This is a genomic window from Leptobacterium meishanense (assembly GCF_037645805.1).
GTDB classification, from domain to species: Bacteria; Bacteroidota; Bacteroidia; order Flavobacteriales; family Flavobacteriaceae; genus Leptobacterium_A; species Leptobacterium_A meishanense.
Genome location: NZ_JBBEXE010000001.1, coordinates 57672 through 115342 on the forward strand (window position 1 = coordinate 57672; position 57671 = coordinate 115342).

Annotated in this window: 46 protein-coding genes and 1 other RNA gene (1 of these 47 only partly in view); 18 read left to right on the plus strand and 29 right to left on the minus strand. The window is 34.8% G+C overall.

Annotated features, from left to right (window positions below; translation table 11 throughout):
- The first annotated feature begins 137 nt into the window (after window positions 1-137).
- Complete coding sequence (ytxJ, locus tag WBG21_RS00290; RefSeq protein WP_340073582.1) at window positions 138-530, plus strand: bacillithiol system redox-active protein YtxJ; 393 nt, start codon at window positions 138-140, stop codon at window positions 528-530.
- 530 nt (window positions 531-1060) lie between these two features.
- Here ytxJ and WBG21_RS00295 read toward each other — a convergent pair.
- Window positions 1061-2245: a hypothetical protein gene (locus WBG21_RS00295; protein WP_340073584.1), complete on the minus strand. Its 1185-nt coding sequence runs from the start codon at window positions 2243-2245 to the stop codon at window positions 1061-1063.
- Between the two features lie 84 nt (window positions 2246-2329).
- Window positions 2330-3613, minus strand: a complete 1284-nt coding sequence (gene fahA, locus WBG21_RS00300) for a fumarylacetoacetase (protein WP_340073586.1) — start codon at window positions 3611-3613, stop codon at window positions 2330-2332.
- A gap of 200 nt (window positions 3614-3813) precedes the next feature.
- Between fahA and glyA the strand changes: the two genes are divergently transcribed.
- Window positions 3814-5088, plus strand: coding sequence for a serine hydroxymethyltransferase (gene glyA / locus WBG21_RS00305; RefSeq protein WP_340073589.1), 1275 nt, complete (start codon window positions 3814-3816; stop codon window positions 5086-5088).
- 72 nt (window positions 5089-5160) lie between these two features.
- On the opposite strand, the gene WBG21_RS00310 is transcribed toward glyA, so the two are convergent.
- Genes WBG21_RS00310 through WBG21_RS00320 form a run of 3 tightly spaced genes read right to left on the minus strand, consistent with a single transcriptional unit; the run spans window position 5161 to window position 8197 of the window.
- The gene (locus WBG21_RS00310; protein ID WP_340073592.1) at window positions 5161-6708 is read right to left on the minus strand and encodes a hypothetical protein; all 1548 of its coding nucleotides are present in this window, start codon (window positions 6706-6708) and stop codon (window positions 5161-5163) included.
- A gap of 56 nt (window positions 6709-6764) precedes the next feature.
- Complete coding sequence (locus tag WBG21_RS00315; RefSeq protein ID WP_340073595.1) at window positions 6765-7154, minus strand: acyl-CoA thioesterase; 390 nt, start codon at window positions 7152-7154, stop codon at window positions 6765-6767.
- The gene (locus WBG21_RS00320; protein WP_340073597.1) at window positions 7151-8197 is read right to left on the minus strand and encodes a glutaminyl-peptide cyclotransferase; all 1047 of its coding nucleotides are present in this window, start codon (window positions 8195-8197) and stop codon (window positions 7151-7153) included. The genes WBG21_RS00315 and WBG21_RS00320 overlap by 4 nt, the downstream gene beginning before the upstream one ends.
- Before the next feature lie 87 nt (window positions 8198-8284).
- Here WBG21_RS00320 and ffs point away from each other — a divergent pair.
- From ffs to fsa, 3 genes are all read left to right on the plus strand, one after another.
- Window positions 8285-8383, plus strand: an RNA gene (gene ffs, locus WBG21_RS00325) — signal recognition particle sRNA small type.
- Between the two features lie 64 nt (window positions 8384-8447).
- Window positions 8448-9251 carry an SDR family oxidoreductase gene (locus WBG21_RS00330; protein WP_340073600.1) on the plus strand — a complete coding sequence of 268 codons (804 nt, stop codon included), beginning with the start codon at window positions 8448-8450 and terminating at the stop codon, window positions 9249-9251.
- Window positions 9252-9292: 41 nt separating this feature from the next.
- Complete coding sequence (gene fsa, locus WBG21_RS00335) at window positions 9293-9949, plus strand: fructose-6-phosphate aldolase (protein WP_340073602.1); 657 nt, start codon at window positions 9293-9295, stop codon at window positions 9947-9949.
- 11 nt (window positions 9950-9960) lie between these two features.
- Here fsa and WBG21_RS00340 read toward each other — a convergent pair whose 3' ends face one another.
- The gene (locus WBG21_RS00340; RefSeq protein WP_340073604.1) at window positions 9961-11364 is read right to left on the minus strand and encodes a TlpA family protein disulfide reductase; all 1404 of its coding nucleotides are present in this window, start codon (window positions 11362-11364) and stop codon (window positions 9961-9963) included.
- Window positions 11365-11544: 180 nt separating this feature from the next.
- On the opposite strand from WBG21_RS00340, the gene WBG21_RS00345 reads away from it, so the two are divergent.
- Both WBG21_RS00345 and WBG21_RS00350 read left to right on the plus strand, forming a co-directional pair.
- Window positions 11545-13182 (plus strand): ABC-F family ATP-binding cassette domain-containing protein, encoded by a 1638-nt coding sequence (locus WBG21_RS00345; RefSeq protein WP_340073606.1) that lies wholly within the window; start codon window positions 11545-11547, stop codon window positions 13180-13182.
- 82 nt (window positions 13183-13264) lie between these two features.
- On the plus strand, window positions 13265-14011 hold the full coding sequence (locus WBG21_RS00350) for a sulfite exporter TauE/SafE family protein (protein ID WP_340073608.1): 747 nt from the start codon (window positions 13265-13267) through the stop codon (window positions 14009-14011).
- On the opposite strand, the gene pheT is transcribed toward WBG21_RS00350, so the two are convergent.
- On the minus strand, window positions 13992-16418 hold the full coding sequence (pheT, locus tag WBG21_RS00355) for a phenylalanine--tRNA ligase subunit beta (protein WP_340073610.1): 2427 nt from the start codon (window positions 16416-16418) through the stop codon (window positions 13992-13994). The genes WBG21_RS00350 and pheT overlap by 20 nt on opposite strands.
- A gap of 105 nt (window positions 16419-16523) precedes the next feature.
- Here pheT and WBG21_RS00360 point away from each other — a divergent pair, with 105 nt between their 5' ends.
- From WBG21_RS00360 to WBG21_RS00370, 3 genes are all read left to right on the plus strand, one after another.
- Window positions 16524-17696: a DUF7477 domain-containing protein gene (locus WBG21_RS00360; RefSeq protein ID WP_340073613.1), complete on the plus strand. Its 1173-nt coding sequence runs from the start codon at window positions 16524-16526 to the stop codon at window positions 17694-17696.
- A 94-nt stretch (window positions 17697-17790) separates the two neighbouring features.
- Complete coding sequence (locus tag WBG21_RS00365; protein WP_340073616.1) at window positions 17791-18999, plus strand: peroxiredoxin family protein; 1209 nt, start codon at window positions 17791-17793, stop codon at window positions 18997-18999.
- Between the two features lie 84 nt (window positions 19000-19083).
- Window positions 19084-20202 carry a DUF2911 domain-containing protein gene (locus WBG21_RS00370; RefSeq protein WP_340073619.1) on the plus strand — a complete coding sequence of 373 codons (1119 nt, stop codon included), beginning with the start codon at window positions 19084-19086 and terminating at the stop codon, window positions 20200-20202.
- Window positions 20203-20257: 55 nt separating this feature from the next.
- Here WBG21_RS00370 and recG read toward each other — a convergent pair whose 3' ends face one another.
- Window positions 20258-22369 carry an ATP-dependent DNA helicase RecG gene (gene recG / locus WBG21_RS00375; RefSeq protein WP_340074243.1) on the minus strand — a complete coding sequence of 704 codons (2112 nt, stop codon included), beginning with the start codon at window positions 22367-22369 and terminating at the stop codon, window positions 20258-20260.
- Between the two features lie 77 nt (window positions 22370-22446).
- On the opposite strand from recG, the gene WBG21_RS00380 reads away from it, so the two are divergent.
- Together WBG21_RS00380 and WBG21_RS00385 are read left to right on the plus strand one after the other, a co-directional pair.
- Entirely contained in the window at window positions 22447-24564 is a 2118-nt protein-coding gene (locus WBG21_RS00380; RefSeq protein WP_340073622.1) for a M1 family metallopeptidase, read from the plus strand.
- Window positions 24565-24598: 34 nt separating this feature from the next.
- On the plus strand, window positions 24599-25501 hold the full coding sequence (locus WBG21_RS00385; RefSeq protein WP_340073625.1) for a patatin-like phospholipase family protein: 903 nt from the start codon (window positions 24599-24601) through the stop codon (window positions 25499-25501).
- 14 nt (window positions 25502-25515) lie between these two features.
- On the opposite strand, the gene WBG21_RS00390 is transcribed toward WBG21_RS00385, so the two are convergent.
- The 3 genes from WBG21_RS00390 to WBG21_RS00400 are packed head-to-tail and all read right to left on the minus strand — an operon-like array spanning window position 25516 to window position 27874.
- Window positions 25516-26034, minus strand: a complete 519-nt coding sequence (locus tag WBG21_RS00390; protein ID WP_340073627.1) for a DUF7935 family protein — start codon at window positions 26032-26034, stop codon at window positions 25516-25518.
- A gap of 20 nt (window positions 26035-26054) precedes the next feature.
- Entirely contained in the window at window positions 26055-27329 is a 1275-nt protein-coding gene (locus WBG21_RS00395) for an amidohydrolase (protein WP_340073629.1), read from the minus strand.
- A gap of 2 nt (window positions 27330-27331) precedes the next feature.
- Window positions 27332-27874 carry a DsrE family protein gene (locus tag WBG21_RS00400; protein WP_340073631.1) on the minus strand — a complete coding sequence of 181 codons (543 nt, stop codon included), beginning with the start codon at window positions 27872-27874 and terminating at the stop codon, window positions 27332-27334.
- A gap of 104 nt (window positions 27875-27978) precedes the next feature.
- Between WBG21_RS00400 and WBG21_RS00405 the strand changes: the two genes are divergently transcribed.
- Together WBG21_RS00405 and WBG21_RS00410 are read left to right on the plus strand one after the other, a co-directional pair.
- Window positions 27979-30300, plus strand: coding sequence for an ATP-dependent helicase (locus tag WBG21_RS00405; RefSeq protein WP_340073633.1), 2322 nt, complete (start codon window positions 27979-27981; stop codon window positions 30298-30300).
- 128 nt (window positions 30301-30428) lie between these two features.
- Complete coding sequence (locus WBG21_RS00410) at window positions 30429-31049, plus strand: L-threonylcarbamoyladenylate synthase (RefSeq protein ID WP_340073635.1); 621 nt, start codon at window positions 30429-30431, stop codon at window positions 31047-31049.
- A gap of 21 nt (window positions 31050-31070) precedes the next feature.
- Here the strand turns inward: WBG21_RS00410 and WBG21_RS00415 are convergent, their stop codons facing one another.
- The 4 genes from WBG21_RS00415 to WBG21_RS00430 all read right to left on the minus strand — a co-directional run bounded on the left by WBG21_RS00415 (window position 31071) and on the right by WBG21_RS00430 (window position 34793).
- Entirely contained in the window at window positions 31071-32237 is a 1167-nt protein-coding gene (locus WBG21_RS00415) for a DUF1624 domain-containing protein (RefSeq protein WP_340073637.1), read from the minus strand.
- Window positions 32238-32369: 132 nt separating this feature from the next.
- Complete coding sequence (locus tag WBG21_RS00420; RefSeq protein WP_340073639.1) at window positions 32370-33236, minus strand: OmpA/MotB family protein; 867 nt, start codon at window positions 33234-33236, stop codon at window positions 32370-32372.
- Window positions 33237-33316: 80 nt separating this feature from the next.
- Window positions 33317-34318 (minus strand): glycosyltransferase family 2 protein, encoded by a 1002-nt coding sequence (locus WBG21_RS00425; RefSeq protein ID WP_340073641.1) that lies wholly within the window; start codon window positions 34316-34318, stop codon window positions 33317-33319.
- Between the two features lie 28 nt (window positions 34319-34346).
- Window positions 34347-34793, minus strand: a complete 447-nt coding sequence (locus tag WBG21_RS00430; protein ID WP_340073643.1) for a type I restriction enzyme HsdR N-terminal domain-containing protein — start codon at window positions 34791-34793, stop codon at window positions 34347-34349.
- Window positions 34794-34827: 34 nt separating this feature from the next.
- Between WBG21_RS00430 and holA the strand changes: the two genes are divergently transcribed.
- Complete coding sequence (gene holA, locus WBG21_RS00435) at window positions 34828-35832, plus strand: DNA polymerase III subunit delta (RefSeq protein WP_340073645.1); 1005 nt, start codon at window positions 34828-34830, stop codon at window positions 35830-35832.
- Between the two features lie 68 nt (window positions 35833-35900).
- Here holA and WBG21_RS00440 read toward each other — a convergent pair whose 3' ends face one another.
- From WBG21_RS00440 to WBG21_RS00485, 10 genes are all read right to left on the minus strand, one after another.
- A complete protein-coding gene (locus WBG21_RS00440; protein ID WP_340073647.1) occupies window positions 35901-36326 on the minus strand; it encodes a hypothetical protein in 426 nt (141 codons plus the stop codon).
- A gap of 103 nt (window positions 36327-36429) precedes the next feature.
- Window positions 36430-37266: an AraC family transcriptional regulator gene (locus tag WBG21_RS00445; RefSeq protein WP_340073649.1), complete on the minus strand. Its 837-nt coding sequence runs from the start codon at window positions 37264-37266 to the stop codon at window positions 36430-36432.
- Window positions 37267-37315: 49 nt separating this feature from the next.
- A complete protein-coding gene (locus WBG21_RS00450; RefSeq protein ID WP_340074245.1) occupies window positions 37316-38260 on the minus strand; it encodes a threonine ammonia-lyase in 945 nt (314 codons plus the stop codon).
- 16 nt (window positions 38261-38276) lie between these two features.
- Window positions 38277-40688, minus strand: a complete 2412-nt coding sequence (locus WBG21_RS00455) for an alpha-ketoacid dehydrogenase subunit alpha/beta (protein WP_340073651.1) — start codon at window positions 40686-40688, stop codon at window positions 38277-38279.
- Between the two features lie 183 nt (window positions 40689-40871).
- On the minus strand, window positions 40872-43694 hold the full coding sequence (locus WBG21_RS00460) for a gluzincin family metallopeptidase (RefSeq protein ID WP_340073653.1): 2823 nt from the start codon (window positions 43692-43694) through the stop codon (window positions 40872-40874).
- Between the two features lie 129 nt (window positions 43695-43823).
- The gene (locus tag WBG21_RS00465; protein ID WP_340074247.1) at window positions 43824-44513 is read right to left on the minus strand and encodes an LOG family protein; all 690 of its coding nucleotides are present in this window, start codon (window positions 44511-44513) and stop codon (window positions 43824-43826) included.
- A gap of 30 nt (window positions 44514-44543) precedes the next feature.
- The gene (gene uvrA, locus WBG21_RS00470) at window positions 44544-47378 is read right to left on the minus strand and encodes an excinuclease ABC subunit UvrA (protein WP_340073655.1); all 2835 of its coding nucleotides are present in this window, start codon (window positions 47376-47378) and stop codon (window positions 44544-44546) included.
- Window positions 47379-47437: 59 nt separating this feature from the next.
- Window positions 47438-48010 carry a TMEM175 family protein gene (locus tag WBG21_RS00475; protein ID WP_340073657.1) on the minus strand — a complete coding sequence of 191 codons (573 nt, stop codon included), beginning with the start codon at window positions 48008-48010 and terminating at the stop codon, window positions 47438-47440.
- Between the two features lie 14 nt (window positions 48011-48024).
- Window positions 48025-49713, minus strand: a complete 1689-nt coding sequence (gene ggt / locus WBG21_RS00480) for a gamma-glutamyltransferase (RefSeq protein ID WP_340073659.1) — start codon at window positions 49711-49713, stop codon at window positions 48025-48027.
- A complete protein-coding gene (locus WBG21_RS00485) occupies window positions 49710-50294 on the minus strand; it encodes an acyl carrier protein phosphodiesterase (protein ID WP_340073661.1) in 585 nt (194 codons plus the stop codon). The genes ggt and WBG21_RS00485 overlap by 4 nt, the downstream gene beginning before the upstream one ends.
- Before the next feature lie 73 nt (window positions 50295-50367).
- On the opposite strand from WBG21_RS00485, the gene glmM reads away from it, so the two are divergent.
- Window positions 50368-51756: a phosphoglucosamine mutase gene (glmM, locus tag WBG21_RS00490; RefSeq protein ID WP_340073663.1), complete on the plus strand. Its 1389-nt coding sequence runs from the start codon at window positions 50368-50370 to the stop codon at window positions 51754-51756.
- On the opposite strand, the gene WBG21_RS00495 is transcribed toward glmM, so the two are convergent.
- Window positions 51753-52643: a lysophospholipid acyltransferase family protein gene (locus WBG21_RS00495; RefSeq protein ID WP_340073665.1), complete on the minus strand. Its 891-nt coding sequence runs from the start codon at window positions 52641-52643 to the stop codon at window positions 51753-51755. The genes glmM and WBG21_RS00495 overlap by 4 nt on opposite strands.
- A gap of 56 nt (window positions 52644-52699) precedes the next feature.
- Between WBG21_RS00495 and WBG21_RS00500 the strand changes: the two genes are divergently transcribed.
- Entirely contained in the window at window positions 52700-53347 is a 648-nt protein-coding gene (locus WBG21_RS00500; protein ID WP_340073667.1) for a rhomboid family intramembrane serine protease, read from the plus strand.
- Here WBG21_RS00500 and WBG21_RS00505 read toward each other — a convergent pair whose 3' ends face one another.
- The 3 genes from WBG21_RS00505 to WBG21_RS00515 form a co-directional block, all read right to left on the minus strand.
- Window positions 53348-54034 (minus strand): DUF4369 domain-containing protein, encoded by a 687-nt coding sequence (locus WBG21_RS00505; protein WP_340073669.1) that lies wholly within the window; start codon window positions 54032-54034, stop codon window positions 53348-53350.
- Between the two features lie 124 nt (window positions 54035-54158).
- Window positions 54159-55274: a TlpA disulfide reductase family protein gene (locus WBG21_RS00510; protein ID WP_340073671.1), complete on the minus strand. Its 1116-nt coding sequence runs from the start codon at window positions 55272-55274 to the stop codon at window positions 54159-54161.
- Window positions 55275-55358: 84 nt separating this feature from the next.
- Entirely contained in the window at window positions 55359-55847 is a 489-nt protein-coding gene (locus WBG21_RS00515; RefSeq protein ID WP_340073673.1) for a hypothetical protein, read from the minus strand.
- 75 nt (window positions 55848-55922) lie between these two features.
- On the opposite strand from WBG21_RS00515, the gene WBG21_RS00520 reads away from it, so the two are divergent.
- Window positions 55923-57671: the 5' portion of an FAD-binding and (Fe-S)-binding domain-containing protein gene (locus WBG21_RS00520; protein WP_340073675.1), read on the plus strand. It continues 1158 nt past the right edge of the window; only the first 1749 of its 2907 coding nucleotides appear in the window; the start codon lies at window positions 55923-55925; its stop codon lies beyond the right edge, outside the window.

Below are 57671 nucleotides of genomic sequence, written 5' to 3' on the forward strand. Positions count from 1 at the left end.
TAGTTGTTCCAATCAGAAAAAGCTGACAATATGACTGAAAATATACTTTTTTTAAAGACATTTTGACGTAAATATTTAGAAATGACGATGAAAGTTATATAGAAAGAGAACGACTACTAATTAAAAATAAATCGGATATGGGATTGTTTAACTTATTCAAAGGAAATCCAGCCTCTTCTACAGGTAAAGATATTATAAATTGGATACCTCTTACTACTATAGAGCAGCTTGATCAACTGGTTGAAGAGAGTACTCATAAACTAGCAGTTATTTTTAAGCATAGTAAACGTTGCGGTATTAGCCGGATGATTTTAAGAAATTTTCAGGACACATATGATATCGAAGATGATAAGGCTGTAAATCTTTACTTTTTAGACATTTTGAGTTACCGGAATGTATCGGATGAAGTTGCAGCTCGTTTTCAGGTATGGCACGAGAGTCCACAGCTTGTGATATTGAAAAACAAAAAAATTGTGTACCATAATTCACATAGTAATATACGAGCAGACGATGTTAAAGGATATATATAATAGTTTATATTTAAAGGAATTTAAACCCTAATTTCCTTTTATAAAAAAGCCTTCCACATATCGAAGGCTTTTTTGTGTTACACTACTTTAATATTTATGCAGGCAGATTTAATACTAAAAGTCCCAACCAGAACCTTCATAGTCGTCGCAACCCTCCATAAATGGGTCTTTCACACAGGGGTCGCCTGGGTGATAACAACCTGCAAAAACCAGACGGCTTTGTTCTCTTGTGAGTTTCGGCGCATTTAATTCTTTAGTTAACTCAAAAATTGATTTTCTCATATTAATTAAAAATTAAGGATTAGTCATTATTATTTGAAAGAAAAAACTAATATATTAAAAAATAAAATATTTCATATTTTATGATAAAAAAATTAAAAGGTGCCCTAGTTGTTTGTCAAATGGAATCTTGCAGTTTATTATATAAAAAAGTACAGAAGTATTATATAATAGTTAATATAGGAATATATATTGAATAGTTTTCTTAGAAAAGATACCCCTATAGGTTTTAAAACCATGAGTTTTCAAGCTCAATCTCTATACCTTCTGGCAATATGCCTCATTTTGTCTTTTAAATCTTCTCCTGCATCATAAATCATTTGCTCATTGCTGGGAAATTGTAGGGGAGTATTGTTGATAAGTCGAATATGTGAATTGTCTAATGCACGCTTGTCACCATCATAATCAGCATATATATGTTCAAACACAAATTCACTAGAAAGGGGGTAGGTCTTTAACAATTGATTTGTTTTCAGATCATTGACTTGTACGTCACCGCTTACCTGAACAGCTTTAAATTGTGTAAACTCATAGAAATCACAACGGACCGAAACCATTTTATCAATTTTTATTTTATTCCCAAGACTGTCTTTTACTACACGCCCATCATCATCATATAGGTATTCCCATCCATCTTTGATTTGCTTTTCCATAATCACTTGCTTTTCTTTAATTTGTTCTGGGGTTATATTAATATCGCGAAAAGCTATTTGCATTTCATAATCGTAAGTGATGTGTCGCTGTGGGTTGTTATGAAAAACAGTCCAAAGATCATTGATGCCATAGGTGTCAAAATTTAACAGTTCTTCTTCCAGCTTTTTAGGAATTGCCATCTGGGTATCATTGATGACACCTACTTTTACAAAGTCAACCCCCTTAAAATGCGCTTCTTCCATTTTTGTCTTTGTGTCTTTATAATCGGGATTAATTTTGTCTATATACAAAAAGTCATCATAAGCGGCCCTAAAATCATATTTGTTCTGACCATTTTTTAAAGTTGATGAGGCTTTTGTGTATAGATACCCAGATAGCTCATTTTTAGCGCCAATGATATGATTTGTGTAATCTTGGAACTTAAATTTGGCATTTTTACCTTTTTCTTGAAGTTGGAGTGGAAGCAATGGCTTGATGAGTTCTTGCCGATTGCTTAGTTTTACATATGTTTCATAGATTTCTTCCAGATATTGAGGGTTTCCATCTTTTTTTAAAAAATCAATTTGCCGAAGGTCACGGTCAACGGCTTTTGCAAAAGCCTCTTCCAGCTGATAAATATATGGCTGATTGCCTTTTCTGGTTTTATTGTTTTGCAATTTATCAACGGCAATGCTGATCGTAGTATCATAATTGCCCTTATTGAGTGCTTCTTGTGATTTTTTCACACCACTACAAGCAAAGGTAAAAATTACGGTAAAAGCTATAAGTAGTAGTTTTTTCATAACGGTTCAATTTTGGTTTCACGGAATGTTAATTCCAATTCTTATGCCAAAAAAATATATATAGTTGGCATATAGACTGTTAATTTATTTTTTAGTAAAAGGAGGTAGTAATTGAGTGCTTACCTCACCAAAACCAATCCGGACGGTTTCATTCATGCAATACCCTCTCATTGTTACTGTATCATAATCGTTAATGAATTTTCGTTCAGACCCGTCTTTCATCTTGATGGGTTTTTCTCCTCGCCAGGTTAACTCAAGCATGGAGCCATAGGAATCTGGTGTTGGACCTGAAATGGTACCACTCCCCATCATGTCACCACTATTTATTTTACAGCCGTTTACAGTATGGTGTGCAAGTTGTTGTGCCATATTCCAATACATATACTTAAAATTAGATTTTGTAACGGTAACAGGTTCACTATCCTGAGGTTTGATATCAACTTCAAGGTGAATATCATAACTCTTTTCCCCATTAAATTGAAGGTAGGGTAATGGTTTTGGGTCTTGTTTTGGGCCTTCTACTTTAAATGGTTGTAAAGCATCTATGGTAACAATCCACGGAGAGATAGAGGAAGCAAAATTCTTTGCTAAAAAAGGCCCTAGAGGGACATATTCCCATTTTTGAATATCTCTTGCGCTCCAATCATTAAAAAGCACCATGCCAAAAATATAATCTTCAGCCTCTTCTACTGAAATAGGCTCCCCTAAAACATTCGCATCTGTAGTTATAAAAGCCATTTCTAACTCAAAATCAACCAGTTTGGATGGCCCAAATACAGGGTTTTCTGCACCTGCGGGAAGTGTTTGTCCCATAGGTCGATGAACAGGAATGCCTGAAGGGACAATAGATGAGCTTCTGCCATGGTACCCAACAGGAATATGAAGCCAGTTAGGCAATAAAGCGTTATTAGGATCTCGGAACATAGTCCCTACATTAGTAGCATGCTCTTTGCTGGAATAAAAATCAGTATAATCCCCAATTTGGACGGGTAATTGCATTTCAATTTCGTTCAATGTGAAAAGAACAATTTTTCGGTGTTCTTCATTGTCCCTTAACTCTGAATTGTTACTATCAAATAGCTCACTAATCCGGTTTCGTACCAATCGCCAAGTTTTTTTCCCATCTGAGATAAAATCGTTTAAAGTGTCTTGAAGAAAAATATCATCCGTAAGAGGGATGTTTTTAAAATACCCTAGTTGATGTAAGGCTCCAAGGTCGATAGCATGATCACCTATCCGGGTTCCAATGGTTATTACATCATCTCGAGTTAAAAAAACACCAAAAGGAATATTTTGTATAGGAAAATCAGAATCTTTAGCTACAGGAATCCATGATTTTTTGCTAGGGTCGTTTGCAAAGTAAGGCATAAGGTTTTATGTTTTAATTTATAACAATATTAAAAAATAATATTTTAATATCCAGTTTGGGAGGCAAAGTAAATTTTAGCCATGCTCTGTGGTATTTTAAAATGTGAAAAACTTGTTAGTATGTTTCATTTTTTTTAGAACAAAAACCATCGTTTTTTTATAATTTCGTTTCTCACGAAAGCTTATATAACAGATGTCATATGGAAAGAGACGAACTGATTTTTGAACTTATACGAGAAGAAAAAGAACGCCAGTTATATGGCATTGAACTTATAGCTTCTGAGAATTTTGTGAGCGATCAGGTAATGGAAGCTGCAGGGTCTGTACTTACTAATAAATATGCGGAAGGTTATCCCGGAAAACGCTATTATGGAGGGTGTGAAGTGGTTGATGAGGTAGAAAATATAGCTATTGAACGTGCTAAAACACTTTTTGGTGCTGAATGGGTAAATGTACAACCACATAGTGGTTCGCAAGCAAATACAGCAGTTTATTATGCTTGCTTAACCCCTGGGGATAAAATCCTAGGATTTGATTTATCGCATGGAGGACATTTAACACACGGATCCCCGGTAAATTTCTCAGGGAGATTATACAATCCAGTATTTTATGGCGTGGATGAGGAAACGGGAATGCTTAATTATGATAAAATCCAACAAATTGCTGAAAAAGAAAAACCTAAACTAATCATAGCCGGGGCTTCAGCATATTCTAGGGATATTGATTTTAAACGTTTTAGAGAGATTGCAGATAGTGTAGGTGCATTATTGCTGGCTGATATTTCGCACCCTGCAGGGTTAATTGCAAAAGGGGTGTTGAACGATCCTTTACCACACTGCCACATTGTAACTACCACTACCCACAAAACACTACGGGGCCCCAGAGGGGGGATGATTATGATGGGGAAAGATTTTGAGAACCCTTTTGGGTTAAAATTAAAGAATGGAAACCTCAAAAAAATGTCTTCATTGTTAGATAGTGCTGTATTTCCCGGGAACCAAGGCGGGCCTTTAGAACATATTATAGCAGCTAAGGCTGTTGCTTTTGGAGAGGCTTTAACAGATGAATTTCTTGAATATATCATTCAGGTTAAAAAAAATGCAAATGTTATGGCAAAAGCCTTTGTCAATAAGGGATATAAGGTAATTAGCGAAGGAACTGATAACCATATGATGTTGATTGATCTTCGAAATAAAAATATCTCCGGAAAGCAAGCTGAAGAAGCGTTGGGAAAGGCAACTATTACAGTAAACAAAAACATGGTTCCTTTTGATGACAAAAGTCCGTTTGTGACAAGTGGTATTCGAATTGGAACCGCGGCTGTTACTACAAGAGGGTTAAAAGAGAACGATATGGAGGCTATAGTAGACCTTATAGACCAGGTGGTTGAAAATTTTGAGAATGAGGCTATTATAGAGTCTGTTTCAAATCATGTTTATCGTTTAATGTGCGAACGGCCATTATTTGTAGACTGATTTTTAGCTTTTATTAGTTATTAGCGTATTGATATAAATCCGGTCTTCTTAAGCCGGATTTTTTTAATTGTTTTAAAAACTAATGCTTTGGTATGCTCCTATGTCAGGATCAGTTGTTCTGTCAATTCCAAGAATATCCAGAGGAACCAGTATAGCTGTATTTGAGTCCCCTCGATTGTTTCCGGCAGAATTTTCTCCTACCATAAATTTGTTTTCAAAAGAAGCTTTAAAGTCAGGGGATTCATTAAGTATCACATCTTGAAAGAAATCGGTATTGTTAAAATTAAATAGTGGATTATCTATAAATTGATTATTGATGTCATCAAATTGAATAAGGCAGTTTTTAAAATTGTAGTTAAATGCGGCATTGTCGTCCCTACTGAGAAATAACTCAATATTTGAATTTCCGAAAATAATGGAATTACTAAAATCAGCATTAACTAGGTCACTTATAAAAACTTCACCATCCCCTAGGTCTAAAAAGTTGTCGATTATAACTGTCGGAAATTCTCTAAACCCGTTGTTCCAATAATTTGCAAATGTACAGTGTTTAAAGTTGTACTGTCCTCCTATGTTACAATAAAGAGAGGCTTGACCTGCATTTCCAATAACAAGATTTTCTGCATCGATATGTGCTGTACGGCCCCATAACCCTATATTGGAGCTGTTATATATCTGAGTGTTTTTTATAGTTAGCGTAGGGGTGATATTCCCATCATTGTGATCCATTAGAATGCCTACAGTAGCATTTTTTATGGTTAAATAATTAATTTCATGGTCGGTACTTCCAGATGTTAACCACACAGTTCCCCATTGCCCGGGAATGTTTTTAAAGGAAGGCTCTAAACGGTCTCCTTCAAAAATAACTTCATTTTCCATAAGCTTTTGGTCAGTGCTAAGTAATCCATTAACTTTCAAGGAGCCTCCATCAGCTACAATAATTCCTGAATTCTCATGAAAATGTACTCGTGCTCCGGCATCAATAATAAGTACCTTATTTTCACTAACTCCTGCATATCCGTATATTACATATGGCTTCTCATTAGTGAAATGTAATTCATCATCTTCTAGAAAGAAACCTTCAATTCGAATTTCATTGCCTTCATCATCAATTCTTAATAGAATAGACTCTGTAATGCCATTATTAAACCGTTGAGGGAAAAGAAAAACAGCATCTTGTACTAGTGTAACCAAAGATACTTCTTGTTGATTACCATCAGTATCAAATTCAATACTATCTGTATATAAAAACTGTGTTGAATTAGCGGTAAAGTCTTGAATATCAGCAGTAGTTTCTATAAAAATAAAAATACTATCTTTAGCTAAAATTTCAACATTTTGAAATTCTTTACCTGCTACGCCATCTACATTTAAACGATATTTAGAGTTTTGTCCTTCACCCAACCGAACAGTTGGAATATTTATATCGTCATTACTTCTGTTATATACTTTGAGCGTAAAAGTACTCGAACCAATATTGGTAAATACAGTATCAAGAAATACAGTGTCCTTTGAAAATTCTAAATTTCCGGAGCTAGGGACTGATTCGAAATCCTTTCGGCAAGATGACCAGAACACTGTTGTTACTGTTATAAATATGATAATAAAGAGGCGAGCCATTTTCTAACTGAATTTATGTAAAAGTAAGGTTTTTGAAAGAATCAATGAACAAAAGGTTAATGGAAAGCAATAATAATATCATTATGAATTCTACATGGTTTTTTAGTCTTGGTGCCAAGTAAGCACCATGTTGTTTTAGCAAAAGCAATCAACATATCATTTTCTGTATTGAACATTTCCACAATCCGGACGGATGTTACTCCTTCGGATTTCTGGACATACGTGCACAATCTTATTTTATCATCTATAAAGGCTGGTTTTTTATATGTTATATTATGATTGAGAACAACCCATATATATTTTCGCTGTATTTCCCTTGAAGTGGCAATCTGCCAGTGTTCTTTTGCAATGTCTTGTACCCACTGTACATATCGAACGTTGTTTACATGATTCATATCATCTAGATCATCTTTTGTTACAGTAATTATTTTTTGGAAGACTTTCATTTCTCTATAAAACGTACCTCAAACATTTTGTCCCAATTTTTTCCTGTGAGGAAGAACGTTTTTCTTATAGGATGGTATGCAATGCCATTAAGAACATCTAATTCACTGTGCTGTGTGACCTTTTTTTTGAGCCCTCGACAATCTACCACACCTAATAAAGCTCCATTGTTAGCATCAATTATCATAATACCGTCATTCTGATAGCTGTTCGCATAGATGCTTCCATCAACATATTCCATTTCATTAACCTTATTATAAATTTTTTTGTTGGATACTATTTGAAAAAAATCTTTTTCAGCATAGGTTTCAGGATCTAGCAACCATATTTTTTCTGTGCCATCACTTTTATATATAACATCACCATCATTGCATAACCCCCATCCTTCTTTACTGTTCTTATACATGAAGGAACCTGTTTTTTTAAAAGAATTCAAATTATAAACAAACCCGATTCTTTTCTGCCACGTTAGCTGAATAATTTTATTATTTAGAATGGTAATCCCTTCCCCAAAGTAATTATTATCTAAATCAATTCGTTCTACGACAGCCCCTGTAGTGTAATTCACTTTTCGTAATGATGATTTCCCATATTTACCTGTACTTTCATAAAGTGTATCATTATAAAATTCTAGCCCTTGTGTATAAGCTTTTATATCATGAGGATACTCCTTTATGATTTCATAGGTATATAGTTCAGGCTTAATATTTGAAAGGATGGTGATCTTTTTTGTGAGAAGGTCCGTTTTTCCATTATGATGCACAGTAGCTTCAATATTTTGCGTTCCTAGTTTTACATCTTTTAATACAATAGTATTTTTATTTAGCTTGGGTGTTTTTTTATTGTTAATACTGTAAACAATAGAATCTACAACAAAACTTTCTGGTGTTTTTATCTGGATATTTATTGTGTCATCAACAAAAAAATCTTTTTTAGCATCCATTATTTGGATAGAAAACCCCGAAGGTTTTTTAGAATTATCTCCATTACATGAAACTAGAAAAACAGATAGTATGGTTATAGTGAGCGACTTAACAGGATTCATTTAGAAAAATTTTATTTGACAATTTAACTAACTAAATTAAGATTTAAAAATAGTTGGGAAAACTTTAAAAGGTTTTATCTTTGCACTTGGCAAGTCCTACACGACTAGCTCCTGCAGAACCCCCCAGGGCGGGAACGCAGCAAGGGTATGCGGTTGTAGCGGTGCGATGTAGGTAGCTTGCCTTTTTTTATTATTCTCTTTGTTCTTTATTTGATTTTTATTGTTTATTTGTAACAACAATAACTCACTAATGCCTAAAGTTATATTCATTACTGGCGGGTCTTCAGGTATCGGAAAAGCCATTGGATGCTATCTTCATGATAAAGGTCATATGGTCTACGGAACAAGTAGAAACCCGGAATCCATAAAAAATAATACGTTTAGCTTATTAAAATTAGATGTCACGGATGATTCATCTATAAATGCTGCAATAAATATTGTAATAGAGAAAGAAGGAAAAATAGATGTGCTTATAAATAATGCAGGTGTAGGTATTACAGGTCCTTTAGAGGAAACACCAAACAATGAAATAGAGAAGGTATTTGCGACTAATGTATATGGCCCTATGAAGACAATAAAGGCCATCTTGCCTTATATGCGTGATCAAGGAACCGGCACCATTATTAATATTACATCGATAGCCGGTTATATAGGGTTGCCTTATAGGGGAATATATTCCGTAACGAAAGGGGCAGTAGAACTATTAACAGAATCTTTACGGATGGAGGTTAAAGATTTTGGGATTCAGGTTACTAATATTGCTCCAGGAGATTTTGCCACTAATATTGCTTCCGGAAGATACCATGTGCCTATACAAGAGAATTCCCCTTATAAAGACCCTTATGGAAGGGTGCTTGAGCAAATAAACAATGATGTAAATGAAGGAAGCAACCCTGTAATGATAGCAAAGAAAGTATACAAAATAATAAATATGAAAAACCCTAAAATCCATTATAAAGTAGGGGCTTTTATGCAAAAATTTTCAATTCTATTGAAAAGAATATTGCCAGATCGTTTATATGAACAATTATTGCGGAATCATTATAAATTGTAGTTTTGCACTTAACTAATAAAAACATAACTTAAAGAACAACAATGAAATTTTTCATAGATACAGCAAATTTAGCACAGATCAAAGAGGCACAACAATTAGGGATATTAGATGGTGTTACTACAAACCCTTCATTAATGGCTAAAGAGGGAATAACAGGCAAAAATAATATCCTTAAGCATTATGTTGCCATATGCAATATTGTTGAAGGTGATGTAAGTGCAGAAGTTATCGCTACCGATTATGAAGGAATGATCCGGGAAGGGGAGGAGTTAGCCGATTTGCATGAGCAAATAGTGGTAAAGGTTCCTATGATAAAAGAAGGAATCAAGGCTATAAAATACTTTTCAGATAAAGGCATAAAAACCAATTGTACGTTAGTGTTCTCTGTAGGGCAAGCGCTATTAGCAGCCAAAGCAGGGGCTACATATGTATCTCCCTTTATAGGGCGGTTGGATGATATCTCAACAGATGGATTGAATCTTATTAATGAAATAAGAGAAGTCTATGACAATTATGGATACGAAACAGAAATATTAGCAGCTTCTGTCCGGCATACGATGCATATTATTGAGTGTGCAAAAATAGGTTCTGATGTTATGACAGGGCCTTTGTCAGCGATCATAGGATTATTAAACCATCCTCTTACTGACATTGGTTTGGCAAAATTTTTAGCAGATCATAAGAAAGGGAATGACTAAGATCTGGAAAATTATTTAATTGTCTTCAATTGCTCCTCAAAATGCGGATGATATACATCAGCAAAAGCATTGATTATGGTACCATCATTTTTAACAATGATAGCTTTATTCATACCATAAATAGCCAGTTTTTCACTGATTTCTTTAAATTTCACACACTGTACATTTGCATTTTGATCAAAATTAAAAGCATGGAGTGTATTTAACCATTTTTGGTGATCTTCATTTATATTGATACCAATAAAATTATGGTCAGGGTAGCTTGATCTGAGCTCATTTATACGCTTATTGATTTTTTGCATGTGTTTTCTCTGATTCATAGACCAGAAATAATAGACAGTATTTTTATTCTTTATAAAGCTATCTACATATATTTTGCTACCATCTGCTTTTAACACAGAAACTTTTGGTATGGGATTTCCGGGACGGAGTTTTTGTGCGAATGTATGTAGACGATTAATATCATTATTACTTTCTACATCTGCCCCATATTTATTAAAAGCCTTAATGAAAAGACTGTTTTTATCAGAACCATAATTTTTGGCCATATAAGCATAAGCAGCATTTTTAAATAGATAATCTTTTATCTTAGATTCCTTAATAACGCTATCTATCATTTTTAGTTTATGGGTATGATAATGAAGAGTTTCTTCTACCATATAATCTTCTTCATGACAAGATTTTTTGCATTCCTTATACGATAAATTATTGAAGTAAACATTTAGGTAATATATGTAAGGTCGGAACGTTTTTAAGTGAGCATCATTATAGTTGATATTCTTACGGTATGAATAGAATTGATCAGGAAGCTTTTTTATATGATCTAACTTATGATACTTTTTATACATATACGGATACATTTCCATTTTATCTAAATAAGGAAAATCAATACTGGCTTTTGCTATTAATTTAGAATTTTCAGAAATGGTATAATTAGTCAAGAGATTTTCATATTGCTCCCACTTCATTGCTTTGAGGGAGTCCATTTTTTTAACAAAATCATTTGCTTCTAAAGAGTAGAAATCTAGAATTTGTGACTCTTCATCTTCATTAATTAAAAACATTTCAACTATAAAGTTGTTTTTTTCAGCGCCAATTCCGCTAAATACAAGCGATTCATCAAACTCAACGGTATTGAGCCGCATAAGGATACTATCACCTTTTTCAATAATGACATATTGACTTTCCGGATAATGCTTGAATACATAAATCCCTTCAGTAGGGTTGTTCAATTTAATAAAAAAGCGATTGTTATCATCTAGTTGAATAGAGTCAATAACAACATTGTCTTTTAATAACGTCACATAGCGTTCATTGGGGTTAATAATTTCACCACCGAAGAAAGAAACGGAAGAGTCTTCTTCATTGCAACCAATTAAAATAAGCAGTAAACCTATAATTGATACGTACTTCATAAAATGCTCCAACCTTGGATATATTATATTGTAACAAATCTAGTGAAGGCAGAAGAGCAAACATGTTAATTCCTAGTTAAAATATCACTTAAAACGTTAATATAAAGACCAATAATGACCAGTTTTGAAGATGTAATTTTTTACCTTTGCAGGCAATTTAACAATTTTAAATATACAAAGATGCTTACAGTATCAAATTTATCTGTTCAATTTGGCAAGCGAGTTTTATTTGATGAGGTAGACGTGACCTTTACACAAGGTAATTGTTACGGAATTATAGGAGCCAATGGTGCAGGAAAATCTACTTTTTTAAGGATTTTAGCAGGGAAAACAGAACCTACATCAGGAAATGTCCATCTAGAACCGGGAAAAAGAATGTCTGTTTTAGAGCAAGATCACTTTGCTTATGATCAATATACTGTATTGGAAACAGTGATTATAGGAAATAAACCCTTATATGCCATTAAAAAAGAAATGGATGAAATTTATGCTAAACCTGATTTTAGTGATACAGATGGTGATAGGGTCGGAGAGCTTCAGGTGCAATATGAAGAAATGGATGGATGGAACGCAGATAGTAATGCAGCAGCTTTATTGTCTAACTTAGGAATTACAGAAGACCTTCATTATACTTTGATGGGAGAGATGGATTCTAAATTGAAAGTACGTGTATTGCTTGCCCAGGCACTTTTCGGAAACCCGGATGTACTCATTATGGATGAGCCCACGAATGATCTGGATTTTGAAACCATCTCTTGGTTAGAAAACTTTTTAGCTAATTATGAGAACACAGTTATCGTAGTATCACACGACCGTCATTTTTTAGATGCAGTGTGTACACATATATCGGATATTGATTTCGGGAAGATTACACATTATTCAGGAAATTATACTTTTTGGTATGAATCCAGCCAATTAGCAGCCCGGCAGCGTGCGCAACAGAATAAAAAATCAGAAGAAAAGGCAAAAGAACTTCAAGAATTCATCATGCGGTTTAGTGCCAATGTAGCAAAGAGTAAGCAAGCAACAGCTCGTAAAAAAATGCTGGAAAAGTTAAAAGTAGAAGATATAAAACCGTCCAGCAGAAGATATCCTGCTATTATTTTTGAACAAGAGCGAGAAGCAGGGGACCAAATACTTAATATTGATGGGCTGTCGGCTGTTACTGAAGAAGGAGAGGTATTGTTTCAAAATGTAGCTATCAATTTAGCAAAAGGGGATAAAGTGGCTTTGCTTTCAAAAGATTCAAGAGCAACTACCGCATTCTATGAGATAGTAAATGGGCATAAAGGAGCAAAGAATGGGAAATATCAATGGGGTGTTACTACAATACAATCATACCTTCCTGTTGATAATTCGGAATATTTTGATTCTCAGCTTAGTTTAGTAGATTGGCTTCGTCAATGGGCTAAAACCGAAGAAGAACGGGAAGAAGTGTACATAAGAGGTTTTTTGGGAAAAATGTTGTTCAGTGGCGAAGAAGCATTAAAAAAAGCCGGAGTACTATCAGGAGGAGAAAAAGTGCGGTGTATGCTTAGCAGAATGATGATGCTCCGGGCAAATGTATTAATGCTAGATGAACCAACAAACCATTTAGATTTAGAGAGCATAACAGCATTTAATAATTCACTTAAAAATTATAAAGGCACAGTGCTGTTTACTACACACGATCATGAATTTGCACAGACTGTGGCTAACAGGATTATAGAACTTACACCGAATGGGGCTATTGACCGCTATTTAACTTTTGATGATTATATGCGAGATTCTTCAATAAAAGAACAACGTACAAAAATGTATACTACCATTGAAGTATAAAGAATAACTTTGCTAGCATGAAAAACCGTTTTTATAAAAAGAACGGTTTTTTTATTTTTTATGAATTACTTTTATATACTTTATGTTTAGAAACATCAATTCTTTATTTCTAATTCTTGCTTTGTTAGCAGAAATTATAGGTACGATAGGTGGCTTTGGTTCATCAGTCTTTTTTGTGCCAATAGCCAACTTTTATTTTGATTTTCAATCAGTATTGGGATTGACAGCCTTATTCCATATTTCAAGTAACCTAAGTAAAATAGCTTTATTTAGAAAAGGGTTGGATAAAAAGCTTTTAATCTATATAGGAGTTCCTTCAGTGATATTTGTGATGATAGGAGGATTCCTCAGTAAATACTTAAGTTCTTCAATACTAGAATTGACATTAGGTGCTTTCTTAATAATTTTAAGCCTCTTGTTTTTAATTAAGAAAAACATCATTATAAAACCGGAAAAGAAAGAAGCTTTACTGGGAGGTACTTTATCTGGGTTTGTTGCAGGGCTATTGGGGACAGGAGGTGCAATCAGGGGGCTTACAATGGCCGCTTTCAATTTAGAAAAAAATGTTTTTATTGCTACATCTGCGATGATTGACTTCTTTGTAGATCTATCAAGAACAATTGTTTATTTTTTTAATGAATACATTCATTTTCATGACCTTATCTATGTGCCTTTTTTGTTCATAATTGGCTTTATAGGCACATACATAGGCAAAAGAATACTAAACAAAATACCTCAAACCTATTTTAAGAAAACTTCTTTATTACTGATTTTGATAATCGGAATAACGACTATAATAGGGGTGTTTTTTAACGTAACTCAGCACTGAATTCTTTTTCGAAATGTTGTTGAAGCTTGTTCATAACACCATCAATCCGTTTATCTGTGAGCGTTTTCGAATCATCTTGCAAAATGAAGCTTATGGCATAGCTCTTTTTTCCCTTGGGAAGCTTTTCCCCCTGATAGACATCGAATAAAGACACTTCTTTGAGCAGTTTTGTTTCACTTTGCATGGCCACATTATAAATGTCTTCAAATGAAATGGATTCATCTATTAGTAGCGCAAAATCACGCTTCACTTCAGGAAATTTAGGTATTTCTATAAACTGGATTGTATCTTTTTTAACTGCTTCCAATGTGTTTTGCCAGTTAAAATCAGCATACAATACTTCTTGCTTAATATCAAAATATTTTAAAATGGAAGTTTTTATAATACCAAATTCAACAATTTTCGATTTTTTATGATATAGCGCAATCCCTTCCGATAAAAAATCGTTTGTGATAGGTTTTGATTTTAAATTTGGAAACCCTAATCGCTCTGTTATTCGTTGTACAAAAGATTTTAAATAGAAAAAATCAGTTGTTTTTTGACCGGTGCTCCATGAATCTTTATATCTATTTCCGGTAATGGCCATGGAAAGCGATTTATTCTCAACGTTTTCATTTCCATACTGATGATAGGTTTTACCAAATTCAAAAATCTTTAAATCATTTCTTCTTCGATTTATATTGAATGCTATAACTTCTAATGTAGAAAACAGCATAGATTGTCGCATAATGGCTAGATCATTACTCAAAGGATTTAAGATACTTACAGCATTTTCTTCCTTTATTTCATTGCTTAGATCACTATATGATGGAGATGTGAGAGAATTTGTCATAATTTCATAAAATCCCTGAGCTACCAACTGATTGGCAATAATCGCTTGGATTTTATGGTCTTCGTATTTTGAAGAATTTACAATGGAGGCACTTAATTTCTCTGACGACCGAATATTATTATACCCATAAACGCGCATTATTTCCTCGATAACATCCGCTTCACGTTGTACATCTACCCTATATGATGGGATAGTAAGGCCGATACCTGTTTCTGTAATGTTATTAATCTTGATTTCGAGTGAAGTCAAAATACTCTTTACTGTGTCAGTAGGAATCTTTTGACCAACCAAAGCATTTATTTTATCGAAAGACAAGAATACTTGGTAATCTTCCATCTTTTTTGGAAAAACATCTATAACATCACTGGTAATTTCTCCTCCGGCGACTTCTTGAATCAGTAATGCAGCTCTCTGTAAAGCATATTCTACATTATTGATATCAATACCTCTTTCAAACCGGAAAGAAGCATCAGTATTCAACCCATGTCTTTTAGCAGTTTTTCGTATAGAGATGGGATCAAAATAAGCACTTTCTAGAAATATTGTTGTGGTATTTTCTGTCACCCCGGAGCCTAACCCGCCAAAAACCCCAGCAATGCAAATAGATTTTTCGGCATCACAGATCATAAGATCTTCCTCATGCAATGTATGTTCAATACCATCTAAAGTGATAAATTTATCATCCTTAGATGCTGTCTTTACAACTATTTTATTTCCTGTAATTTTACTGGCATCAAATGCATGTAACGGCTGCCCAAGCTCATGAAGCACATAATTAGTTACATCTACCACATTGTTTTTTGGTGTTAACCCAATAGATTTTAACCTATTCTTTAACCATATGGGAGACTCCTTTACTTTAATACCTGATATGGTAACTCCACAATACCTGGGACATAATTCCTTGTCTTCTATGTCAACATCTATGCGTAATGTGCGGTTGTCAATTCTAAAATTGCTCACAGAAGGAGTTATCAGCTCCAGTTGGAGGTCCCTTTGAATAAGTCCCGCCCTAAGATCTCTTGCTACGCCATAATGGCTCATGGCATCTGCACGGTTAGGGGTAAGCCCTATTTCAAAAACAGTATCCAATTCTATGTCAAAAATAGCGCTGCATGGAGTGCCTGGGATCAGATTTTCATCAAGAACCATTATACCATCATGACTTTCCCCTAAACCAAGCTCATCTTCGGCACAGACCATTCCATAAGAAGCTTCACCTCTTATTTTGGCTTTCTTTATTTCCCATGGATTACCTTCATGGTCATATAGTACAGTTCCAACAGTGGCTACAGGTACTTTTTGATTTTTTTTAATATTAGAAGCCCCACAGACAATTTGAACAATTTGATCATTTCCAATATCAATCCTGGTAACTTTTAATTTATCTGCATTAGGATGTTTTTTACACGATATTACATGGCCTACAACTACATCTTTTACCCCCCCTTTTATAGATTCATATTTAATAATTCCTTCTACTTCCAACCCTAAATCAGTAAGTAATTCTGCAACCTGTTCTGTATTCCATTCAAGTCTGATAAACTGCTTAAGCCAGTTATAAGAAATTTTCATAATTTTTTCATAATTTTATCGCAGTGCAAAGATAGTGTATTGGCACAATTATTGGAAGCATGGCTAATAGATACTTAAAAAACATATAACCAAATATTTTTTATTATGAAACTCAAATTTATTTTCGCATTTGCATTTTCAATGTTGATATCCTTGGCATCATATGCTCAAGACGGTAAATGGGCACTTGTAATGACTAAGGATACAGATTATGACCTACAACGCTGGAAAACCAGATATGATTTTCCCAAAGACGAAATCAAAAATGACTGGGATGATAAGTATTATATAACAGAATTGGGATATAATAATGGTTTATGGACTTTGGTAACCACCAAAGGATCGGGTATTACACAACAATTGTGGAGAACTAGAGAGAAGTTCCCAAAAGATGAGATAGCTGAGAAATGGGATGAAGGGTATTATATTACAGAGCTTACTTATGGAAATGATTTATGGACGTTAGTTATGTCTAAAGGAAGTGAATATACTAAACAAAAATGGGCTACGCGTTATGACTTCCCCAAGGACAAAATAAAGGAATATTGGGATGAAGGGCTTTACATTACAGAACTTACTTATGGTAATGGTGTATGGGCTGTAGTTGCATCAAAAGATTATACCATAACCAACCAAATGTGGCGAACAAGATATAAGTATCCAAAGGATGAAATTAATGAATATTGGGATAAAGGTTATAGCGTAACTCATTTAAGTTATCAGGAAGGTTTATGGGTACTTGTAATGTCTAAAAAATCAAATTACGGAGTACAATCATGGCGAACCAGAACTAAATTCCCTAAAGATGAAATAAAGGAACTATGGGACAAAGGCTATCAGATAACCGATATTTATTATGGTGATACTACGGCATCTACAAATACTACTACTACAAATAATACAGTTACAACAAATGCCAATCCTTTTATTGGAGAATGGTACGATTATGCCACAGATGAAACAGTCATTTTTGATGAAGATAAATACATTACATTTATAGGAGCAGCTCCTGATTATCAGACTGTTGGTGGAAAGAATTACAATGTAGAGGGAGTAGAAATGGACATTAAATATGAATATAATAAATACACATCTCCTAAAAGTTTGGATATTGTATATTATGTTTCAGGATCAGAAATGTCTAGATATAAAGGTATTTATAAAATTGAGGGAGAGGAATTGACATTTAAAATTCCGGCAGATTTGAATGATCCGCGCCCTACTAATTTTTTAGCTGACGGAAAATCTACTATGGGCACTTATACATTTCTGTATTAAATTTTAAACCCATTTTATATTTAACTTTTCTTTTGTTGTAAGAACCTATTTATTATTGTTTCTTTGGAAATAGTTAATAAATAGGTTTTTAGTTATGCGTATCCGGATACTCATTTTAATTTTTGCTATAACCATAGCATGTAATACTAAAGAAGAGCAATTACTACAATCAGGAATATGGAGGGCTTCATTGGAAACAAAAGACAATGCAGAACTCCCTTTTAATTTTGAAGTTACGAAAGCAGGTACAATCAAGGTTTTTAATGCCGAAGAGATTATTACAGTTGATGAAATTACCATAAAAGAAGATTCCATAATTATCAGGATGCCTGTATTTGAGGGGTATATAGCAGGAACCATTACGGAGAATGAAATTAATGGAGAATTTATCAAACCCTCTTTAGATAGAATAGTGCCTTTCACAGCAAAACATGGGGTTTCTGAACGTTTTTTAGACCCTATGCAGCCATCTGAAAACATATCTGGTAAATGGGAGAGCTATTTTAGTCCTAATTCTGATGAAGATAGGTATGAAGCGTTAGGGATTTTTAACCAAAAAGATAATGGAAAAGTAACAGGTACTTTTAGAACGACTACAGGAGATTATCGATATCTGGAAGGTATTATGGACGGAGATTCTTTAAAGTTATCGGCATTTGATGGTGCACATGCCTTTCTTTTTCATGCTAAGGTTGATGATAGTATAATGGATGGTGTATTCTACTCGGGAAATCATTTTAAAGAGTCCTTTGTTGCTAAACGAAATGAAAATTATGAACTTCCGGATCCTGAGTCGCTTACTTATTTAAAGGACGGTTATGAAAAGCTGGAATTTTCGTTTCCTGATGAAAATGGAAATACAATCTCTTTATCAGATGACCGATTTAAAAACAAAGTAGTTGTCGTTCAAATTATGGGGACATGGTGCCCAAATTGTTTAGATGAGACAAAATTTTATTCAGATTTCTATAAGAAAAATAAAGATATTGAGTTTGTTGCATTGGCATTTGAATATGCTAAAACTCCTGAAAAAGCTTTTAAGAGCATTAAACGGTTAAAAGAAAAAGTAGGGATTGAATACCCTATATTATTAGCTCAGTACGGCACCAGTAGTAAAACAAAAGCACAAGAGAAACTTCCGATGCTTAATCATATATTATCATACCCTTCGTCTATTTTCATAGATAAAAAAGGAAAGGTCCGAAAAATCCATACTGGGTTTAATGGACCTGCTACAGGAGATAAATATGTGACATTTAAAAAAGGGTTTGAAAATTTTATAGAAAAACTCAGATCAGAATAAAAAAAGAAAAAGTTTAACATCATTATAACATTGCTGAGGAAAAATCTTAATTAGCTTCGTTAAAAACATATAATACATAACATTATGAAGCATTTTAACATTAAAGGGTATTTAGTTCTGTTAATCGTTTTTCTTGGTTTAGCTTTACCATCAACAGCACAATCTTTGTTAGATCTTCCGGCAGGAAGCCAAAAAGCCACAGTTTCTCAACGGGTTGGGATCACTGATATCACAATTGATTATTCTAGGCCAAGTGTACGGGACCGTGAAATATGGGGAGTATTAGTGCCTTATGGAATGAACAATCTTGGATTTGGTACCGCTACCGTATCGCCATGGCGTGCAGGCGCAAATGAAAACACAACGATTGAATTTACAGACGATGTGTCTATTGAAGGGAAGCCTTTAAAAGCAGGAAAATATGGTTTGCACATGGTATTAGAAGAAAATGGAGAGGCAACAGTCATTTTTTCAAAAGATGCTACCTCATGGGGAAGTTTCTTTTATGATGAGAAAAAGGATGCTCTTCGTGTAACTGTAAAATCAGAAGAAGCATCTCATACAGAACTCCTTACATATCAATTTACTGAAGTAACACCAAATTCAGCAACTGCATCATTACTATGGGAAAAGAAAGCAATTCCCTTTAAGATAGAAGTTGATGTAACAAACATTGTTTTAACAGACATTAGGAAAAAGTTAAATAGCTCTCCGGGTTTTAGCAGACAATCATGGGAACAAGCAGCCCGATTTGCTCTAAACAATGGAGGAGATCTAGAAGAAGCGTTACAATGGATAAACAATACTATCTCGGGGCAGTTCTATAGTCAAAAAACATTTACGAACCTGCAGATAAAATCACAGATATTAGCTAAAATGGGAAAGAATGCTGAAGCAGCTGCAACGATGGAGGAAGCAACAGATTTAGGGTCCTCTATAGAGTTGTATCAATACGGCAGGCTGCTAATGCGTCAAAATGATAATGATAAAGCCTTAACGATTTTCAAGAAGAATGAAAAAATACATGGTAGTAACACATGGCCTGTAAGTTTAGGTATAGCTAGGGCTTATTCTGCTGCTGGAAAGTATAAAACAGCATTAAAATACTTGGAAAAGGCTCTAAAAAATGCCCCGGACAAACCTAATAAAGATGCTATTTTAGCAAGAATGGAAAAACTCAAAAAAGGTGAAGATTTTAACTAAAAATAGCAACATTAAAATAATTAAAAGGGCTCACTAAATCAGTGAGCCCTTTTAATTAACTGATGTATTTCCAAATATTTTTGTGTTTAACTATTTGCGCATATACAAATTTCAAGATTTTATTTTCATGTTTTTCCAGTCCGGGATCATCTTTTAATATTCTAATTGCATAATGCCGTGCACTTTTAAGAATATCGTTATCTTTTACAATATCTGCAATCTTTAAATTCAGTACCCCACTTTGTTGTGTGCCCATAATATCTCCGGGACCTCGTAATTTCAAGTCTACTTCGGCAATTTCAAACCCATCATTGGTTTTCACCATGGTATCTAATCGGATTTTTGCATCATTTGACAGTTTATGGCTGGTCATTAAGATACAATAACTCTGTTCTGCTCCACGGCCCACACGTCCACGCAATTGATGTAATTGTGATAACCCAAACCGTTCGGCACTTTCTATGACCATAACAGAGGCATTAGGAATATTAACGCCTACCTCTATGACTGTAGTAGCAACCATAATTTGTGTTTCCTCTTTTTGGAAACGCTCCATTTCATAATCTTTATCCGCCGGTTTCATTTTACCATGCACAATAGAAATCTGGTATTCCGGTATGGGAAACTCACGTGAAATACTTTCATATCCATCCATTAAATCTTTATAGTCCATTTTTTCAGATTCTTGGATAAGCGGATATACAATATAAACTTGCCTTCCTTTTTTAATTTCCTCTTTAACAAACTTAAAGACCTTGAGCCGGTTACTGTCATAGCGGTGTACGGTTTTTACCGGCTTTCTCCCGGGAGGCAATTCATCAATAACAGAAACATCAAGGTCACCATACAAGCTCATGGCCAATGTTCTGGGTATAGGTGTTGCTGTCATTACAAGAATATGTGGAGGTGTTTGGCTTTTGTGCCATAGTTTTGCACGCTGAGCCACACCAAACCGGTGCTGCTCATCTATAATGGCTAATCCTAAATTTTTGAATTGCACTTTATCTTCCAAAATGGCATGTGTACCTATTAAAATATTTAAATCCCCTGTTTCTAATTGTATATGGATTGTTTTTCGTTCACTGGTTTTTGTAGATCCGGTAAGTAGGTGGACATTTATGGGTAGGCCCTTCACTAGCTCAGAAATACTGTTGAAATGCTGTGTTGCTAAGATTTCTGTAGGCGCCATAATACATGCCTGATAACCATTGTCAATGGCCAATAGCATAACCATGAGTGCAACAATCGTTTTTCCAGATCCTACATCACCTTGCAACAACCGGTTCATTTGTGCTCCACCTCCCAAATCATTCCGGATTTCTTTTATGACATTTTTTTGTGCGGTAGTTAATTCAAAAGGAAGATGATGATTGTAAAAGTCATTGAAAAGGGCCCCAACCTCTCCAAACTTAAATCCTTTGATGCGGTTTTTTCTGATAAGGTTTTTTCTAATGAGTTGTAGTTGGATATAAAAAAGCTCTTCAAACTTTAAACGGTATTGTGCTTTGGCTAATAATTCTTGATTTTCTGGAAAATGTATATTAAGAAGCGCTTCACTTTTAGAAATAAGCTTCAAATCATTTAAAATTGTTTTAGGGAGTGTTTCATAAAAAGTGTCACCTCTTTTTGTTTCTATAAATAACTGTTCTATTAGCTTACTAATAACCCTATTAGTTATTCCACCATTAGTCAGTTTTTCAGTAGAAGGGTATACTGGCTGCATAGCAGACCGCAAACTTTGCTCATGCGCTGTTAACAACTCCATTTCCGGATGTGGCATGGAGAACATGTTGTTAAACCGGTTACACTTCCCAAATATTACATATGGAGTATTTAGTTTCAAATTATTTTTAATCCATTTTTGCCCCCAGAACCATACCAATTCCATTTCACCTGTATCATCTACAAAAGTGGCAACTAACCGGCTTCCTCTTTTTTGAGATACGGTTTTTATAGATGTTATTTTTCCAATGATTTGGACATCAGCATTACTCCCTTGTAGTTCATCAATATGATAATACTTAGTTCTATCAATATACCTATTGGGGAAAAGGTTAATAAGGTCCTGAAATGTATGAATTCCCAGTTCTGTTTTAAGAAGTCCGGCCCTGTTGGGGCCTACGCCTTTTAAATATTCGATAGGAGTTTGTAATATGGCGGGATTCATTACACGAATATAATTGATTTCCCAGTACATTAAAAGTATAAATCATTGTTAAAAAAGCTTATTTCATCAAAATATAAATGACAAAATATAACGTTTTGGCTATTTTAGTAATTCAATCATTAAAAATGCCCAAAGCAAAGAGATACTTGAAACTCTTTTTTGCCTTTTTGTCCATTGCCTTGAATGCTCAACAGGTTGAAAAGGTAGATTTTGAAAAGGTGGATGTGGACATCAAAATAAATCCGCACGAAAAAAGCATAGAGGGAACAGTCCATTATACCTTTTCTGTATTAAAAAAATCAGACTCTATATTTCTGGATGCAAAAAACATGGAATATTCCAATGTACTCTTGAACAATAAAAAAGTCATATATCGTAATGACGGCAAAAGAATATGGATTGTTAGCAAATTCAATGCAGACAGTACTTATCAACTTTCTATTACTTACAAAACAACCCCGAAACAAGCAATTTACTTCGTAGGATGGGAGTATCCTGAAGCCAAAAAACAGCTATGGACACAAGGACAAGGAAAGTACACGAGTCATTGGCTTCCCAGTATTGATGACATGAACGATAAAATGATCTTTAATACAACAATTACCTTTCCTAAGGAATATGACGTTATTGCTAATGGAACATTGTCTAAAATGACTGTTCAAGATAGTTTGAAAGTATCGTATTATACTATGGATAACCCTATGAGCAGTTATTTGGTGGCGCTTGCTATTGGTAATTATAAGAAACAAGTAATCCGCTCAGAAAGTGGTATTCCCATTGAATTGTATTATTATCCTGAAGACTCATTACGAGTAGAGCCGACCTACCGTTATACCAAAAAGATTTTTGACTTTTTAGAGAAAGAAATTGGGGTTTCATATCCATGGAAAAAGTATAAACAAATACCGGTAAAAGATTTTTTATATGCCGGAATGGAAAATACAACTGCCACGATCTTTTCTGACTCATATGTGATTGATTCTATATCTTTTGTAGATAAAAATTATGTAAATGTCAATGCACATGAGTTGGCACATCAATGGTTTGGTAATTTAGTAACAGAAAAAAACAGTAAACATCATTGGTTGCATGAAGGCTTTGCTTCGTATTATGCACTTCTTGCAGAAAAAGAAATTTTTGGTGAAGATGTATATTATTGGAAATTATATGAATCATTCCAGCGATTAGTTGAATTATCAAGGCTAGATGAGGGAGAAAGCTTATTAGATGCTTCTGCAAGCAGTTTGACTTTTTATGAAAAAGGTGCTTGGGCACTACATGCTTTGAAGGAAAGAATAGGGGAGAAGGCTTTTAAACTAGCAGTTAAAAACTACCTGGTTAAATATCAATATAAAAATGTAACGGTCAATGAGTTCATTAAACAAGTAGAAAAAACAAGTAAAATCAACCTAAATGAATTTGTAGGGGAATGGTTAGAAAATAAACCATTTCCTGAGCAAAAAGCAAAGGCTCTATTAAATAAAAATGCATTTATGAAGATGTATCTTCAGGTTGATTGTAGTTTAAACCTAAAAAAGTGTGTAGCACTTCTGGATACCCCTGTCCATTATCCGGTAAAGCAGAGAATTATAGAGCAACTGGGAAGAATAAATATTGATCATTATGAAAAAGGACTTAAAAATAACAATATCAAGGTTAGGCAAGCTACGATAATAATGATGGACAGTATTCCAATTAACACAAAAAGTGTAGTTGAAAAGTTACTTCAAGATGCTAGTTATATAACTATTGAAGAAGCATTGATAAAACTTTGGATAAACTTTCCAGAGAGTCGAAAAAGCTATTTGGAACAAACAAAAAATGTATCGGGATTTAACGATAAATCGTTGCGGATGTTATGGTTAACCCTAGCAATGATTACTCCGGAATATAAACCAGAAAATACCGATGTATATTACAAAGAGCTTTCTGGTTACACGTCTGTTGAGTACCATTTCGAAGTTCGCCAAAAGGCTTTTCAATATCTTTTTCAGATAAACATATTTAATGATGCTAACCTAGAGGATTTAGTTGATGCGTGCTTGCATCCGGTATGGCAGTTTTCAAAATCATCGAAGCAATTGTTAAAAATTCTTCTAAAGGATAGTACATATAAAAAAAGATTGGAGATCATCAATAAAAGTTTAGATGGCAGAAAAGCAGATTTCTTACGAAATATTCTTAAAGAAGTATAGATATGCTTATATTTAAACTATTAATAGAACAACGATGAAAGCTCTAGTCATATCAGGAGGGGGAAGTAAAGGAGCCTTTGCAGGAGGAGTAGCACAATATTTAATAGAAGAGCTTAAAAAAGATTATCAGCTGTTTTTAGGGACTTCTACAGGAAGTCTCCTTATTTCACATTTGGCACTAAAGAAGGTACAGAAAATACAAAATATTTATACTTCAGTAACACAAGACAGCATCTTTAGCAACTGTCCTTTTATTATTAGAAAAAAGCGAGGAATAGAAAATATTAGTATTAACCATTTTAATGTTTTAAAGAGCTTTCTAAAAGGATCAAAAACATTTGGGGAAAGTTTTAATTTGAGAAACCTTATAAGAGAAACCTTCACAGAAGAAGAATTTATAAACCTTCAATCGGGAAAGGAAAATATTATTGTTACAGTATCTAACCTTTCGTTGAACCAAGTCGAATATAAATCGATTAATGATTATAATTATGAAGATTTTTGTGACTGGATATGGATATCGTGCAATTATACCCCTTTTATGAGTTTAGTGAAGAAAAATGGCTGTGAGTATGCAGATGGAGGCCTTGGCTGTATGGTTCCGATAGAAGAAGCTGTAAGAAGAGGCGCTAAAGAAATAGACGTAATTGTATTGCAAACAGAAATCACCCATCTTAATAGAATGCCTTCTAAAAACCCATTTTCATTAATCACCAATATTTTTGGATTTATGCTAGACCGTATTGAATGCCAAAATATACGAATTGGTAAATTTGCCGCCTCTCATCAAGATGTTATCCTCAATTTTTACTATACGCCAACAGTATTAACTACTAATTCATTGATTTTTGATAAAAAGCAAATGAGAAAATGGTGGAAGAGTGGTTTTGAGTATGCTAGGGTCAAAAATACAGAAAGCAATCAAATGATAGCATAGGAGACAGAGAAATATTACCAAAGATCACTCACTTCTTTTTTGATATATGAAAGCGCTGCATTAGAAGGGGACTGCTTATCGAGCAAATCACTTAAAAGAGTCTCTCTTAGTTTATTTGCAGATGTTACTTTTTCATTCATAACGGTTTTTCTGACGATCTGAATAGTAGCGTTCTTTGCAGCTTTAATAATATTCCAGCATTCATCACTCATATAAATTTGCTGTGATAGATTGTGTTCAAACTCTGTTTCGATACTTCTTATCAATTCAGCCTCATAACTGTTCTTGTCAGAAGAGGTTGGTGAAACCCGGACTAATAGATTTGCAAGATTAATTCGTTCCAAGAATAAAGACATCCGCTCATAAGCCTGTAACCTTATTGGCAATGTGTTTTTCAGAGCATCTCTATGCAACAAATACGTTCTCCTTTTTTCTTCGTTTTTTGTGTGAAGGTTAAAAAAATAATAGGCAATTAACCCTGTGACTATAGTAGGGACAGTATATGCAATAAGCCCCAATAGCTGGTTTTCCATAATTAAAGGTTGTTTATGAATTAGTTTCCTAAGTAATCATATACTATTTGTACAAACGATTTTACACCTAAAAGCATTCCACTCTCATCAATATAAAAGTTAGGTGTGTGGTGTGGAAAAACCTCTTCGGGTTTTGCCTCTGGAGCCTTTCCACCTAAAAAGAAATAAAAACCGGGCACTTTTTCCTGAAAATAAGCAAAATCCTCCGCACCTGTAATTGCTTTGGTCAATACAACGTTTTCTACTCCTGCTACTTTTTCAAGCGAAGGAACTGTTTGAGCTGTAAGTTCAAGGTCATTATACGTAATAGGAGCTCCGGTAGTAATCTCAACAGTAGCTTCCGCTCTATATGCTTTAGCAATTGCAGGCACCATTTCCTCCATACGTTTATTTATCATTCTTTGCATATCATAATCAAGCGTTCGGATAGTGCCAATCATCTCTGCTTCTTCCGGAATAATATTAAAACGGACCCCACTGGTGATTTTCCCTACAGAAATAACAGCTGCTTCTTCGGTAAGTTGGGATTCTCTACTAATAAGTGTTTGAAGTGCATCAATGATCTTTGCAGATACCATAATGGGGTCAACCCCTGACCATGGAGCTGAACCATGCGTTTGTTTGCCTTTTACTTTGATAACAAAACGTTGTGATGAGGCCATAGTGCCTCCTGGCTTGTAATTGATTTTCCCAACATCTAGTCCAGAAGAAATATGCAGCCCAAAAATGGCATCTACCTTAGGGTTTTCAAGGACGCCTTCTTCTACCATCAAAGGAGCCCCTCCTTTTTCTCCCGGTGGAGGGCCTTCTTCAGCAGGTTGAAATATAAACTTAACTGTTCCAGCAAAATCATTGTTCCTTGATAAAACTTCAGCAACTCCCATCATGATAGCAATGTGTGTATCATGGCCACAAGCATGCATTACACCGGTTTCTTTTCCTAAAAAAGTAGTTTTTACAGTTGATTTGAAAGGGACATTAGTTGCTTCAGTGACAGGGAGTGCATCAATATCAGCACGTAAAGCAACCACTTTTCCAGGCTTTTTACCTTTTAAAATAGCCACGACACCAGTTTTAGCGACTCCTGTTTGAACTTCCAGACCAAGACCCCTTAAGTGTTCTTCTATTTTTTTTGCTGTATTGAACTCTTGATTGGATAATTCCGGGTGTTCATGGAAATAACGACGCCATTCTATAATCTTTGGTTCAATATTTTCAATATCTTGTTTAAGGCTTTCTTGAGCCATTAAAATAGGGGCATATAATAATAATGCTAGTAGGAATATACTTTTCATTTTTAGAATTTAATTAATCGATAATTATTATTTTGAAGTTGGATCAATGCAGTTATAGCAGACAATGCGAATTGTACTTGTGGTAATGCATTTTCTTTGGCAACATTTCTATGAGCAGCCGTTTGCCCACAAAGAATAATATCAACCCCTGCATTGTCAAGTGCCTCAATAAGTAGTGTATTGGGGTTATTAATACCAAACTTTGCAGCATATGCCTTATCATTTAAAATATCTTGAGCAGCACTTCCATGTACCACCAATGCGACCTTCATTTGTTCTTTTGCAATACCATTTTGTGCATGCAGGTTCAAAAAACGGGCTGCAGTTTCAATTAAGGGATTGGTTTTATCATTAGCCTCAAAAGTCCTATCCACATCAAAAACCACTTTAAAAGAAGTTTGAGGGTCCGTTTTAAAATCAGGGTTAGTTACTTCATAAACAAACCCGTAATTTTCAATGATAGGTCCATCTGTTCGTTTGCTTTGTGCTAATAAGGTATGAAAAGAACATAATAAGAATGTAAGTAGATAAAAAATTCGCTTCATAAACAATAATAAAATTATTGTCCTAAAGATATTAATTATTGTTTTAATAATAACTCCATAATGGTTAATTTCACGTTTTCATCTAACAATAGAAAAAGACTGTTTTGGAAGACTATTTAAACGAACTGAACGATGCTCAGAAAGCGCCTGTTTTACATAAAGAAGGCCCCTTAATGGTTATTGCCGGAGCAGGTTCGGGGAAAACAAGGGTTTTAACATACCGTATAGCGCATTTGATGCACCAGGGAATCGACGCGTTCAATATACTGGCCCTTACATTTACCAATAAAGCTGCCAAAGAAATGAAAAGACGGATCGCACAGATTGTAGGCAGTAGTGAAGCAAAAAGCTTATGGATGGGGACATTTCATTCTGTTTTTGCTAAAATACTTCGATTTGAAGCTGATAAACTAGGCTATCCAAGCAATTTTACGATTTATGATACGCAAGACTCACAGCGCCTTATTGCTTCTATTATAAAAGAAATGGCGCTTGATAAAGATGTTTATAAATATAAGCAAGTACATGCACGTATTTCATCATATAAAAACAGTTTGATTACTGTGAACGCATATTTTAACAATCCTGAATTGGTAGAAGCAGATGCCATGGCAAAACGCCCTAGGATAGGTGATGTCTATAAGGAATATGTAGCACGATGCTTTAAAGCAGGCGCAATGGATTTTGATGACTTATTGCTAAAGACGAATGAGTTACTCACCCGTTTCCCTGATGTGTTGATGAAATATCAAGATCGTTTCCGCTATATTTTGGTAGATGAGTATCAAGATACCAATCATTCACAATATCTTATTGTACGTGCGTTATCTGATCGATTCCAAAACATCTGTGTGGTAGGTGATGATGCACAGAGTATCTATGCATTTCGTGGAGCAAACATTAACAATATCCTGAATTTTCAAAAAGATTATGACAATGTTTCTGTATATCGCTTAGAACAAAACTACCGATCTACAAAAAACATTGTCAATGCAGCCAATTCTGTTATAGAAAAGAATAAAAACCGACTAGAGAAAATAGTATGGACAGCAAATGAAGAAGGGCCACTTATAAAAGTGAATAGAACCATTACCGATTCAGAGGAAGGACGGTTTGTAGCAAGTGCTATTTTTGAGAATAAAATGCAGCATCAACTTTCTAATGGGAATTTTGCAGTACTGTATAGGACTAATTCCCAATCACGCTCCATAGAAGACGCATTACGAAAAAAAGATATTCCTTATCGTATTTATGGCGGATTATCATTCTATCAGCGCAAAGAGATCAAAGATGTGCTGGCATACTTGAGATTGATTGTAAACCCCAATGATGAAGAGGCCTTGAAACGTGTTATTAATTACCCTGCACGGGGAATTGGCCAAACAACTATAGATAAGCTTACGGTAGCTGCTAACCACTATGGGCGAAGTATTTTTGAGGTGCTAGAAAATACAGATACTATTGATTTAAAAATAAATACAGGCACGAGATCTCGCTTAGAGGATTTTGTGAATATGATCAAGAGCTTTCAGATCATGAATACAACTGCAGATGCATTCACCATAGCAGAACATGTGGCCCGAAAAACAGGAATTCTTCAAGAATTTAAAAAAGATGGAACGCCCGAAGGTATTGCCCGTATGGAAAATGTAGAAGAATTGCTAAATGGTATAAAAGATTTTGTGGAAGGACAAAAAGAACTGGCGGATGCAATCGGTTCATTAACCGAATTTTTAGAAGATGTAGCATTAGCTACTGATATGGACAAAGAAACAAGTGATGAAGATCGGGTAGCGTTAATGACAGTTCATTTAGCTAAAGGGTTGGAATTTCCTTATGTGTATATTGTAGGGATGGAAGAAGACCTGTTTCCTTCAGCCATGAGCATGAATACACGAAGTGAATTGGAAGAAGAACGGCGTTTATTTTATGTAGCACTTACACGGGCAGAAAAACAGGTGTGTTTAACCTATGCACAAACGCGGTATCGATGGGGGAAACTCATTGACGCAGAACCCAGTCGCTTCATAGAAGAAATAGACGATACGTATCTAGACTATATAACGCCTGTAGAAACAGGCTATCATTTTAAACCAATGATTGATGCGGATATTTTTGACGAGATAGACAAAAGTAAGCTCCGGTTAAAAAAACCGATAGCCGGATCAGCACCTAAAGGTCCTACACCAGCACAACTTCGAAAATTGAGAAAATTAAAACCGGGAATTGATGAACCTGTAGGAAATACAAATTTATTTGATGATAGCCTTGCTGTGGGAAACCTAGTGGCACATACCCGCTTTGGAAAGGGTGAAGTACTTAAGATTGAAGGGGCAAAAAACGATAAAAAAGCAGAGATAAAGTTTGAAGACGGGCAGGTAAAAAAATTATTACTGCGTTTTGCCAAATTAGATATCATAGGATAGTGAATTGATAATTGAATATAGAGTTCTTAATAACTACACTATTTAAAAGATATAAATTGTATGCAACCTTTATTTTGAACAGAAAACTTCAAACCTGAAACCTAAAAACTTGAATTTTCAAATAAAAAATGGCTGAACTCATAAAAATATATGAAGAAAACCCCAATCCTAAGAGCATAACTAGGGTAGTGGAGGTGCTGAGAAAAGGAGGAATTATTATCTACCCTACGGATACTGTCTATGGATTGGGTTGCGACATTACCAATACGAAAGCCTTAGAACGGATCGCCCGAATTAAAGGAGTAAAATTGGCCAAAGCAAACTTCTCATTTGTGTGTGCTGACCTGAGCAACCTGTCAGATTATGTTCGGCAAATTGATACACCCACATTTAAAGTATTAAAAAGGGCACTTCCCGGCCCTTATACATTTATTCTCCCTGGAAACAATAACCTACCTAAAGAATTTAAGAATAAGAAAACTGTAGGAATCCGTGTACCGGACAATAATATTGCAAGAGAATTGGTAGTACAACTTGGAAACCCTATTGTCTCTACATCCATTCATGATGAAGATACATTAATTGAATACACCACCGATCCTGAATTGATTTATGAAAAGTGGGGAAACCAAGTTGATATAGTTATTGATGGAGGTTATGGTAACAACATTCCTTCAACAGTTATAGACCTATCAGGAAGTGAACCCATGATCGTCAGGGAAGGAAAAGGAACATTAGCTATTTTATAAGCGCTATAAAAGAATTGGCGCTTAAAGATAACTTAACCACCATTTTTCTTTATGGTTTTGCTTATAGAAACCAAATTTTTTACATAGTGGATAAAGTAATAAAACAATAGCAATCCATATGATAGATACAATCCATATGCTTACGCCATATCCATCCAAGTTTGTGTCTCCAGTAAAAGTCATTAACATTTGTCGCCAACCATATCCTGATATTTCAGCAAATAGCAATGCAAATAGATGGATGACATATATATGGATAATATAAAAGAAAAAAGGAACTTTCCCAAAAGTACTAAAGAAACGAGTAATTTTTCCTTTTAGGTTTTCTGAATTTGCTAAAAACAAAAACATAGGGCCTAAGGTCATTAATAAAAATGTAAGTGATGGAGGATATTTTTCTGTATTAAAAAAAGAAAACATGGTTTTAGCAAAAGTGTCGTGTTCTTTCCAGTGAATAGCGTTTCCATAATAGTTTACACATCTAAGCACCACAAACAACAAAACACTTGATAAACCAATAATATTAAGTGTTTTCCGTCGCTTATTAGGAGTAAATCTTTTGCTGTAAAATACTCCAAAATAATATCCTAAGGACATGACGCCGATCCAAGGAATCACCGGATAACCAACTCGTAAATAATGATTTTCTGAAAGTTTAAAATAACCAACTTCATGTAAGGCTGTCCAAATAAAATTTTTTTCAAAGTGAACACCGTCTAAGAAATTATGCCCAAAAATAAGAATACAACTAAAAATAAGAATCCAATTTCTAGGGAGGTATATTAAAGCTGCTAGAGCAATCATGCTAATTCCCAAAGCCCAAATAACAAGCAATGCAATAACTTTAAAACGAATATCAAAATACCAGCCAAATGTAATAATAGTCATCTCAATAATTATAAGCCATATTCCACGTTTGAGTAAAAATGTGGCTAGTTCGTTTTTTGTTTTTCTTTGGCCAATTAGATAGGCAGAGATACCTGCTAATAAACTAAAACCAGGGGCACAAAAATGAGTAATCCATCTACTAAGATAAACCGGGATATTGGTTTTATTTGGATCTAAAGCATCATATATAAGAATTGCATCATGAAAGTAATCTCTAGTATGATCGAGAGCCATTAATATAATTATAATACCTTTAAGTAAATCGAGAGAATGTATTCTGTTAGGCAATGATTGTTCCATGAAAGTAGGTTATTAGAAAGAACAATTATAGATTAATAATTGCTGTTATAAAAATATTTTTAAGGAAATTTATAGATAAAAAAATGCGACTAAAATTAGCCGCATTTTATGATATAGGATTCTAGTTTCTGTTTAATTGCCATTGATGGCAGGGTCTTCCATACCTTCTTCTATCATGCTGTAAAATTGATCAAGTTTTGGAAGTACTACGATGCGTGTTCTCCTATTTTTTGCACGCCCTTCAGCAGTAGTGTTTTCTGCAACAGGGATATAATAACTTCTTCCGGAAGCAGTCATACGCTCTGGTTTTACACCAAAATCATTTTGAAGGATCCGAACCACAGATGTAGCTCGTTTTACACTAAGGTCCCAATTGTCTTGTAATACATCATTTTTGATTGGAACATCATCGGTATGGCCTTCTACCATAAATTCAAAATCAGGCTTGTTATTGACCACTTTAGCAACTTTTCCTAGCACCTCTTTTGCTTTGGCAGTTACATTATAACTTCCACTACTAAACAATAATTTATCAGAAATAGAGACATAAACCACCCCTTTTTCTACACTGATTTCAATATCTTCATCATCCAAGTTTCCTAATACCCCTTTTAGGCTTTGAACCAAAGCAAGGTTTACGGAGTCTCTTCGTGTAACAGCATCTCGTAATTTTCTGATGGTTAAATCTTTTTCACGAAGACTCTCTAGTGATTTTTCTAAATTCTCAGCCCCTTTTGTAGTAAGTGTTGTTAAATTTCCGAGATTATTAATAAGTTCTTGATTGTTTGCTTTCAATATGGCCACTTGGTCTTTTAGGTTGTCAGCAGTAGCAGAGAGTGCAGCTTTCTCTTCTAAGCATGAATTTAATTTAACAGTAGCAGAATTTAATAAATCTTGTGTCTCTTTATGTTTGGCTTCCAGCTCCGCATATTTTTTCTGAGGGACACATGATGATAATATCAAAGCAACCCCTAAACTGAGCAATCCTATTTTTTTCATAATTTTTAAAGTTAAAAGTTTAATTGTTAAATACTTTATCAAAAGTATTAAAAAACAAAAGATATGTACAAATAGTATCGTTAATATTTTATTAAACTACCATAGGTTTTTTTATTCAAAATGAAATAGTTCCATACAATAGATTTGATGCTATAGTATTTTCTTTTGCCTGCTATGGAGGGGCGTTTTTTTAACGCACCCTGCATATTTTTGTAATAACTTATATGTGCATATAGAACAGAAAGAGCATGTCGTGGTTTTAGCAAAAGTATGAAACGTAATACAGCTATCCCATCTAAGATTAAGCGAAGGAATACTAATACTATTACTTTTCTTTTTGGAAGGTTCTTTGTAATGGAAAAAAGCGAATTCCTAAAATTCAAAAAAGTTTTTTTAGGGTCCATATTGCTTAATGTAGCACCGCCTAGGTGATAAACATGGCTTTTTCCAGTGTACATAACCTTAAAGCCTTTGTTATGAGTACGCCAACAAAAATCAACTTCTTCTTGGTGTGCAAAGTAATCTTCATCAAAGCCGCCTAACTCCCAAAAAACAGCACTGCGGACAAACATGCATGCACCGGATGCCCAAAAGACAGGAATGGTATCATCATATTGACCTGAATCTTTCTCAATGGATTGAAAAATGCGCCCCCTGCAATACGGATACCCTAATTGGTCTATAAAACCACCTCCTGCACCTGCATATTCAAAATATTCCTTTTTACGATAGTCTAATATTTTTGGTTGAATAATGGCAATATCTTCATCTTTTTCAAAAAGATCCATAATGGGGAGCAGCCAATTTTTAGAGACAGCCACATCGGAATTTAACAGGCAATAAATATCTGCTTCTATATGGCGCAATGCATCATTGTACCCTTTTGCATACCCGCCATTTTCCGAATTTTTAATAATAACTACATTAGGATAGTTTGTTTTTACAAATGTGACAGAATCATCCTCGGAGGCATTATCAGCAAGATAAACAGTGGCTTTTTCAGAATAATTGACTACAGAGGGTAAAAACGTTTCTAATAAAGCCTTTCCGTTCCAATTTAGTATGACAATAGCTATGTTCAAAAGATGATTGATTAATTAGCGAAACAAGTTAACATATATACGGCGGAATTTCCTGTACAAAAATATATTTTTCTTGCTCATAGTCCATTTGACAATAATAGTGATTTAACCCATTGGTAACAATCAGGTAATCCGCTTTTAGTGTGAGGTTATAACGTGCTATTTGATCAAAAGTATCTTGGTTTATAGTAACTGAAGGAGCTTTACATTCTATAACAATTGAAATACCACCCTCTTTATTATAAACAACAACATCATATCGCTTCTTTACCGTGCCTACCTGAAGTTCTTTTTCAACATTAATGTATGATTTAGGATAGCCTTTATTCTGAATTAAGAATTGCACCATGTGTTGGCGTACCCATTCTTCCGGGTAAAGGGTTATAAATTTTTTACGGATCTCATCAAAGATAAGGGGCGTATTTTTACTATTTTTGAAACGAAACGTGTAATTTGGGAAATTCAAATTTTGCATAGGCAAATATGCAAATTATAGTCAATGGAAGCTAATGGATGAGGTTAAAAATATTGTATCGGAGATTCAAAAAGGAATTGTTAAACCCATTTATTTTTTAATGGGGGAAGAGCCTTATTATATTGACAAAATAGCTGAATACATTGAGAACAATATTTTATCTGATGATGAAAAAAGCTTTAACCAAGTAATATTGTATGGTCGTGATGTGAGCATAGATGCTATTGTGTCTAATTGTAAACGTTACCCTATGATGGCAGAAAGACAAGTAGTAATCGTTAGAGAAGCTCAAGAGCTGTCCCGTACTATTGAAAACTTAACATCATACATAGAAAACATACAACCCACTACAGTTTTAGTAATGTGTTATAAATATAAGGCTTTGGATAAAAGGAAAAAGTTATATAAAGCAGTACAAAAAGCAGGGGTGTTATATGAAAGTAAGCGATTGTATGAAAATCAAGTAGGAGAATGGATTCGAAGAGTTCTTTCAGGAAAAGGTTATAGTATCAGCCCTAAAGCGAGCCTTATGCTAGTTGAATTTTTAGGAACTGATTTAAGCAAAATAAATAACGAATTGGAAAAATTGCAATTAATTATTCCTTCAGGGAATGAGATTACTCCAGAACTCATAGAGGAAAATATAGGAATCAGCAAAGATTTCAACAACTTTGAATTGCGAAAAGCAATAGGCGCACGCGACGAGGTAAAAGCAACCCGAATTATTAATTATTTTGCCCAAAACTCAAAAGACAACCCATTAGTGGTTACCATTTCACTTCTTTATAATTTTTTTTCGCAATTATTGCATTACCATGGGTTGCACGATCATTCAGTAAAAAATGTAGCTGCTACATTGCGAATTAACCCATATTTTGTTGGTGAATATCAAACAGCTGCCCGTAATTACCCAATGAAGAAAGTGAGCAAGATAATAACTTACTTACGCGATATAGATTTAAAAGGAAAAGGTGTTGGTGCCATAAACCTTTCACAGGGTGATTTGTTGAAAGAAATGTTGGTTAAGATAATACGTTGACCAACTTCCGGTAAATAAAAAAACCGTTTTCCATACAAAGAAAAACGGTTTTTCCACAAAAAAATTATTTACGACGGCTGTTTTGCAAATAACGGTTTATTAATTATAAAAATAAACGGAACAGCAAATATCAAATGCCTCACAAGAGATCCTATAGCCATTTCAGGCCCCACATTGCTTCCGGCTACACCCGCTCCTAATAATGGAAACATAAATAACCAAACCAATACTATTGTTTGTGCAGTGATAAAAATAAACGGTCTTAACCAAGCAGGCCCCCATAATGAAGGGGCTACAGCGTTATACAAGATAGCTAACAGGATTCCGTTTCCATAATGGCTTACTACACCATAAGAAAGCCCTAACCCTGTTTTGTCGCCTAACAAAGCAGGAATGTCCCACCATGTTCCATTGGCAACTAAGCCAAATAAGTCAAATAAAATGGTGCCTATAATACCGGCAATAATTGCATTTTTCCAATTAATTGTTTTCATATCTAATTATATATGTTAATAATTGTAAAAATCATTAAATAAAAAACAATTTTGAATGAAAATATCGCCTTTTATATTGTCAATTATTCCTTTTTGTTAAAAACTATTGAATTAACTTGAATTCAGAAATGGTTTTTCCTGTGCACTTTTTGAAAAACTTGCTAAATTGTGGAGCATCTTCAAACCCTAATTCATGCCCTACTTCTTTTGCTGTTTTGTCCGTGTACAAGAATAATTTTTTTGCCTCCATGATTATCCGGTTGTGAATAACTTGTAATGGGGTTTTATGGGAATGTTTATGAAAGACATTTGTAATAGTTTTAGGAGATTTATTAAGCATTTCAGCATATTCACTAACGGTTTTTTTGGTCTTAAAATTTTCTTCAACTAAAACATTAAATTTTCTTATTAAGTCTATGTTTTTCTGATTATTATAATTTTTATAGAGTTGTTTTTTTGCAATTCTTGTATTACGGATAATGAATTCTTTTAACAGCAATCGTAACATTTCTTCTTGGTGACTGTCCTTATTATTAAATTCCTGTTTTAACTTAGCAATCAAGGTATTTAAATTTTTTGACTCTATTGAAGATAATGATATGATGGGTGTGTACTCAGAGCCAAAGAATAAAATACCATTACAGGATACTTCACTATCATTGGTATGGATGCAATAAAATTCTTTGTTGAACTGAAGCATTATAAAAGAATAAATATAGGAGTTGTCAATTTTTACCTTTTGAAGGTAATTAAAGCATAATAACTGCCCAGGTACGAGCTGTTCTTTTTTATTATCTATAGTAATGCTAATAGCAGTTTTTCCGGTGTTCCATATAAATGATAGATAATTTTCTGATTGAAACAGTATGGGTATGTCAATACTGTTTTCTGCCAATATCAATTTAGCATTGATTTTATGATTATAGTATGTTTTAATCATTTTTTTGGAATAGAAAATATTTTGAAGGTTTAAGTCATTTGTATAAAATTTAACCAAATGAAAAGGTTTTGAGATCAATATTTCCTCCGGATAGAATAACCCCTACTTTTTTATTGCTAAAAAACGATTTATTTTTTACAAGACCTGCAAAAGCAACTGCTGATGAAGGTTCAATAATAATTTTCATTCGTTCGTAGATTAGCTTTAAAGCTTCAATAATCTCTTCTTCTGTAACCCTGATGATATCAGAAACATGCTTCTTTATAATTGGAAAGTTTTTGTCCCCCAATTGTGTTTTTAATCCATCCGCTATTGTGTTTGTGGTATGGTTGGATTCTATTTTTCCACTTTTTAATGAACGGTATGCATCGTCTGCTTCTAGGGGTTCTACTCCTATTACTTTACAATTTTTCCCAAAATAATTTGCCGCTAAGGCATTCCCTGCTATAAGACCACCGCCTCCTACAGGAATAAAGATGTAATTAAGATTTGGGTGCTCGTTCAATAGCTCAATTCCTGCGGTGCCTTGCCCTATGATCACATCAGTGTTGTTTGAAGAATGAATAAGTGTAGCTTTTTTTTCTTTTTGGATTTTTGCTGCAGTTTCTTTTCTTGCCTGTAAAGTGGGTTTACACAATGTTATTTCTCCTCCATAGTGCTCAACAGCTTGTTTTTTTACCTCAGGGGCACTCTTAGGCATTATGACATATGACCTTATTCCAAGAGATGTAGCAGCTAAGGAAAGTGCTTGTGCAAAATTTCCGGAGGAGTGGGTAACAACCCCGTTTTTTTTCTCTTCTTCTGATAGTTTCATAATAGCATTAACAGCTCCTCTAATCTTAAAAGAACCTGCTCTTTGAAAATTTTCACACTTAAAGTAAATGTTACATTTACACAGCTCATTCAATAAATTAGAAGTAAGTACAGGGGTTTTATGTACATATGGAGCAATCCGATCAGCAGCTTTTAACAACTCTTTTTTAGAAGGAATCATAGCCCAGTATTGAATTTTATCGAAGCCTCGGGTATTTTTTAGGACTTGCCTCATGCATAATAGCATATATTTTTTCAAAAATATCTTCTGCATTCGGTTTTGAAAAATAATCCCCATCAGTACCATATGCCGGCCTGTGTGGTTTTGCCGTTAGTGTCTGTGGAGCACTATCTATAAATTGGTAAGCATTTTGCTTTTCTATAACCTCATTCAAAATATAAGCAGAAGCACCTCCGGGAACGTCTTCATCAATAACTAGCAAACGGTTTGTTTTTTGAACACTTTTTACTATATCATGCTGAATATCAAAAGGCAATAATGTTTGACAATCGATCAGTTCTATATCAATATCAACTTCTAACAGCTCCTTAGCAACCTGTTCTATAATTCGAAGGGTGGAGCCATAAGAAACTACTGTAATATCTTTGCCTTCTTTTACAGTTTCAACAATACCTATAGGTGTTTTAAATTCCCCTAGATTAGAAGGCAACTGCTCTTTAAGGCGATAGCCATTGAGTGGTTCAATGATTAAAGCAGGTTCATTACTTTCAAGAAGCGTGTTGTAAAAACCAGCTGCTTTGGCCATATTTCTAGGTACTAAAACATACATCCCCCTGAGTAAATGGATAAGCCCTCCCATTTGAGAGCCACTATGCCATATTCCCTCAAGCCGATGCCCCCGGGTTCTTATTATCAATGGTGCTTTTTGTCTTCCACATGTGCGATAGAGGAGGGAGGCTAAATCATCGCTCATAATCTGCAGTGCATACATTACATAGTCTAGATATTGAATTTCTGCAATGGGACGTAACCCTCTCATTGCTAAACCAATACCTTGTCCTACAATAGTGGCTTCCCGTATTCCGGTATCAGCAATCCGTAATTCTCCATATTTTTTTTGTAAACCTTCTAACCCTTGATTTACATCACCAATATTGCCGGTGTCTTCTCCAAAAATGAGGAGATTGGAATGTTTTTCAAATAACTTATCAAAATTATCCCTAAGCAATACCCGCCCGTCAACTTCTTCTTTCTCTTCACTATATTCAGGAGGAACTGCTCTTATTTTAGTAGCGTTTAGATCATCTTCACTGTATAAGTGTGAACTATATTTAGGCTGTATTTCAACATAGTAATTAGCTATCCAATTCTTTAGTTGTTCTTTTTCAGGAGTTTCTTCATGAATGATATATCGAAGAGCCTTTCTTGCTATAGAAATAACATTTTTTTTTGAAGGCTCATCATTTGCTATCAAATCATTTTTTAATTTGTTGATAAAAACTTTGTTTACACTTGTATTAGCAATAGCTTCAAAAAGTGACAAGAGTTCTTTTTTATGGATTTTCATAGGAGCCAGAAAGCTACTCCAAGCCCTTTTTTTAGCTTCCCGGACTTCTTTTTTTATGCCTTTTTCCAATTCTGACAACTCTTCTTCGGAAGCAATACTACTACTAACCATCCATTCCCGCATCTTCAAATTACAATCATTCTCCTTTTCCCAGACTAGGCGTTCTTCACTTTTGTATCGCTCATGTGAACCTGAGGTGGAGTGCCCTTGCGGCTGTGTAAGTTCTGTAACATGTATTAGTACAGGAATATGTTCTTTCCGGGCAATACTGCTAGCCTTTTCATACATTTCTATAAGTGAAGAATAGTCCCAACCTTTTACAACTATGATTTCATACCCTTCATTATGTTCGTCTCTCTGAAAACCCTTTAATATTTCTGAAATATTTTCTTTGGTAGTTTGATATCTGGCAGGCACAGAAATACCGTATTCGTCATCCCAGACACTAATTACCATCGGAACCTGTAATACCCCTGCAGCATTGACAGTTTCAAAAAAGATTCCTTCACTGGTACTTGCGTTTCCGATTGTTCCCCAAGCAACTTCATTGCCATTGACAGAGAAGTTATTAGCATTTATCTCCTTCAAGTTTCTGTATATTTTAGATGCTTGTGCTAGACCTAATAACCGTGGCATTTGTCCGGCAGTAGGAGAAATATCAGAACTGGTGTTTTTTTGTTTAGTGAGATCTTTCCAACTACCATCTTCATGGTGGCTGTGTGTAGCAAAGTGAGCGCCCATTTGTCGACCTGCTGACATGGGCTCTGCTTCTATATCGGTATGTGCATAAAGCCCTGCAAAAAATTGGTCCGCATTCAATGCACCTATAGCCATCATAAATGTTTGGTCTCTGTAGTAACCACTCCTAAAATCACCGTTCCTAAACGCTCTGGCCATAGCCAATTGCGGTACTTCTTTCCCGTCTCCGAAAATTCCAAATTTTGCTTTTCCGGTAAGTACTTCACGCCGCCCTAACAAACTACATTCACGGCTTGTAACCGCAATGGTATAATCTTCTAAAACTTGTTTTCTAAACTCTTCGAAAGATATGTCTTTTTGTAATGTTGTTTTTGCTTGCATAGTGTGAAAGGACGGATTTTAAAGCGACACAAAAATAGCTAAAAGATTTCGTTATTGCAATACAGGAAAATGTTATAAAAATGATAATTACACAAAAAAACAGGTGTTTTTTTAACAAATAGACAATATTTTAAATTTCAAAAAGCTAAATCTAAGAATTTCTCAAAATGAGTTAAAAAAATATTAAAACCATTTACGTGTAAAAAGCCCCGTTAAGGCTTTAGGACTTAATGTTATTATAAAACGTATTTTTTGATCGTACCGTTCATTGCCAATTTCCCAACCATTGTTTGAATACAATGGAAAATAAAGCTCAAAATAGTCTGTTACTAAATTTAAACGAACCCCGGAGTCGTATACAAATCTGGAATCAAAACCTTTACTTTTAATAAATCCAATATCTCCATAGAGCTCTACCCACCTCCACACATTGAAGCTTGCATTTGTGGTCGCAATCCAGTCATTGGCAAAAGGGTCGCGAATTTTTGATTTAAAGCCGCCTTCCGCTATAATTATTTGTTGGCTAAAGATACCTGAGTCTTCAGATCTTCCTAGGTAATTGAAATCGAATAAATAATCAGTAGGCCTATCAAGTGCATAACTAAAAAAGTCAGAATTAGTGTCATTATTTATAAATTTTCCAAAGAAGAAACGTAAATTCAATTGTCTATTATTTTGAAACAATCTCCTATATTCTATATCAAATGAAATTTTAGAAAAATCAGAGGCAAACTGCATATCGGCAAACCATGAAAAATAATTGATAATACCATTGTTTGAATAGTTATAGCGTGCATTAAAAACATTGTAATCAGGATCAGTTTCTATGTTATTAGATCGGTTTCTGTTTATACTGACGTATCTGAACGTTAAAAAGCGCCGGGCATTCGATCTAAGGTCATTTGTTCTAAAACCAAAACTAATGGCTGGGGTGATGGTAGTGAACCTGGAATCTTCTGCAAAATGAAATGTGCTTCCTGATAATGAATAATTTATTAAATAAAGATCATTATTGCGAATATATTTTCTGTACAATAATAATCCTGAACCTACAATGGTTTTTTCACCTATTGAAAAGGAAGGACTCATATCAAAAATAAAGGGTTTTTCCAAGAAGGCTTTGTTATGAAACCGTAACCCAGGCATAAATTCATCATACACGTTATAACTAAATACCGGCACATAAAATAATTGGCTGTAATAAGGGTTTTCGGCATCTTTAAAGAACTTAAGCTGAATTTTTTTATTACTGGAAAAAAAGCCGTTCAGTGATTTCCAGTTATCACGTTGGTTGAATTCAGGAATTGTTTTGTCATAATTCAATACTAATCGTTCTGCACTATCACGGGAAATTTTGAAGGTTCTTTCTTCTTTGATATTTGATAACCAATACTTGGAAACTATACTATCTTTTTTATCGATTCCATAAAGAGTTATAGGTACATTAGTATTACTTTTGTTTTTGATGGTAACAAGTACAGAATCATTTACTTTTTTTACTTTTTTTATTTTAAAATCAATTGTATTTCGTGTACTGATGTACTCATCAAAAAACCAGTCTATATTTTTAGGGCTATTCAGTTTTAGATAGGCTTCATACACAGGAAATAAAACATCTTTTGATCTATAATCTCTGTAAAATGCCTTTATTTGATTACTTACATGGTTGTTTTCTAAATAATTTTCAAGATAAATAAGCCCTAAACCTGCTTTGTATTTGTTTGCAATTTTTTGATTAAACTTTATTAGTGAATCATTAGTTTCTGTAAGAGGCTGATCTAAGTTTTTTCGAGCGATTAACATGTGTAAAAATGGATATTGCTCATTAAAAGGCATTTTTGCCAAGTGAAGGTTTTTAATGATGAATGTGTTTGATAAGTTTCCTAATAAAGTCATATTTGGATAAAACTCATCTACATATTTTATCATCAAATAATTTTGAATAGCGTCTACAATCCATTGCTGTTTTCTTGAATCTATGAAAATGGTATTTCTTAACCAATTGTACAATGTGGTTTTTAATATTTTCATTTCATATTGAAAATCTTCAGGATAAGGCCTTAAAAAAGAAGGAAGCTGGTTTAGTCCGTACAAAGGGTTTTTTCGGTATGTTATTTCGGAAACCAAAAGGCTTTTATGAGGATATGTTCCCAAGCTTTGATCGACAAACTGTATAACACGTTCAGCTGACGACACCTTTTGAACATCTGAGAGGTTTTTAGATTCAATATTAGTGATGAGGGAAAGTTGTTTAGTATTGAAGACATCAAATGAATTATCACTTTCTATAAATAGTTGAATATCTGCCCTGTCATTCCCTTTCATTACAACTTGGTGATATCCTGATATTTCATTTTTTTGCTCAATATCTAAATCAGTACTTAATTTATATGCGAGGGGATAATTAAAAACAATTTCGTAATCGGAAGCGTACGTATACAGGTCGTCCAAGTCTGTATTACTATAAAGCATCCATTCATCATCTTTATGTACAGCAGGAGTAATATACCAGTATCTTAAGTTATAATCATTTGTGTTGGTATGTCCATAGTATGTGAATTTGTTGTCAGGAAGCGTTGTAGTATAGAAAAGCTTTAAGACATGATTTTTTCCAGGATATATGGGAGATTTTAATTGTACTTTTAAAAGGTCACCTTCCGAAAGCCGTTTCCAATCTAGAAACTGGAGGTTTTTATCAGAAATGGAGATAATTTTTGTATTGCCCCGTTCTTCTTCTTTAGCAAGATGAAGGCTCCTATTGAATTCTTCTGCAAAACGTTTTGCCAGTGCCGTTTTTTTATTGGCATAAGCATTGTTCCAATCATTCAAATATATAGCATTGATAGTGTCATTAGATTGGTTATAAAATGTAATTTCTTGTTGAATGTTTATAGTATGTGTTTGTGCATCTAACGTGGCAATAATCTTAATAGCGTTTTGCCCAAAGGAATAACTACCGAGCCCAATAATGCATAATACTGTAATATATGAAATGTAGTTTTTCAAGTTTTGTAGATTATTTCATTGGTTTACATACAACATCTATTGATTGAACGTAGACTTGTTATATTTCTTATATTAAGGGCGTACTGTTCTTAATTAAACATTATCAAATACAAAAACCCCATCTATTGATTAAAAATTAGGACTAAGATTGTATTTTTTATAAAAATCATCCAACACCTCAATAACCTCGTCCTCATTGTCCACTATTTGTACAAGATTTAAATCTTCAGGGCTTATTTTTTGGAATTTTTCTAGTAACGTGTTTTTCACCCAATCAAAAAGACCTTCCCAAAAATCAGTCCCTACCAAGATAATGGGGAAACGGGCTATTTTTTTTGTTTGTATAAGCGTAATGGCTTCAAAAAGTTCGTCTAATGTTCCAAACCCTCCGGGCATTACCACAAACCCTTGGGAATATTTTACAAACATTACTTTTCGAACAAAGAAGTAATCAAAGTTAAGGTTTTTATCCCGATCAATATATGGGTTATCATGTTGCTCAAAAGGGAGGTCAATGTTTAAGCCTACAGATGTACCGCCACCTAAATGCGCCCCTTTGTTACCTGCTTCCATAATTCCCGGACCGCCACCAGTTATAACTCCATAGCCTGATTCCACAATTTTTTTTGCAATACGTTCTGTAAGCTCATAGTATGGGTGTCCCGGTTTTATTCTAGCAGAGCCAAATATGGATACACATGGGCCAATGACACTCATTTTTTCAAAACCACTTACAAACTCACCCATTATTTTGAATATAGCCCAGGAGTCGTTTGTTTTTATCTCATTCCACTCTTTATTATGTTGCTCTTTTCTCATTTTGGTCATTATAATAATTGTAGATATAGATTACGAATGTAACTCTTTTTTCAAGAATTTGGCAGTATAACTATTGGGGTGTAAAGCCACTTCTTCTGGAACCCCTGTAATGACAATTTCTCCACCTCCTTTTCCTCCTTCATAACCAATGTCAATAATATGGTCAACCATTTTGATAACGTCCATGTTATGTTCTATAATCAGTACGGTATTTCCTTTATCAACTAACCTGTTTAACACTTCCATAAGTACTCTAATATCCTCAAAATGCAGCCCTGTAGTGGGTTCGTCCAGAATATAAAAAGTGTTTCCGGTGTCTTTTTTAGAAAGTTCAGCAGCAAGCTTTATGCGTTGTGCCTCACCCCCCGATAGTGTAGTAGATTGTTGTCCTAATGTAATATAACCAAGCCCTACATCTTGTATAGTTTTTAGCTTTCGGTATATTTTTGGGATGTTTTCAAAAAAGCTGACAGCTTCATTAATAGTCATTTCTAATACGTCGGCAATGGATTTTCCTTTATACCGGATCTCAAGTGTTTCTCTATTGAATCGCTTTCCTTGACATGTTTCACATGCTACATATACATCAGGTAAAAAATTCATTTCAATAACGCGTAATCCACCCCCTTGGCAGGTTTCACAACGTCCTCCTTTTACATTAAAACTAAAACGTCCCGGTTTATAACCGCGAATCATTGACTCAGGTGTTTGCGTAAATAAACTTCGGATTTCGCTAAACACGCCTGTATAAGTTACTGGATTAGACCTGGGGGTTCGTCCGATAGGGGATTGATCAATTTCAATTACTTTGTCAACATTTTCAACACCTTCGATTTTTTTATAAGGCATTGGCTTTTTTAGGGCATTGAAAAAATGAGTGTTCAAAATAGGGTAGAGGGTATCATTAACCAATGTTGATTTACCACTCCCGGATACTCCGGTAACCCCAATCATTTTGCCTAAAGGGAATTTAACATTGATGTTTTTTAGATTGTTTCCTGAACAACCCATTAATACAATGGATTTTCCATTTCCTTTCCTTCTTTCTGATGGAACTTTTATTTCTTTATTCCCATTTAAATAAGCAGCTGTTAGTGTCTGGTGCTTTTGTATTTGACTGGGAGTTCCCTCAGAAATAACCTCCCCTCCATGTCTACCTGCCCTAGGGCCAATATCAATTACATGATCCGCATGAAGAATCATATCTTTATCATGTTCAACGACGATAATAGAGTTTCCGATATCACGGAGTGACAGGAGTGATTTTATTAAACGTTCATTATCACGTTGGTGCAACCCTATACTAGGTTCGTCTAAAATATACAGGACCCCAACGAGTTGCGACCCTATCTGGGTAGCTAGTCGGATTCGTTGTGCTTCACCTCCTGAGAGTGATTTCGAACTTCGGTTTAGGGAAAGATAATCCAATCCTACATCAAGCAAGAACTGGATACGGGTATTTATTTCTTTGAGTACTTCTTCAGCTATTTTGAATTGTTTTTCAGATAAGTGCTTAGGAAGAGATTGGAACCAATTGGCTAGGTCTGTAATGTCCATTGCCGCCAGTTCAGCAATATTCTTTTCATTTATTTTGAAATAGAGAGACTCTTTCTTTAACCTAGAACCATTACATTCAGGGCATTGGTTTTTATCCATGAATCCTTTTGCCCAACGTTTTATGGAGGCGCTATCACTTTCTTTATACTGGTTTTCAATGAAATTTATAATACCTTCAAAATCAATCTTATAATCACGCGTAATACCCATGACTTTTGATGCAATTGAAAACTTTTCGTTGCCTCCATTTAAAATAACCTGAAGAGCTTCTTCTGGAATACTACTTATGGGGTCATCTAGTTTGAACTCATATCGTGCTGCAATAATCTCTAACTGTTTAAATATCCAGGATTTTTTATACCCCCCCAATGGAGTAATACCCCCATCTCGTATAGATTTTTTTTTGTCGGGAATGACCTTGTTAAAGTTTACCTCATGCACATGCCCTAAACCATTGCATTTAGGGCACATCCCTTTTGGAGAATTGAATGAAAATGTATTGGGTTCAGGATTGGGGTATGAGATACCTGAGGACGGACACATAAGGTTTCTACTAAAATAACGTGTTTTTTTAGTATCATTATCTAGCACAATTAACACATCGTCACCGTGATACATAGCCGTGTTGATTGTCTCCATCAGACGTTTTTGAGTATCGTTGTCTTTGATTATTTGAAGTCGGTCAATAACAATTTCAATATCATGTGTCTTGTACCGGTCCACTTTCATTCTTGGTTCAAGGTCAATTATTTCACCATCTACCCGGGCTTTTATAAATCCTTGTTTGGCTATTTGCTCAAATAATTCACGGTAGTGTCCTTTTCGTGAACGGATTACCGGTGATAATATAGTTACTTTTTTGTTTTCAAAATCCTGTGTGATAAGTTCTTTTATTTGTTCATCGGTATAACTTATCATTTTTTCTCCGCTATTATAACTAAAAGCATCAGAAGCTCTTGCAAACAATAGCCTTAGAAAATCATATATCTCAGTAACTGTTCCAACAGTAGAGCGCGGGGATTTTGATGTTGTTTTCTGCTCAATAGCAATAACAGGGGATAGCCCATCTATTTTATCCACGTCAGGACGTTCAAGGTTTCCTAAAAACTGTCGCGCATATGCGGAAAAAGTTTCAATATAACGGCGTTGACCCTCTGCATAAATGGTGTCAAAAGCCAATGATGATTTACCACTTCCTGAAAGCCCGGTAATAACCACTAGCTTTTCTCTTGGAATGGTAACATCTATATTTTTAAGATTATGAACGCGTGCGCCTTTTACTTGTATGTTTTCTTCGTGAATTGCCATAGAGTGGTGAAAACTGCAAAACTACAATTTTGCTATTTAAAAAGCTATATGTATTCTAGTTAATCAAGTACTTTTTCAATACGTTTATCAGGAATAATCCATATAATGGCGACTACGATGTATAGAAAAAAACCAATCCATTTATTTATAAAAGAAAGTCCGATGGCCACGGCATAAATCCCTATAGATATTTTTCCTTTTATATCTTTTTTATAAGCTTTTCCAAGAAAGGAATCTTTACCGTGAATATTAATTAAAACACTCGATAGTATATTAAAAGCAATAGACGCCATAAAAAGGACAACTCCATATAAAATGACCGTTCTTGTAGAAAAATTGTTTTGCCCCATCCATCCGGTTACAAATGGTATTAGGGATAACCAAAATAAAAGATTAAGATTTGCCCACAATACGTTACCGTTTACTTTTTGAATGGATTGAAATAAGTGATGATGGTTATTCCAATAGATTCCCAGATAGATAAAACTTAATACATAACTACTAAACACCGGAAATAGGGGTAACAGAGTAGCCCATTCATCTCCCTGAGGAATTTTCATTTCTAAAACCATTATGGTAATCACTATGGCGAGTACACCATCACTAAATGCTTCAAGTCGTCCTTTTGTCATAGTTCTATTATTTATCAGTAACCAATAGCTTTATCATCACCACGATGATCGGCACCACCTTCTAATTTACCATCAGGGAGTACACGGATGGCATCTACTTTTCCTGTGATAATTGTGTTGTCCTGTTTTATATTATATCCTTTTTTCTCAAGTATACGAAGGTTTTTTTCTTTGAAACCGTTTGGTTCAAAAACAATCGTGTCCGGAAGCCATTGATGGTGAAATCTTGGTGCATCGACTGCTTCTTGCATGCTCATGTTGAATTCATGGACATTTAAAATAGTTTGTAAAACGGAAGTAATAATTGTAGATCCTCCCGGAGTACCCAATACTAGCCATAAGTTTCCATCTTTTTCTACAATGGTAGGCGTCATGGAGCTTAACATTCTTTTTTGAGGTGCAATACTATTGGCTTCAGCTCCAATAAGCCCAAACATGTTAGGGGTGCCGGGTTTAGCACTAAAATCATCCATTTCATTGTTGAGGAAAAAACCAAGCTCATCACAATATAATTTGGATCCGTAAGCACCATTAAGGGTTGTGGTTACAGCAATGGCGTTCCCATAATTATCTACAATAGAGTAGTGTGTGGTTTCATTGCTTTCAATAACCCGAATGTCCCCATGTCCTACCTCACTTGAAAGAGTAGCACTTTTAAAAGAGAAAGACTCCATACGATTTTTAAGATATGTATCATTGAGCAATGTGTCCAAAGGGATGGTTATAAAATCAGGATCTCCTAAAAAATAGTTTCTATCAGCATAAGCTCTTCGTTCTGCCTCAGTAATGACCTGAATAGTTTTCAAGCTATTGTGCCCGTATTGTACTATAGGGTAGGGGGTTATCATTCTCATTATTTGTGCTAAAGTAACCCCTCCGCTGGAAGGAGGGCTCATGGTTATGATCTTGATGTCTTTATAATCAAAAATAACGGGGGTTCTCCATTTTGCCTCATACTGCTCTAAATCTTCTAATGTGATATAACCTCCTTTTTTCTGTATAAAATCAACCAGTTTTTTAGCAGTTTCTCCTTTGTAAAAACCATCTTTTCCATTTTTTATGATCTGCTTTAAGGTATTTGCCATTGCAGGGTATTTTAGCGAATCCCCTTTTTTGTATGGATATGCAAAATATGTAGAGTCCCCACTTTCCCGGATTATCTGTTCCCGGTATTTATCAAGCCTGTTTTGTTGTTTTTGAGTAACAACAACCCCTTTTTCAGCAAGTTGTATTACAGGAGTTATGATTGTTTCAATGGGTAAGGTGCCAAATTTTTCATGAACAGCAAATATACCCGCAATAGTTCCTGGTACACCAACTGCAGTAGCACCAAAGATGCTTTTTCCAGGGGTTACTTCACCCAATGAATCGAGATACATATCCTTATATGCAGCCAAAGGTGCCTTTTCACGATAGTCCAACGCTCCTGTCTCGCCATTAGCTTTTCTATAGACCATAAAACCACCACCGCCTATATTTCCGGCATATGGGTATGCAACAGCAAGTGCCAATTCTGTAGCTATCATGGCATCAAAAGCATTCCCTCCCTTTTTTAAAATTTCGACACCTATTCTGGAGGCTTCTTCTCTTGCAGAGACGATCATTGCATTTTCTGCTACATATCCGGTAGGAGGTGCAGGAGTTTTACTTCTTTGGCAAGAAAGAAGAAAAAACGTTGTCAGGAGAATCAAAGTTTTTTTCATAGGGACATTAATTTACTTTTAGAAAAAATGATTAACTCTTCAAAAAAAGAAGTGAATTCTAATTCAAAGCTATTATAATACTTCTTTAGCTCATGAATAGATTCATTCATTTTAGAATTGTATTTTGTTCGTTGGTCCATTCCTTGCAACACATTTTCAATACCTTGAACAGTTTTATAACTCAACAACCAATTTCCTTTTACCATGTGTGGAACCATTCTTTGGGCATGTAAGGGTAAAACATGTATGTTTTCTTGGATTAGCTCATAGAAACTAGCACTGTATTTTTCCAGAGGGATATTTGAATAATCATTCCAATTCTTTGCAAGGAAGTGATCGTAAAAAATATCTACAATAACACCACTATAGTGACTGTATTTTTCATGAAGTCTTTTTGTGCTTTTTCTAAATATAGGGTGTGTGTCTGTATAAGTATCAATAGCTCGGTGCAATAAAATCCCTTTCTGGATACCCCAAGGATACAATGTGTATTTTTTACCATGAATACCATCAGCAATAAAATTACCGATAATCACCTGGGAATCGTCTCCTGAGAGGTAAATATGTGCTAAAAAATTCATTTTCCGAATTTACAAATTCATATTAAACATTTCCTAAGACGGAATTGTATATTTGCAACATTATTGAAATGTTATGACATTAATAAAATCAATTTCAGGAATACGAGGCACTATAGGAGGAATGCCGGGAGAAAATTTAACACCGATAGACACGGTAAAGTTTGCAGCAGCATATGGTACATGGCTCAAAGGGCAAACAACTAAAGAAAAGGTTAAAGTTGTTATAGGAAGGGATGCGCGTATATCAGGTGAAATGATTCAAAGTTTAGTGGTTTCAACTCTTGTAGGTTTAGGAATTGATGTAATTGACCTAGGTTTGTCTACTACGCCAACAGTAGAGGTAGCTGTACCTTTAGAAGAAGCAGATGGTGGAATTATTCTCACGGCAAGCCACAACCCCAAGCAATGGAATGCACTAAAATTGTTGAATGGAAAAGGAGAATTTTTAAGTGCGGCTGATGGAGCTCAAATATTGATTATTGCTGAAAAAGCAGCCTTTAATTTTTCTGAGGTAGATAATCTAGGGAAAGTTACCATTAATGATCGGTATATTGATATTCATATTGAAGCGGTATTAAAATTACCATTAGTAGATGTTGAAAAGATCAAAAAAGCAGGTTTTAAAGTAGTAGTGGACGGAGTAAACTCTACAGGAGGCATAGCCGTTCCAAAATTATTGAAAAAGCTAGGGGTAACAGTGGTAGAGTTGTATTGTGATCCTAATGGCCACTTTCCACATAACCCTGAACCATTAAAAGAGCATTTAACAGCTATTTCTAAGTTAGTGGTTAAGGAGAAAGCAGATTTAGGAATTGTGGTGGACCCGGATGTGGACCGGCTAGCTTTCATCTGTGAAGATGGCGAAATGTTTGGAGAAGAATATACCCTAGTCGCCTGTGCTGACTACGTATTAGGTAAGACACCGGGGAATACTGTTTCCAACATGTCTTCTTCTCGGGCGTTGCGTGATGTTACAGCAAAACACGGTGGAGTGTATGAAACCAGTGCTGTTGGAGAAGTGAATGTGGTGGAACTGATGAAAAAGAGTAAAGCAATTATTGGAGGGGAAGGTAATGGAGGGATTATTTATCCAGAGTTACATTACGGCCGGGATGCTTTGGTTGGAACGGCCCTGTTTTTAACACATTTAGCTGAAAGAGGGGTTAGTGCTCGAAAACTTCGAGATAGTTACCCCAGCTATTATATGAGCAAAAAGAAAATTGAATTGACCCCATCTTTAGATGTTGATAAAATCCTTAGAGAAGTTGAAAGTAAGTATGTAGATGAAGAGTTATCTACCATAGACGGTGTTAAAATAGATTTTCCCGAAAACTGGGTGCATTTAAGAAAATCAAATACAGAGCCTATTATTAGGATATATACTGAAGCAAAAACACAGGAAGAAGCAGATTTATTAGCCGATAAAATGATTACTGAAATAAGAGAAATCACAAATAGTTAACTTTTGAGTTCTTCAGGAAGCTTATTACAATGTTTCCACCGTTTATGTGTCCAGAAATAATATTCGGGTTGTGCTTTTATTTGATTTTCAACTTCCTCTAAAAAGAGATCGGTTATTTCAAAATCAGGGTATTCTTCAGGGTTTTTTGCCAATATTTTAAAAGTACCTTGATAAAATCCTCTTCTGGTTTTTCGGACTTTAAAATACACAACGGATAAGCCTGTTCTTTTGGCTATTAACTCTGACCCTACATGAACAGGCACTTTTATTCCCATAAATTCTTTCCAGTAGATAGCCTGTTTTAGTCTAGGGGACTGATCGCTTAGGATACCATACATGCTCCTGATCCCATTTCTTTTATTATCATCAATAATTTGTTTGGTTTCTTTAGTTTCTATAAGAGTAGTTCCAAACTTTTCGCGGATATTCCTAACAAGCCTATCAAAATATTTATTAGTGATACGTTGATAAATAGCATACCCTTTAGAGTCAATATACTGATTTAGAGCAATGACCCATTCCCAACTGGCATAATGAGGAAATAGAAGTATAATGTCATTTTTTTTTTCCAATTGTAACAACGCTTCCACATTGGTAAAAGTGAAGCGCTTTTTCATTTCTTCAGCAGATATGTTCATGGTTTTGATCATTTCCAAAAACATATCGCACATATGTTTATAAAACTTTTTTTCTATTTTCTTTATTTCTAGTGTAGATTTATCCGGGAAGACCAATTTGAGGTTACTTTTAACTACTTTTCTTCGATATCCTATAACACGATACACAATTACATAAACTACATCAGAAATAAAATACAATATTTTGAAAGGTAGGCATGAGGTTAACCATAATAATGGATATGCTAGTATGTAGATCAGTAATTGCATGCAATTTTATTCTGCGCAAATATAACTATATTTGATTCGTAATCACGATAAAAATTATGAGTTTAAACAGTATCGTAATCGGCATTATTGCTGCCAATGTTTTGTTTTCAATCAAAGGATTTAATGATTTTTCATTTTTCGAAAAGTATAAATTTCACATAGGTGCAGTTCAGCGTGGAGAACGTTATAGAATGTTCTCCTCAGGTTTCTTACATGTTGATACTACGCATTTGTTATTCAATATGGTTACATTATTCTTTTTTTCTGATGTAGTTATTAATTATTTAGGGGGGGGGTATTTTCTATTTATATACCTGCTAAGCCTTATTTCCGGTAGTTTGTTAGCACTCTTCTTCCACAAGGCAGAGTATCACTATAGTGCTGTCGGAGCCAGTGGGGCTGTTACGGGGGTTATCTACTCGGCCATATTATTGTACCCTGAGATGTCTCTATACCTCTTTTTTATACCTATTCCGATTCCAGCCTATGCTTTTGGGATTGGATATCTTTTATATTCCATCTACGGAATGAGAAATAGATTAGGGAATATTGGCCATACTGCTCACTTTGGAGGAGCAGTAGGCGGTTATTTAGTCACAATGGTTTTTCGTCCTAAAGTGCTTGTTGAACACCCATTGATGGTTGCTTTATTGGCAATTCCAATACTTATTTTATTCGTTTTAGAAAAAACAAAAAAGCGTTAATTACTGTTTAGCCGTTTCAATCATAGAAACAATATTTTTCCCTACCCGCGAATTCTTGTATGACTCGGGAACTTCATTATATAATTTTTGTACAGTATCAAGAGGTCTGGAATGCATCAGAAGCATTCGTTCTATCAACATTACAGAAATGAATGATTCAGGATTTGCCTTAACATAATTGATATCATATGCCTGTGCCTCTTGCTGAAGATCGGAAAATACTTCTTGTAATGTACTGATTGTAACAGTATCGCCTGATTGAAATGCTTTGGAATACTCGGTTCTCAGTGCAACCATTTTATCTCCGATAACTTTCGAGTCTTTGATAAAATCATACAGTTCTTCATTTGATGGCGTTCCTTCAACTTTAGAAGCATTGATACTATCTTTATATGCAGTAATATCTATAGTTCCTGGCTCAGCAATATATGCTATATTACCGTTGACGTCTTCTATATAAATATAGCGCATGTCCGGGCCATCGACAATTTCTTTATAAGAAATTTTACCGTTCAAAACTTCTGTAGTATCAATATTTGTGAGTTGGTTGATTTGATCTGCTTTTCGGATGTATACTTTTTTACCATCTTCAATACCTGCTATAGATACTGTTACGGTATAGCTGTTATTTGGTTTATTACAAGCAGCGAATGATAGAATTAATAGGGGTACGAATAGCTTTTTCATAGTTGTTTAAGATAATGTTTCTATAGATATGCAAATGTAATGATTCATAGGAATGTTTTTGAACATTATAAAAAATAAAAACCTTCTAAATTTAGAAGGTTTTGTTATCTACAACTAAACGTATTTATGGAGCTAGTAATTCAGCTATTTTTGCCTCTAATTGAGACCCTCTTAAGTCTTTCGCTACAATTTTTCCTTCCGAATCCAGTATAAAACTAGCAGGGATCGCATTTACATTGTATAATTTCGCAATAGGGTCCTGCCAGTATTTTAAATTAGAAACATGGTCCCAAGGCAATTGATCTTCTTCTATAGCTTTTTTCCAATGGTCCATGGTCTTATCAAGAGAAACACTCACAATATTCAACCCTTTTCCTTTATAAGCGTCATAGATCTTAACCAAATTAGGATTTTCTATACGGCAAGGTTTACACCAGGCAGCCCAAAAATCAACAATCGTAACAGTTCCTTTTGCATCGTTCAATGCCAGCAATTCACCTGAAGGGGTAGGTGCCGAAAAATCCGGGGCAATGGCCCCGATAGCTACTTTTGCAGCATTTTCAATGATATTATTAATTTTTTGACCTAATGTCGTCGATTTAATTCTTTCTGATATAGGAGTATAAATATCTTGAATTACACTAATAGGCTGTGATTTGCTCTGGAGCATTTGCTCAATCAATAATGGAGCCATGTAGGAGTCCGGATGTTCTTTTACAAAAGTCAGGTCATAATTTCGGATATCATTCCTTACTTTATTTATTTTCCTCGCAATATCATTAGTTAAAGGTGTATTGTTTTCTTGAGCAGCCTGTCTATACTCTGCTATTAAGTTGTTTATGCGCTTTCTGTTCTTGGCAGAAGATGTCACATAAGCATAATAATCATCGTTGGATGGAGTTCCTGTAATTATTGAAGAAAAGATACTATCCTTATATGCAGTAACAGTAATCTCCCCGGGCTCTGTAACGAAAGACAAGCTCCCTTGTAAACCATCAATAACAATATGGTACATGTCTGCTATTTTGGCATCTCCCCGTAAAGAAAATTGTTCGTTTAACACCTCTGTAGAATCAATGTCAATAGGTTGGTAGTTAGCATCCGCTTTTCTGAGAATTACTTTACTGCCATCTTCAATACCTTCTATAGAGACATTAACTACAAACTCATTTCCATTTAAGGCCTTATCACAAGATGCTAGAACAAAAACAACAAAAATGTAGGTTAAGATTTTTTTCATGAGATCCTTAGTTTTTTTATTTCGTCTGCAAACCTAATAATTCATTACATTATAAGGCAAGGATTTAACATAATTATATAGCACTTAGTCAAATTGATAACGGATTCCTAGCGCAATATCAAACCCCAAATCGTCATTATAGTCTTTAAACCCAATTTCAGGTCTAAAATCTAACGAGATGAGCAATGGAATATCAAAATTGTACTCAATTCCGATGTCACCTGCTACGAAAATAAAAAACTCGCTATCATCGCCACCCATGAAACCGGTATCAAAATCAACATTTCCAAAACCGCCGCCTGCACCTACGTACCAATTAAAATTATTTTCCAGTAGAAATACCCATTGGTAAAGTCCGGTAAGCCGAAAAGCATCAAAATTATCTTCATCACGCCAACCCAGACCAAATTCCAAACGGTTGTTTTCACCAATACCACGCTGATAATTTAATTCTGCACCAAAACCATCACCATCTCCTAAACGCAAACCCAATGCATTTTTTGAGATTTGCTGTGAAGAAACATAATTGATGGAGCCCAATGCTAAAAAGCCAATTAAAAAAAGTTTTTTCATTTGTATATTTATTTAAGAGTTGTAATTAAATATAACGTTATTTTTACAAAAAACGGATGCAACGTGTTAAAATTAATGACTGGCACTTCCCTTCAACAACTAAAAGCTGATTTAGAAGGTGAAATTTTCACTGATGAATTGCATAAAGCAATCTATGCCACAGATGCTTCCGTTTATCGAAAACACCCTATAGCCATTGCTTACCCAAAAAATAAAAAGGACATAAAACGCTTGATAGCTTATGCAAGGGACTATAAGACTTCATTGATTCCTAGAACAGCAGGAACATCATTGGCCGGACAGTGTGTAGGTGAAGGAATAGTTGTAGATACCTCTAAATACTTGACAAGGATAGTGTCTGTAGACAAGAAGGCACAAACAGTTACCGTAGAACCCGGTGTTATACGGGATGAATTGAACCAGTATCTAAAACCATGCGGATTGTTCTTCGGCCCTAATACATCTACTTCCAACCGATGTATGATAGGAGGAATGGTAGGGAACAATTCCAGTGGAACTACTTCTATAAAGTATGGAGTTACCCGTGATAAAGTACTTGCCATAGAAGCTATCTTAAGCGATGGAAGTGAAGTTGTATTTGAGCCTCTTTCAGGTAGTCATCTTATTGAAAAAACAAAACAGAAGGATTTAGAAGGAAAACTCTATAAAACAGTTTATGAATCCTTAACTTCTGTAGAAACCCAAAAACAAATCGTTGAGAATTTTCCAAAACCAGAAATACACCGACGTAACACGGGCTATGCCATTGACGAACTTATCAAAATGCAGCCTTTTAAGGAGTCAGGAGAACCTTTTAATATGTGTAAATTGCTTGCAGGTAGTGAAGGAACATTAGCTTTTACGACTAGGATAACATTGAAATTAGACAAACTCCCACCCGAAAACAATGCTATGGTCGCTGCTCATTTTAAAACGATCAGAGCTGCTTGTATGGCGGTTGCCCCATGTATGAAACATGATCTTGCCACCTGTGAAATGATGGATAAGGTAATCTTAGATTGTACTAAAAGCAACAAAACGCAGCTACCGAACCGTTTTTTTGTTGAAGGTGATCCCGAAGCTATTCTAATGTTAGAGTTACATGACGATGATCCCGATACTTTAAATACGCGAGTGGCCTTTTTAGTTGAAGCACTAAAAAATTCCGGTTTGAGTTATGCAAACCCTGTCCTCTACGGTGAGGATATCAATAAAGCAATGGAGTTACGTAAAGCAGGGCTTGGTTTGTTAGGAAACATGATCGGTGACAAAAAAGCAGTTGCCTGTATTGAAGATACTGCCGTAGCTATAGATGATTTAGCTCCGTACATAGATGCATTTTCAGCATTAATGAACAAACACAAGCAAAAAGTGGTGTATTATGCCCACGCAGGGGCAGGAGAGTTACATTTGCGCCCAATTCTCAATTTAAAGAAAAAAGAAGACGTAAAGTTATTTCGAACAATCACTACAGAGGTAGCCGAACTGGTTAGAAAATATAAGGGATCATTAAGTGGCGAACATGGAGATGGTATTGTTAGGGCTGAGTTTATTGAAAAAATGATTGGAAGTGAAAATTATACGATCCTGAAACAGTTAAAACAAGCGTTTGATCCGAAAAACATATTCAATCCCGGAAAAATAATTGATCCGTTCCCTATGGATGCAGCACTTCGTTATGAGGCAGATAGAAAGGAGCCTGTTATTGATACGTTTTTGGATTTTTCAGACTCTCTGGGGATTTTAAGGGCTACTGAAAAATGCAATGGCAGTGGCGATTGCCGAAAGACACATTTATCAAACGGGGCTATGTGTCCAAGTTAT

Coding starts and splice junctions, on each gene's coding strand:
- WBG21_RS00505 (WP_340073669.1), bottom strand. CDS start 54,034: ATGAAAAAGCTATTCGTACCCCTATTAATTCTATCATTCGCTGCTTGT.
- WBG21_RS00400 (WP_340073631.1), bottom strand. CDS start 27,874: ATGAAGCGAATTTTTTATCTACTTACATTCTTATTATGTTCTTTTCAT.
- WBG21_RS00430 (WP_340073643.1), bottom strand. CDS start 34,793: ATGCAAAATTTGAATTTCCCAAATTACACGTTTCGTTTCAAAAATAGT.
- fahA (WP_340073586.1), bottom strand. CDS start 3,613: ATGCCTTACTTTGCAAACGACCCTAGCAAAAAATCATGGATTCCTGTA.
- WBG21_RS00465 (WP_340074247.1), bottom strand. CDS start 44,513: ATGAGAAAAGAGCAACATAATAAAGAGTGGAATGAGATAAAAACAAAC.
- WBG21_RS00510 (WP_340073671.1), bottom strand. CDS start 55,274: ATGAAAAAAATCTTAACCTACATTTTTGTTGTTTTTGTTCTAGCATCT.
- WBG21_RS00370 (WP_340073619.1), top strand. CDS start 19,084: ATGAAGCATTTTAACATTAAAGGGTATTTAGTTCTGTTAATCGTTTTT.
- WBG21_RS00455 (WP_340073651.1), bottom strand. CDS start 40,688: ATGCAAGCAAAAACAACATTACAAAAAGACATATCTTTCGAAGAGTTT.
- ytxJ (WP_340073582.1), top strand. CDS start 138: ATGGGATTGTTTAACTTATTCAAAGGAAATCCAGCCTCTTCTACAGGT.
- WBG21_RS00345 (WP_340073606.1), top strand. CDS start 11,545: ATGCTTACAGTATCAAATTTATCTGTTCAATTTGGCAAGCGAGTTTTA.
- WBG21_RS00440 (WP_340073647.1), bottom strand. CDS start 36,326: ATGAAAACAATTAATTGGAAAAATGCAATTATTGCCGGTATTATAGGC.
- recG (WP_340074243.1), bottom strand. CDS start 22,369: ATGAATCCCGCCATATTACAAACTCCTATCGAATATTTAAAAGGCGTA.
- WBG21_RS00365 (WP_340073616.1), top strand. CDS start 17,791: ATGCGTATCCGGATACTCATTTTAATTTTTGCTATAACCATAGCATGT.
- WBG21_RS00360 (WP_340073613.1), top strand. CDS start 16,524: ATGAAACTCAAATTTATTTTCGCATTTGCATTTTCAATGTTGATATCC.
- WBG21_RS00515 (WP_340073673.1), bottom strand. CDS start 55,847: ATGAAAAAACTTTTTTTAATTGGCTTTTTAGCATTGGGCTCCATCAAT.
- WBG21_RS00390 (WP_340073627.1), bottom strand. CDS start 26,034: ATGGAAAACCAGCTATTGGGGCTTATTGCATATACTGTCCCTACTATA.
- uvrA (WP_340073655.1), bottom strand. CDS start 47,378: ATGGCAATTCACGAAGAAAACATACAAGTAAAAGGCGCACGCGTTCAT.
- WBG21_RS00340 (WP_340073604.1), bottom strand. CDS start 11,364: ATGAAGTACGTATCAATTATAGGTTTACTGCTTATTTTAATTGGTTGC.
- fsa (WP_340073602.1), top strand. CDS start 9,293: ATGAAATTTTTCATAGATACAGCAAATTTAGCACAGATCAAAGAGGCA.
- WBG21_RS00485 (WP_340073661.1), bottom strand. CDS start 50,294: ATGAATTTTTTAGCACATATTTACCTCTCAGGAGACGATTCCCAGGTG.
- WBG21_RS00295 (WP_340073584.1), bottom strand. CDS start 2,245: ATGAAAAAACTACTACTTATAGCTTTTACCGTAATTTTTACCTTTGCT.
- WBG21_RS00350 (WP_340073608.1), top strand. CDS start 13,265: ATGTTTAGAAACATCAATTCTTTATTTCTAATTCTTGCTTTGTTAGCA.
- WBG21_RS00475 (WP_340073657.1), bottom strand. CDS start 48,010: ATGACAAAAGGACGACTTGAAGCATTTAGTGATGGTGTACTCGCCATA.
- WBG21_RS00385 (WP_340073625.1), top strand. CDS start 24,599: ATGAAAGCTCTAGTCATATCAGGAGGGGGAAGTAAAGGAGCCTTTGCA.
- glmM (WP_340073663.1), top strand. CDS start 50,368: ATGACATTAATAAAATCAATTTCAGGAATACGAGGCACTATAGGAGGA.
- WBG21_RS00415 (WP_340073637.1), bottom strand. CDS start 32,237: ATGGAACAATCATTGCCTAACAGAATACATTCTCTCGATTTACTTAAA.
- glyA (WP_340073589.1), top strand. CDS start 3,814: ATGGAAAGAGACGAACTGATTTTTGAACTTATACGAGAAGAAAAAGAA.
- WBG21_RS00315 (WP_340073595.1), bottom strand. CDS start 7,154: ATGAAAGTCTTCCAAAAAATAATTACTGTAACAAAAGATGATCTAGAT.
- WBG21_RS00445 (WP_340073649.1), bottom strand. CDS start 37,266: ATGATTAAAACATACTATAATCATAAAATCAATGCTAAATTGATATTG.
- WBG21_RS00330 (WP_340073600.1), top strand. CDS start 8,448: ATGCCTAAAGTTATATTCATTACTGGCGGGTCTTCAGGTATCGGAAAA.
- WBG21_RS00395 (WP_340073629.1), bottom strand. CDS start 27,329: ATGAAAAGTATATTCCTACTAGCATTATTATTATATGCCCCTATTTTA.
- WBG21_RS00410 (WP_340073635.1), top strand. CDS start 30,429: ATGGCTGAACTCATAAAAATATATGAAGAAAACCCCAATCCTAAGAGC.
- ggt (WP_340073659.1), bottom strand. CDS start 49,713: ATGAAAAAAACTTTGATTCTCCTGACAACGTTTTTTCTTCTTTCTTGC.
- WBG21_RS00380 (WP_340073622.1), top strand. CDS start 22,447: ATGACAAAATATAACGTTTTGGCTATTTTAGTAATTCAATCATTAAAA.
- WBG21_RS00450 (WP_340074245.1), bottom strand. CDS start 38,260: ATGATTCCTTCTAAAAAAGAGTTGTTAAAAGCTGCTGATCGGATTGCT.
- WBG21_RS00320 (WP_340073597.1), bottom strand. CDS start 8,197: ATGAATCCTGTTAAGTCGCTCACTATAACCATACTATCTGTTTTTCTA.
- WBG21_RS00310 (WP_340073592.1), bottom strand. CDS start 6,708: ATGGCTCGCCTCTTTATTATCATATTTATAACAGTAACAACAGTGTTC.
- pheT (WP_340073610.1), bottom strand. CDS start 16,418: ATGAAAATTTCTTATAACTGGCTTAAGCAGTTTATCAGACTTGAATGG.
- holA (WP_340073645.1), top strand. CDS start 34,828: ATGGATGAGGTTAAAAATATTGTATCGGAGATTCAAAAAGGAATTGTT.
- WBG21_RS00495 (WP_340073665.1), bottom strand. CDS start 52,643: ATGCAATTACTGATCTACATACTAGCATATCCATTATTATGGTTAACC.
- WBG21_RS00420 (WP_340073639.1), bottom strand. CDS start 33,236: ATGAAAAAAATAGGATTGCTCAGTTTAGGGGTTGCTTTGATATTATCA.
- WBG21_RS00500 (WP_340073667.1), top strand. CDS start 52,700: ATGAGTTTAAACAGTATCGTAATCGGCATTATTGCTGCCAATGTTTTG.